Origin of the sequence: Chryseobacterium arthrosphaerae, assembly GCF_001684965.1 — a bacterium.
GTDB classification, from domain to species: Bacteria; Bacteroidota; Bacteroidia; order Flavobacteriales; family Weeksellaceae; genus Chryseobacterium; species Chryseobacterium arthrosphaerae.
This window is the reverse complement of sequence record NZ_MAYG01000001.1, coordinates 3,170,648-3,228,318: the sequence shown is the minus strand read 5'-3', so window position 1 is coordinate 3,228,318 and position 57,671 is coordinate 3,170,648. Positions and strand designations below refer to the sequence as shown.

The window sequence follows — 57,671 nt, the reverse complement described above, 5'->3', positions numbered from 1 at the left end:
TGATATCGAAGATAAAGCCGTTGAAGAGCTGAAAGAAGCAGGATACCTGTATATAGGAAGAGAAAGTGCAGATAATGTCAAGGAAAGCTTTTTTGCAGGAAAAGACTTCAGGCAGATTGCTAAGGTTTTCCAGAAAATAAAACAGAGCAATCCGGAATATCAAATGTCATTCAGGATTTTTAAAGATAAATACTGGCAGTTTTTTGAATATTATAATAACGCTGTATAGGCAGGTTGATCACTGTCTTAGCGCTAAAATACAGGAATGTGGAAGAAAAAAGTTCTTCCACATTTATTTTTTCCGGATCTCAGAAACCTATATGGTTGGGTTGTTAAAAAAAACAGGTTGATCATCTGCAATGCCAATCCAGATAAAGTATAAAAGCAATCTATCGTATTTACACTGAATTCTTTGCATAATCTGTGGAAGGCACTTTTTTATCTAAACAATATTAGTTAGCTTTACAAGGATATAATGATGTGACTAAATTGAATTTTTAAAATTATGTTTCAGAATATTTGGCAGGGTAGATTAGATGGAGAAGAACTTCTTTTCCACAGGCTATTTCAGAGAGTAAAGGAAGAACAGAATTACGATAATATTTCAACGGACGATTTCGTATTGCATGGTTTTGCGGTAGATGAAGGAGTGAGGAGAAATAAAGGCCGTCTGGGAGCAAAAGATGCCCCGGATATCATCAGGAAAAACATGTCAAATTTTCCGGTTATTTTTCCTGACTTTTCAATGCTGGATTTTGGAAACATTACCTGTGAAGACGGCAACCTGGAAAATACCCAGAACAACCTTGCCAAAAATGTCTCAAAAGTACTTTTAAAAGGAGGAAAATCTCTTGTTTTAGGAGGCGGACACGAAGTGACTTATGCTCATTATTTAGGCATTAAAACAGCCTTTCCGGAACAAAAGATCGGAATTATCAATATTGATGCCCACTTTGACAACAGGCAGCCGGAAAAAGGAGTAGGGCCGAGCTCAGGAACGGGATTCTGGCAGATTGCTCAGGAAGGACCGATCAATTCCCTTCACATCGGGATCCAGAGAAATTCAAACACCCTGAAACTTTTTGATACGGCCCATCAGTATGGGATGAAATATATCCTGGCAGATGAATTGTTTTTCGAGAACCTCGCATCCATTTATCAGCGTATTGATGATCTGCTCAACTCCGTAGATTTTGCTTATCTCACCATTTGTATGGATGTTTTTAATGCTTCTATCGCTCCGGGGGTTTCCGCTTCAGCATATAATGGTATCTTTGCAGACGCAACCTTTATGCATTTTTACAGACATATCTTAAAAAATAAAAAACTGGTTGCGCTGGATGTCGCTGAGGTGAACCCGTCATTTGACCTTCAGGACAGGACGGCAAGACTGGCAGCATGTCTGGTAAATGAATGGCTGATGATTTAAGATAAAGCTATATTCTTCCGATAGAGAAAATCATTATTTTATTGACCCTTAAGGAATGGAATTTGCTGATTTCACCGTGCTTTTAAAATAAAAGCGCTTATAAATTCATTAGCTGAATTTAAAACAGAAATTATATTATGGAACAATTAATTGAAAGCAAGCTTATTAAAGCAGATAAAGCGTTTTCAGTATGGAGAAAAGTGCCGTTTGAGGAAAGGCAGAAGTTAATTGCAAAAGCAGCAGAAATTTTAAAAAATAATTCAGAGAAATTTGGAAGGATCATTACTACAGAAATGAATAAACCGATTTCGGAATCAATTGCTGAGGTAGAGAAATGTGCTTTGATGATGCACTATTATGCCGATGCAGAAAATATTTTAAAACCTGAAAAAGTTGAATCCGAATTTGCTTACTCTGAAGTACATTACGCTCCGAAAGGGGTTATTCTTGGTGTTATGCCATGGAACTTTCCTTTCTGGCAGGTATTGAGATTTGCTGTTCCGGCAATGTTGGCCGGAAATACAGTGGTTTTGAAGCATGCTTCAATTTGTTTCGGAAGTGGAAACGCCATCGAAGAAGTTCTTTTGGAAGCAGGTTTTCCGGAAGGTATTTTCCAGAATCTTGAAGTGGGGCACAAAGTCGTAAAAGAAATCCTTGAGCATGATGCGGTAAAAGGAGTGAGCCTTACAGGGAGTGGAAAAGCAGGAGGAGAAGTAGCCTCAATAGCAGGTTTAAATATCAAAAAATCCTTACTTGAATTGGGTGGAAGTGATGCATTTATCATTTTTGATGATGCGGATCTTGAAGCAGCTGCAAAAGCAGGAGTAAAATCCAGGCTTCAAAACTGTGGCCAGACCTGTACGGCTGCAAAAAGATTTATCATTGATGAAAATATTGAAGATCAGTTCTTACCCATCTTCATTGAAGAATATAAAAAATATGAAATAGGAGATCCACTTAATAAAGAAACCAAGCTGGCCGGAATGGCAAGGCCGGATCTTGCTGATGAGCTGGAAGCCCAGTTCAACAGGGCCCTGGAAAATGGTGCTGAAATCATTATTCCTTTGGAAAGGGTTTCGGAAAACGAGTTTAAACCGGGACTGATCAGAGTTCAGGAAGGGAACCCTATCTTGAAAGAAGAACTTTTCGGCCCTCTTGGCATGATCATGACTGCCAAAAATGATGAGGAGGCATTACAGATTGCCAACGATATTCCTTTCGGGCTTTCCAATTCTGTATGGACAAAAAATAAAGACCGTCAGCTATTCTTTATTGATAACCTTGAATCCGGAACAGTCAATATCAACAGAATGACCAGTTCTGACCCGCGTTTTCCGTTTGGAGGGTCAAAGGCTTCAGGATACGGAACGGAGCTTTCTTTACTGGCTTTAAAAGAGTTTGTAACCGCAAAGACAATTGTAGGCAATTAAAGCTTATATCATTGTAATGTCATTCCGAAGACTCAAAGACTCTCAGTGATCCTTCACTTCACCCCGTTTTGTTCAGAATGACAGGATTACCACATATAAAAAATAAAAACTCCCGGAAATTCAATTTCCGGGAGTTTTTTATATGCTTTGACAAAAGTAACTTTGCTTATTGCTTATTGCTTATTGCTTATTGCTTATTGCTTATACCGTCGTCAGTCTCAAAGTATTTGTCTTTCCACCTTCATACGATGGAGTCGCATTGATATTGATTACGAAATCTCCGGTTTCAATATAACCGTAATTATGCGTTAACATATTCACCTGGATGATGGTCTCGTCGGTAGATTTTTTCATATCGTAATAATAAGCGTGAACACCCCAAAGAAGGTTCAGCATCGTAATTACTCTTCTGTTACCACTGTATACAATGATGTGGGAATTAGGTCTGTGTGCGGCAAGCTGGAAAGCCGTATATCCTGAATGCGTTAGCGTAACGATTGCAGAAACGTTCGTTGTTTTGGCAATTCTTACCGCTGCAAGACATACCCTGTTCGTAATGAATCGTTCATCGATACAGTTGTAGTCTTTTTCGATCGGTTCGTTCTTGTGTTGGTAGAAATGGGTGGTTTCAATGTTTTTCACAATTTTAGCCATGTTTTCTACCACCTGTACCGGATATCTACCTACAGAAGTTTCTCCTGAAAGCATTACCGCATCCGCTCCATCCAATACGGAGTTTGCTACGTCATTTACTTCCGCTCTTGTTGGCGTTAAGCTGTTGATCATCGTTTCCATCATCTGGGTAGCAATGATTACAGGCTTGGAGTAGAATCTTGCTTTTTCTACCAGGTTTTTCTGGATGGCAGGAACTTCCTCCATCGGAACTTCTACACCAAGGTCACCACGGGCAACCATAAGTCCGTCGCATTCCAACAGGATTTCGTCAATATTTTTTACCCCTTCAGGTTTTTCAATTTTTGCAATAATCGGAGTTTTGAATTTACCGTTCGGGTGTCCGGCGATCAATTCTTTCAGGTCAATGATATCCTGAGCATGACGTACAAAAGAAAGGGCGATCCAGTCCACTTCCATGTCAAGCATGAAGTTGGCATCCTGAATATCCTTCTCTGTCAGTGCAGGAAGAGAAACCTGTGTATTAGGTAAGTTCACTCCTTTTTTAGAACTTAGAGGCCCCCCCTGTATCGTTTTAGCTTTTACAGTGTCTACTTCATTGGTTTCGGTAACCTCCAATACCAGCTTACCGTCATCGATAAGGATTCTTTCCCCTACTTTTACATCCTGAGGAAACTGTTGATAGGTCATATACACCTTGGTAGAGTCTCCTTCCATCTTTTCATTGGTGAAAGTAAGAACATCCCCGGGATTCAGATACGAACCTTCTTTTACAACACCTACTCTTAGCTTAGGCCCCTGAAGATCTCCCAGAATACCCACTGAATAACCATACTCGCTGTTCAGCTCTCTAATTATTTCAATATTTTTTCGAACTAAGTCGTAATCTGCATGTGAAAAATTTATTCTGAAAATATCAACACCCGCCTTCATCAGATCTAACATTACCTCCTTCGACGAAGAAGCAGGCCCTAGTGTTGCGATAATTTTTGTCTTCTTTAAATACTTATTCATAATACTGGATAATTTGATAAAGTTCCTCATCAGAACTCAGTGTATAATCTTGAATTGGAAACACAAGATTTTCAGGGAGCAAAATTACGGAAAAATCAGGAAACTGTTCCGAACTATGCAGAATATATTCTACATCTACCTGATTATTTAATAAAAATTTAATATTTTCTTCTTCTGTAAAGAGTTCCGTCTGAACTTTTTTTTGCTTACTTTCAGAAGATTTGTTGGAAATAAAGGTAAAACAGGTTTTGGAATACTTGTGGTAGGCTTCAAATCTGGGAAAAAAATAATCATAATACCCTCCGTGAAAGACAAGATCTTTTTTTCTTGAGAAACTGAGGTTGTTGGCCTGATTGATTTTATAGAAAAACTCATGAGCGGGTATATCTTTTGCTAATCTTACCAATCCTATGGCAATATCTTCAAATTCTATATCATCAAGATCATAAAGTTTTTGAATTTCCAAGTATATTTTCTTTTTTATTTAAAATATAAAATGCCCTCTGTGCTGCCTTTTCCTCTGCCTTCTTCTTGGAGGTCTCCGTTGCGTTGGCAATCTTTTCGTCTCCCAACCATACGTGACATCTGAATACGACCGATTTGTTGACCTGTACCTCCTCGCAGGTTTCGTACTTTATATTCACCTTCTTTTTCTGGCTCCATTCAAGCAGAAGACCTTTATAACTGACGATCTTATTTTCAAGCTTATTGATTTCAGAAGGCGTCAGCAGTTTATCCAGAATGATTTTTTTACACGCATCATAATGGAAGTCTAAATAAACGGCACCAATTAAGGCTTCAAATAAATTTCCGGAGATATTTTCCCCAAGAGCTGACGAACTGTTTTGCTTTTGCAAAAGACTGGTAAGCTTGAGATCTTCTCCTAATTTATTAAGGTTTTTCCTATTAACAATCTTAGATTTCATCTGAGTCAGATAGCCCTCATTAGCCTGAGGATACGTCTGAAACAAATGACAAGAAATAATTGTACCCAAAACAGAATCTCCTAAAAATTCAAGTCTTTCGTAATTGCTGTCTTGATTTTTAGAAGAATTTTTTAAAGAAAAAGCTTCACGGTAAAGAGCAAGATTGTGAACCTCGGTACCTAACACTTTTCTGAGCTCGGTACTGAGAAAATAATCTCTCTCCGTTAGTTGTCTTTTTCTTTTTTTGAGAAGGAATTTAGAAAAGTATTTCTGTAACTCCATTCATTGAATTTAGATTTTCTTAAATAGAACGCAAGCGTTGTGCCCGCCAAATCCAAAAGTATTGCTCATGGCTACTTTTACATCTTTCTTCACGGCAGTATTAAACGTAAAGTTTAGTCTGCTGTCTATATTTTCATCATCAGTAAAATGGTTGATGGTAGGAGGAACAGTACCATGAATAATAGTTCCTAACGCAGCGATAGCTTCAATAACACCTGCTGCACCCAAAAGGTGACCGGTCATTGATTTTGTAGAATTAATCTGAATATCGTAAGCGTGCTCGCCTAATAACTTTGAAATTGCGTTGGATTCTGCGATGTCTCCTAATGGAGTAGAAGTACCATGCATATTGATATGATCTACTTCATCAGCAGTTAAACCGGCATCTTCCAGGCAGCTTTTCATTACCAGATAAGCACCAAGACCTTCAGGATGAGGAGCTGTCATGTGATGTGCATCGGCACTCAGACCTCCCCCTAATAATTCTGCATAAATTGTTGCACCACGTTTTACGGCGTGCTCATATTCCTCAAGAATGATACATCCTGCACCTTCACCCAATACAAATCCGTCTCTGTCTTTGTCAAAAGGTCTTGAAGCTGTTTTCGGATCATCATTTCTTGTAGAAAGTGCCATCATTGCATTGAATCCACCCACACCACTTGCTGTAACAGCGGCTTCAGAGCCTCCGCATACAATCACATCTGCTTTTCCAAGCTGGATCAGCATTTTGGAATCAATAATAGCATTTGCTGAAGAAGCGCATGCAGATACAGTCGTATAGTTGGGTCCATGGAAACCGTACTCAATAGAGATGTGCCCCGGAGTGATATCCGCAATCATTTTTGGGATAAAGAACGGGTTGAATCTCGGAATTTCCGTATTCGCCCATCCTAACACTTCCGTTTCAAAAGTCTCTAAACCTCCGATTCCGGAACCCCAGATTACTCCGACTCTGTTTTTATCCACATTGTCTTCCATAATTCTGGAATGTGCTACTGCTTCTTTAGCGGCAACAAGCCCCAGCTGGGTATTTCGGTCCATCTTTTTAGCCTCTTTCTTATCGAAATGCTGTAACGGATCGAAGTTTTTTACCTCACATGCGAACTTGGTTTTAAAGTTTGTGGCATCAAAAAGAGTAATCGGAGCGGCACCGCTCTCACCTTTCACAAGATTTTCCCAGTATTCTTTTGCATTATTTCCTATTGGTGTTATTGCTCCAAATCCGGTTACAACTACTCTTTTTAATTCCATAAACTTTGTTTAATTTCTTTTTTGTTGAAGAATATTATTTATTTACTACTTCTTCGATGTAAGCGATAGCGTGTCCTACAGTAGTAATTTTTTCAGCTTGGTCATCAGGGATCTGAATGTTAAATTCTTTTTCAAATTCCATGATTAACTCAACTGTATCTAGTGAATCAGCTCCTAAATCGTTAGTGAAGCTAGCTTCAGGAGTTACTTCTGTTTCTTCAACGTCAAGCTTATCAGCGATGATAGCTTTTACTCTTGATGCAATGTCTGACATAGTAAATTATTTTTTTAATTGTTAGATGCTGCAAATATATAAAATTCTTTACGATAAAACATTTTTTTAGTCTTTTTTGTGGACAGGAGGCTGTCATTTTAGATCAGGATAGTTTAGTCTTTTAGTTTTCAGTCGTTTATATTTGATTGGATTAGAGAGGATTAATTTTTAATTTCCCGTAAATTAAATTATTTTCCGGGCAAAATGTTTAAAAACCCATAAGATTCGTCTCTGCCGGCACAAAATTGAATGAGAAGTCTGTACTTTTTTACTTATATTTGTGTGTTATGAAATTAACACGTTAGCTTTTTAAATTAACAAATCCTGTTTTCTAAAGAATAGCTTGCAGCTGTTCTCTTGTTTCTATTGTTATATTTAAAAGCTGAAAAATGAAAAATTTCTTTGAAAGTCCTTTTAAAGGCAAAATCATAAAAGACCATATTCAGAATCCCAATATCATTGCCGGTAAATATTCTTATTATTCAGGATATTATCACGGGCATTCTTTTGATGACTGTGCCCGGTATCTCCTTCCGGACAGAGATGATGTGGATAAGCTGATCATAGGATCTTATTGCTCCATAGGTACAGGTGCGAGTTTCATCATGTGCGGAAACCAGGGGCATAGACACGACTGGATTTCAAGCTTTCCTTTCTTTTATATGTCAGAAGTAGAATCTTTCCGGAATAGTAAGGATGCTTTTGAACCGGCTGGGGATACCGTCATTGGGAATGATGTCTGGATAGGGACAGAGGCGATGATTATGCCCGGAATTACAATCGGGGATGGCGCAGTTATTGGCAGCCGGGCTTTGATTACCAGAGATGTGGAACCTTATACTATAATGGGTGGAAATCCTGCAAAACCGATAAAAAAAAGATTCAGTGATCATCATATAGAGCTGCTGCTTGAAATGAAATGGTGGGAATGGGATGAGCATATTCTGAAAGATGCCATACCGGTACTGTGTTCTGCAGATATAGCTCTGCTGTATGAATTTTATAAAAAAATAAAATAATATTGAGGCTCCATCGGAGCCTTTTGTATGGGAATGCTTTCTGTTTCGCATTGTTTTTGCTGATGATCTATTAATAAACACTTAAATATTAATATCATGAGCAAGGTAATTGGAATTATAGCCGGAAGCCTGCGCAGGGAATCTTTCTCCAAAAAGATTGCGAGGGCGTTACTTCCCATGGTACCTCAGGATTTTGCGTTCAGAATCATTTCCATTGAGGATTTACCAATCTACAATCAGGATTTTGATGACCATGACAACGTTCCTGAGTCCTATGTAAAGTTCAGGGATGAGATAAGAAGCATTGATGGAATTATTTTTGTGACTCCGGAGCATAACCGTTCCGTTCCTGCTGCCTTGAAGAATGCGATTGATGTAGGATCAAGACCTGCAGGCAAGAATGTTTGGGATGGAAAACCAGGTGCGGTATTCAGCAATTCACCGGGAAACCTGTCTGCTTTCGGGGCCAATCATCATGTAAGGCAGAGTCTTGTATTTCTCAATATTCCTGTCATGCAACAACCGGAAGTTTATCTCCCCCATATTGATAAGGTATGGGATGAAAACGGAAATCTGAAGGATGAGAAAGTAAAAGATTTCCTTCAAAAGGCGGTGGATGCCTACATTGAATGGTTTAAAAAGAATAGGGTTCCTGATGGAAACCCGGAAACCTGAAAATGAAAACACTGATAACTTCAGTGTTTTTTTATTGATGAATTATAAAAATGATAACCCTATGGATGTTGTCTTTAAGGTTGACCTTCAAGGCCCCGAAGATATTTTTCCTCAGCATTTCCATATCCGGAGTATAGGATCTGGTAATCATCATATCCGTAATGGGTTGAAAAATGATACCCGTTTTCCGGATCCAGGGGGCTTTCCAGTGATCCTTTTACAATGCGTCCATTGTCAATGACGATCTGAATCAGATCAATAATGGGATAAGAGCTGGAAATATCCATGAAACTTACGATAAGGAAGCTTTTCAGTCCAAGTTTTCGGACAGTCTCCATCAGTTTCCTGGTTTCTTCTGAAATAGGATCTTTCTCTATGTCAATCTCACTGATGCAGCCATAATGATGAAGATCTTCACATACCCTATCCATTGTCAAAAAAGGAAAAGGAATATCTGTATAGTCACTGCCATCGTAAGCCTTGGCATAAAAATGAACGATGTCTTTCGGGATTTGGGGATTTCCTTTTACAATGATACAGCTGATGAATTTCATGATGCGTTTTTTTAACAGGAAGAAAAATGACGGATATGTGCTATTTTTTATGAAAAGCTTTATAGGTAATATTGTAAAAGTATAAAAAAATCTTTTAAAACACTGATCATGAAAAAAGTCATCATTCTGAATATTTGATTGATGGTGTGTTTAATGAGTACCATTGCAAAAGCAATAGTTTGAGTTTCATAATTTATATTGGTTAATGTAAAAGACTGCCTCACAAATGAGGCAGTCTTTTTTAATGTGAAGTCATGAATTTTTCGATCTGTTTAAATTGTTCAATGATCATTCCTGTAATATCATTGAACAACAAAATATTAGTTAATGCTAACATTTTTATGAAATGAAACTTTAAATTATTTTCATATAACTTTCTGATAATCAGATTAGGTGTATTTTAAATGTAGTGTGCTTTTTTATAAGTGTATCTTTTATGTATTGTCTTTTTTTGAAAATTGTGGCAGATGTAATTATTCTTGCATTGAAAAAAAAATACAATGAAAAAAAATGCACTACAAAATTCTGATCAGAGTTGTATTGACGAAGTCATGACTGATACGTTTTCAGCTTATGAGAAAGGCGTTTTAAATATTGTTTTAAAACGGATACAAAGGCGGGTTGTTCGCATATTTTCCCATATTGTTCCTTCTCACAATTTGCAGATGTCCCCACAAACAGAACCAATCAATATACTGATCAGGCGCAAAAGATCTGTTTTTTAACCTGCTTTCTCTGAAAGCTGCCAATATCTTTTAGTCAAAGAGATCTTGCCTTTCAGAGTTTACATAACAAAACACAATATACTTTCTTTATTGAAAGGACAGAAAGTATATACATATCAACAGCTAATTATACAAATTATGAAAAAGATTTTTAACCTTTTAGCCATTTTGGCGCTGGGCCCACTGGCCTTCTCACAAGTTGGGGTAAACACTCAAACTCCTGAAGCAAGCTTAGATGTAAGAGCAAAAAACCACACCGGAACCACTCCCGGTGATGTGACTGCAAAGGATGGGGTACTGGTTCCGAGGGTATCTTCATTATTAACAAACGGTACTGTAAACGGACAGTTAGTCTATCTGGTAGCCAATAACGGTAGTTTTGCAAAAGGATTCCATTATTGGGACGGCGCTGCATGGGTGCCGATAGGAGCCGGAGGTAATGGTGACGGGGATGCATGGGGAGTCACAGGAGAAGATCAGACTTCGAATATTGGAAGAACCGGAAGTGTGGCTATAGGAGCCAATGCTCCTGATCCCTATGCAAAACTGGATGTGTCCTCCAGCAATCAGGGGATATTGGTTCCCCGTATTAATTTGACTTCCAATACACTTGACCTGAATTCTGATGGAGACGGAAACGTGGCCAATCAGCCTGCAGGTTTACTTATTTATAACAGTGGAAACACTTTTGTAAAAGGATATTATTTCTGGAACGGGACGGAGTGGAGAAGTATAAACAATTCCGTTGTTACGGCACCCGTTATTGCCGGATTAGATTGTCAGAGCGCCATCTTAGATCCCAATATGTACCAGACCGGCATTGCCTATAACGGATACCTGAAAATTCCTTATACAGGTGGTAACGGGGCTTCTTATGTTGAAGGATCCACGATTACAGTGAACGGGCTTCAGTTTAAATTACAACCGGGCACACTTGCCTATGGCTCAGGAGTATTTGTCTTTTCTGTTGCAGGAACACCTACGGTGTCTTCACCAATCGAAACATCAATTCCTGTTCAGGGTTCCGCAGGTAATAATTTAATACCGTTTCTTAGCCCGGCTATGAATTGTACCGCCACTGTTGGAAACAGCACTTCAACGGCAGCTGATGTGAAAGTTGCTGCTGTGATGGACTATATGAAATTTGTTACCGACCCTGACACGGGAGTTAAAGGCTTTGTTGTAGAAGCGAAGACTCCGGATGGCTTATATACGGTAAGAGTATTTATGAGACATTCAGCACAAAACGGAACTGCAACTGCCACGAATAATACAAATAAAACCACCAGTCTAACTGAAAATAACGTTCAGCTGAGAAACAATTCAGCAATCGCTAAAACAATTATGTGGAACTTTACTACATTCTGGGGGACACAAGCAGGAAATAGTTCACAAGTACCCTACGGTGATACAGGAGCTGTACTGGTACCTGCTGGCCAGCCGGGGGGAGCCAAAGGAAACTCATGGACAACGATGGCTTCTGGTACGGCTGCAGCAAATGCAGGTGCATGGGGAGATCCCGGGATTTATAATTCATTGGTTGGAGGCAGTTCAACAACCAGTCCAGGACCGGAATACAGATATTATGCATGGATTGATACGTCCACCACTTCAAAAGTGGCCTATATTGCCACTGTAATGGCTGGAATGGACCCATCTGCTTTACCAACAGCAACAGATGTTACTAAACAGAAGGTATTCATCAGAATAGAACAAATTACCGGCGGTCTATAAACTCATATCATTCAGGGAAACAGGGACATTACCCTGAATGATTGTTATTATTTTTTTTGTATTTTATGATTACAGGCCTTCTGGAGGCCTGTATCTTTGTTAATGATCTACTGTTTTGTTCCGGGTTAACCTAAACTAACTTCATTTCTGCCATTACATCAGTCTTTTGATTTGAAAAAAACTTAATTTTCTATTGGTGACTTATAAACCCCACATATTTTGATGTGACAGGGTTCATAAACTTATTTTCCTAAAAAGGTGAAAATATCCAGATCTGAAAAAACAGAATTATTAAAATAAGCGGCTCCCATCTTCACAGGAAATAGATAAGCATGAATGAAGCAGAAAAATAAGTCACCATGAAAAAGATTAAATTTAACGGAAAACCTTACATTATGAAATTGTATAAACTATTTCATCAGAGTATAAAGGAAACAGATACACATCTGATTAAAAATAAAATAATAGTATTGAATACATATCTATTGTGTTACTCAATGCTATTGCTGGGACTGGCCATTTCAAATCTGAACGGATCAAAAATGTTTTTTTTTACTCATCTTTCCATGTTTATTTTTGTATTGACCAATATTTTTTTCAGATTAAAGCTTAATCCGTTTGTTTACTCCGTTTTTGTTTTTATTGCCTTAATGTCCAACTTTATGTATATGCTTGAATTCGGGGCGCTTTCAGGTGCAGAAATATATTTTGTAACAATATTGACTTCACTTCCCATATTTCTCAATTGGAAAACACAGAAAAGTTATTATTATGGATTGTTTTTCCTGGCCGGCATCATTTTTATCGGCAGTTATTTTCTGGAAGAGCCATTTTTCCTTAAAGGTGATACGGCAGAAGTTTTTCGTAATAAACGGATATCTACAATTTATAATACAATTTTCGGAAGCATTGGGATCATGCTGAATTTTTACTTCATTAAAAAAATAGATAGAGTGAATCATATGCCTGAAAATAATGATACACTACAAAACCTTTTAAAAGCAAATGATCCTCTCTATATAGCCGAGTTTAAAAAAAATAATCCGGCTTTTGTAAAAAAACTATATGCAGCTCACCCTAATCTGTCACCCAATGAATTTAAATTCTGTTCCCTGCTATTCCTGGATTTTTCTTCAAAAGAAATTGCGAGCCATTTGAATCTGGAATACAGAACGATTCAAACCAAGAAAAATAAATTGAGAAGGAAATTAGAATTAGAAACCTATACTGATTTGTATGCTTATATGAAAAGCCTGGACAAAACGATCTGAAAATTTTCAGGAACTTTAAACAAGTTTTTTTGCGAGAAACTTAAGACTTTAATTATGATATATAAGTCTGATGCGAAAGGCCATCTCACAGGAGACAGCCTTTTTGGGTGTAAGGTAGAAGTAAATATTGTTAATCAATACCGGGATAGGTGCTTCTGTATCATTGCAAAGATTTTAGCCTGCTTTCCAGCATCTCCAAATGAGAATCTGTAAAATCCAGATGCGTAACAAAACGGACCAGATGCTTTCCAAAAGGAGAACATAATATATTCTTTTCCTTCATGCCGGCAACAAAGTCTACGGCTTCTATATTTTCCGGAAGTTCTCCAATGACTATATTGGTTTCCACAGGATACAGCCGGATAATTTCGGTATGTTTCAGCAACAGGTCTGCTGTTTTTTGGGCTCTGATATGATCCTGTTTTAGCAGCGGAATGTGATAGTCAAGCGCATAAATACCTGCAGCAGCCAGTCCTCCCGCCTGTCGCCATCCGCCTCCCATTGCTTTTCTTGCTCTTCGTGCCTGTTGTATAAAATCAAATGAACCGATTAATACAGAGCCGACAGGACATCCCAATCCTTTTGATAAGCAGATGGAAATGCTGTCAAAAACTTCGCCGTAATCTTTAGGTGTCTCTGAGGTTTCCGTTAAGGCATTAAATAATCTGGCTCCATCCAAATGTAAAATGAGCCCATGATCTGTGCATACTTTTCTGATTTTTCTGATCTCATCAAAGTTATAAATACTTCCGCCTCCTTTATTGGTAGTGTTTTCTAATACAACAAGTTTTGTAAGCGGTTGATGAATGTCATCCGGATTATTGACAGAGGCTTTTACCAATGCCGCATTCAGTTTGCCATATTCTCCGGCCAACGGCCTTACAGAAGCGAAGGCATTAAGTGCAATTCCTCCGCCCTCATAAAGATAAACATGAGAAAGCTGATCACAGATTACTTCATCTCCAGGCTTCGTATGAACTTTTATAGCCAGTTGATTGGTCATGGTTCCTGTAGGGCAAAACAGTGCGGCTTCCATGCCGAACATAGCCGCTGCTTTCTCTTCCAGTTGGTTCACTGTAGGATCTTCCTTGTATACATCATCTCCCAGTACAGCATTGCTGATTGCATTTTTCATTTCAGGAGTTGGTAAGGTCAGTGTGTCACTTCTTAAATCTATTATTTCATTCTTCATTGTAAAAAAATTAAATATTTAAATTGACTGATCATAGATCAGATTTATTAATTGCCTGTGTATGCCTTATTTTACCATGAATACCTTATGGATACTGGCTTTTAAGCGGCAATGTATAAATAAAATTGTTTTTTATTGTGATATTGGTAAAACAAAAGATAAAAATGACAGATATCTGTCATAGGTTTTGATTTTTAAGCCTAATAACTTTGCAGTCAGGATACTATCAAAATAATCCGGTAAAAAAACACAAACCTTTTATTTAATTATGCTACAGATTTTATAAAGCTGTAATGAAATACAAATGAAAAATGATAAAAAAAATTAACAGATATCTGCCATGACAGATATCGTCTGTAAAACTTATTTCCATTCAAATTTTACACTTTGGTAATACCCTGAACACAACGGGGGAGAAAGAAGATTAATGCATTTAATTTCTTTACAGCAGATAATGTTGTAATCACTTCTTTTCAGAAATTAAATAATTGATTGAGTCTATATCAATAAAAACACAAATGATGAATTTTATTATGATTACAGGTCTTTCAAAGGGCCTGTAACATAAAGAAAAAGAAATTGAGAATGAGCTGGCTGTTCAATTTAGTTTTGAGATCAAAATTCTATTTTAAATAACTCCACATCCATTAAGATTTCTTACGGCATACATCCAATTTGCCTGATGATTTATACTAAATAATAAAAATACAAATTCTTTAAAATGAAAAAAAATGCAATTGTAACAGCAGTTCTTCTATTACTGGGAACAGCACTTTCGGCACAGGTTGGAATCAATACCGCAGCGCCTACGGAAATTATGGATGTCAATGGTACTGTCAGAGTAAGGGATCTTCCTTTAAATGGCTCTGCTAATGCGATCTCCACAAAACCTGATGGCACTAAATCTACTGCAAAAGACCAGCCCTTTATTGCAACTAAAACAGTGGTTGTTGATAATAACGGAGTATTAGGATACGTTAATGGTCTTCCATCTGCTTCTGGTTCGGGTTCTGGAACGCTGAACGTTGGTGAAACTATTGCAAGAGTTTATTCAGTTCCGAATGCAACAGCAACACAAGGTAGTGGTAGATTCAGATTAGGTGCTTATGCGGCTGCTAACGGTCTACCGGCTCTTCCGGTGATGGATGGAATTCAGATGGATCTCTTGGGGTATGATTCAACTTATTATGTTCCTATTATAATAAATACATCCAGTTCTCCTCAAAATGTTAGTTTCCAGACATTTGCAACTCAGGTTAATGAAAACAGAACACTTTTAAATAACACTCTTCAGCCTTGTCCTTTTTTGATAAATACATTCACTGCAAACTTTAATGATGGAAATAACAATGCCGGCTGGCGCGGGGTTGATTCTAATAATATTGTATTTTGGAGTACTAGTGCAGCTGAGGTAGAAACAACGAACTTGCAGGTGATGTCTGGAAATACATACAGATGGTATGAGCTCAAGTGGTGGTGTATGGAAACAACTGGCTCTAAAAGAATATTCTTAGCAGTCACGCGATTTGCATAAGCTTTGTTTTTTATATTAATACAACTTACCATTAATATAAGAAAAAATGACAGATATCTGTTATAGGTTTTGATTTTCAAGCCTAATAACTTTGTAGTCAGGATGCTATCAATAGAGTCCGGTAAAAAAACACAAACATTTTAGTAAGATTATACTGCGGATTTTATAACACTGTCAATAAGTACAAATGAAAAATGATAAAAAAAATAATTCTAACAGATATCTGCAAAGGCGGTATTGATCCGTAAAATAATCCATCATTTTTTACTATAGTATTGCCACAGCAAAATGTGAGGAAAGAGAATTTTAAAGTGGTTTCATTTCTAAGTACTGTTGTACGCGACGGTACTGTAAAGATGGGAATGATCCGAATACAGAGTCAATAGACCATCACTACTCTTTTTTTGGATCGGATAATTGAGTGGAGATTCTATATAAAAAACACAGATGATGATATTTTATTATGATTACAGGCCTTTCAAAGGCCTGTAACATAAAAAAGAAATTAAGAATTAACTGACTGTTCAGTTTTAGCTCGAAATCAAAGTACTATTGATGCAGTTCAGTTGAAAAAAACACAAATATTTTAACAAATCAAATGACAGATGTTGTAAAAAACGGTGATTTGAACAAATGAAAAACAATGAAAAAAATTATTTTTTTGATAGGTACTGTTTTTTGTGCCTGTCAGGTATCCGGACAGGTAGGTATCAATATTGAAGCCCCACATCCGTCAAGTATCCTTACCGTAGCTCCTATGAATCAAAATGGGGAGTACAAAGGAAGTCTTTTAAGCCCTCTTACAACAAGACAGATCAATAGTATTCCCAATCCGGCTAAAGGTCTGATGGTCTACGATACAGATGTGAAGTGTCTCAAAGTGAATAAAGGAACTCCTGAAACAGCTCAGTGGGTATGCATAAGAACCAAATAACAAAAACCAATTGTATGAAAAAATATCAATTAAGTACTGCAGTATTGTTGTTGGGCGTTGCAACTCTTGTGAAAGGACAAGTAGGAATAGGAACAACGTCTCCGGATTCATCTGCCAACTTACATGTGGCACCTACAAATAATACCAATCAGTATAAAGGAACTTTACTGGGGACCATGACTACGGCCAACAGGGATTCTATTTCCCAACCGGCGACGGGGCTGATGATCTATAACACCACAGATAATTGCCTGCAGGTTAATAATGGGACACCAGCCGCGCCCAAGTGGGAATGTCTGGGTGATCAGCCTGATCTTCCTTTTGGAACCATGACTTTTGGACGTTATAAACCGATTTACCCGGGAATTACTTCAAATACATTAAGTTCTCCATTACCTACGTATAGTCCTACCAATACCTTGCTTTATGGGGCTTTTCCACAAAATGGGAATTTTGCTGCCAATGATTTGTTTAGGATTGATGCAGGAAGAAGAACAGGAGATACTTATTCAGCGCTTCTTTATAATGTATCCGGAGAAAGAATAACTTTTAATTTTAATAGTAATGCGTACCACAACCCTGTAGTGATTAATAATTACAATTTAGATCATAATCGGGGGATATATATAGATGGTGATTATATTACCTATTACAGGGAAGCTCAGAACATCTATGTAACAATTACTTCTCCTGCTAAATGGGCAGGAAGAAAGTTTTTAATAGGAGTAAATATCTTCAAGGAAGATACGTCAAGCGTTGTTGAACTGTCCGGCGCCGGAGGCGGGAAAACAAACCAGTCTATGCTCACTTATATTTTTGAGTTTAAATAATTTTTAATTGAAATCTTATACTCGACAAACATTAAGTTTTGTGGCATGACAAAGATGAAAAAATTGACAGCAGCAATCTTATGATCATATCGTTCCATCCGGCCAAAATTCAATAACCTAATAATAAAGAATAGATGAATTTTAAAAATATACATATAGGTCAACTGATTAAAAAAGGAGTACTGGAATCAGAAATTGAAATTTCCCGCATTTGTAAATTCATGAACTGTTCTGAAGAACAAATTAATGAAATGTACACTTTGCAAAGTCTTGATTCTGAAATTCTGTTGAAATGGAGTAAGCTTCTGGAATATGATTTTTTCAGAATATATACCCAGCATCTGATTTTGTATGCTCCGGCACGGGCTAATAATCAATCTGAAATAAAACAAAAATTGAGTTTACCGGCATTCAAAAAAAACATTTATACAAAAGAAATTATTGATTTCATGGTTGAGCTTATAGAAAGTGGAGAAAAGACGAAAGATCAGGTAATTGAAGAATACAGAATACCCAAAACTACTTTATACAAGTGGCTTGATAAATATAAGCCATAGCATCAATATAAAATATGCATAAGAACAAACAAAAGATAGAACAGGAAATTTAAACATTCATCCATATTTTTTAATATAACCATCGCATCGGTATACTTTTCTATCCTATTTAATACATCATATTGTTTGTTATACCGATGCTTTATAAAAAAGCCATTTAAGATAAAAATTTCATCATACCTATTTAATATAAAATACACAATGGAAAGAATTCTAATTATTATCGTATCGTTATGTACTGTCATGATCTCCGGACAGGAATGGTGTGCCTTTGACAAGGTGCAGCAGGAGCTGGAGCAGAAGGATCCGGAAATCCGGAAATCAAGAGAGGAGGCAGAAGCCCGTCTGTTGCAAATGAACGTTAAGGATTATGTGAATAAAATGGGAGTAACCTCTAAAAACGGTTTGTATACAGGACCAATTTATGAAATTCCCGTTGTCGTACACGTCATCGAGTCTTCTGCCCCGTCTAATGCTCATCTTATACGTACTGATGCACAAATTCAGACATGGATAGATAACTGTAACAAGATCTTTGCAACAACCTATGGTAATGGCTACTATCCGGAAGGACCGGGTATTGATGGGGGAAATGTCATTCCTTTTAGGCTGGTATTGGCCAAAAGGACTCCACAATGTACTAACACAAACGGAATTATAAGGTATAACGGGAGCAGTCTGGCAGGATATGATGCTGCAGGGGTAAGAGTCAGTGGTTCCGTAGGACCTAGTGCAGGTCAAATAAAAACCCTAGCCCCACATTGGCCTGAAGGTACTTATTTTAATATATATATGGTAACTCGTATTGATGATAGCTCTTCGGGATGGGCGGGTTTTCCTGGAAATCAAGATCACAACTATGATAGTTTTATGAGTAGTATCAGCCCAAATACGTTAGCACACGAATTTGGGCATGCAATTGGGCTTCATCATGTCTTTAACGGGGCTTCAGATCCTGTATCTCCACCACAGGCCTCCAACTGTCCTGATAATTCTGACTGCACAAGCAAGAATGATTTCGTATGTGATACAGAACCTACCGCTAATCTTTTATACTCGGGCGCTCCTCCCAATACGGCTATTAACCCATGTACAGGGATGCCTTATCAGGGGACCCAGTATAATGTGATGAATTATACCAATCGATCAAGAAAATTTACGGCAGGGCAGAGAGAGCGTAGTGTAGCCATGTTTATGCAGCGACGGTCAAGCCTAACCATATCTTTGGGAGGAACTCCCATTACTTCTCCTGTGCCTACATTAACGGCTTCTGCCTGCAATCCTGCCGGAATTAATAATCCGGCAAATCAAAACTATGGGCCAAACAGGGTTCAGCTCGGTACTATAGATAATTCTTCTGATACATTCTGGACCTATTCCAACGGACATTTTTATATGGATTACAGTCTGCAAAACTGCCATAGAGGTAATGTTTTTACAGATATCAGTGTCAATTCCAATCAGTTGAAGGTAAGCTTTACATCGAGACCACAATTTATAAGGGCATGGATTGATTATAATAATAACGGCATTTTTGAAGATTCGGAACTGATCGGAGCATCACCCACGGCAATCAATCCTGCACAGTCACCTTATGTGATCAATTTTACACCTCCTGCTTCAGCAGTGAAAGATACCTATTTGAGGATGAGAGTTATAGCGGATAGAAGTCAGAGGAATGCCTGTGACAACTTAACGAATGGACAGACAGAAGATTATTCAGTGAGAATTCCTGTAGCAACCTTAAGTACGGTTGAGGTGAGCAGTGCATCTGACGGTATACATTATTCTCAAAACAGCAACTCACTGATCCTTGTTAAGGCAAAGGCTAAAAAATTCGGAAACTATGAAATTTATGATCTGAGTGGAAAAATGGTTCAGAAAGGGAAATCTGATACGAACGAAATTGTTTTAAATTTCTTTACAAAAGGAACGTACGTTCTGACTTTTATTGAAAACGGTCAGAAAGTTTCTAAGAAATTCGTGCAGTAAACAGCGGTTTGTTTATGATAGATATGCTTTTAAAAACAGATGATAAACGAAATTTTTAATGGCATTTTTCAATACAAAAAACACATTTTAATATATTTTTTATGATGGTTGCAGGCCTGTAAAAAGGCTTGTAATCATATAAAATGCAAAATATGCTATTCGTTTAAGGACCATCTGTAATTTAAATAAAGAGCTTAATGCGGAAACCGGAATCGGTTGTATTCAGAAAAACTGTAAAACTCATACTATTGAAGCGTACGGCATTCGGATACAGCATTGTATCAACAGCTTAAAAAATATAAATATTAAGACTACACTATTGATAAACAATAAAAATATGGAAAATAGAGAACCTGATTATGTGAAAATTTTTTCAGATATGATTTCAAAAAAGTTTCCCGAAAAGCAAGCAATATGCCAATACTTTCTGGAAAAGGAGAAGTTATCGTCATTGGATGTGATCACCATTACCCGCATTTTATTTCATAGTTCTGAAATCAATAATAAGCATAAATCCTATGATGATGAAAGTATTGATCAGATATTGGAATATCAAAGAAAAAACAAAATGACCAACCAGAATACAGCTGCAATATTCAAATTAAGCCGGAATACATTAGCAGCCTGGAAAAAAAGAAGTATGGGAAATAAACAAAATTAATTAATCAAAGTAATTCTTAGAATGGATAATAAAAAGTTTTACTTCAATAAGAAATATTACTTCTATGACAGACATCAAAACATAATCATCGCAGAAGATGATTTGGTGGGAAAAAAAATGGATGATCTCGAAGGTTTTTTTACCGATTACAAGGTACAAAAATTACACACTAAAGAACGTGTTTTTATATTGCGAAGATCATTTTTGGGAATTGTAACTTTAAAACTTCATTTATATCTCAGCGAAGATACAGTATATGATTACAGTATTCAGCCTTAAAACTTAGATTTCTATTTTAACATTGCATCGGTATCAATTTTCTTCCTCTATTATAGAAATGTTGTGGATTTCTCCTATTCATTTTTAATCATACCGATGCTTTGTTTTTACTTTAGTTTACTTTCTGACAGCTGGTTTGCAAGAATTATGGCGGATGTAAGAATGTTTTGTCATTTCAGAAATCACCTCGTACAGGCAGATAGGCCCTCTCTGACTAATTTCCATTATATACACAAATTAATATCAGGCAGAAAATGTCATGATATTAATTTGTGATTTTTATTGTTTCTGGTGAAGAGGTATTCATTGCCTGTTGCCATGATCATGCTAAAAACACAATCTGAAACATGCTAATTTAATACCTGCATTTATGAAAAAAAAGATTAATCCAATCGATGAAAAGGAGTTTTATGATTACTTTGTAAAGAACGGAGAGTTGTCTGAAAATTATTTTGATTTTTTTTCAGATTCCATTGAAAGTGTTAAACGTTTTCCTATAGGCCCCTACTTCTGGTTTATTACCAATAATATAGAAATGAAAACGAAAAGGACCAGTGACAACATTGAACTTTTCACTCCTTACAGCAAACAGCAATGGATCAATTCAGATATGTTTTTTTTTATGAATCTCTTTCATCCGCAGGACAGACGTCATATAATGGCTGCATTTGTTTTTTCTGCAACTTTACGGTTAAAGCTTTTAAAAGAGGGAAAAAATGAGCTTAGATTCAACTATTACGGAAGAATGATCAGCGGGAACCATGACTACCGCTGGGTATTATTACAATCTCCACTTCAGATTATTGATAACGGTGAAATAAAAGCTTCTTTTGTAGTTGTTTATGATCTTTCCCATTTTATTATTCAAAACCTGCCACTCCTTTCCATAATAGATCTTGCAGATGATGAGGTACAGTATTTTAAACATATTGATCAGCAGCTCTATAAAAAAGTGGATATAGAAAAACCTAAAATTACGAAACGGGAAAAAGATATACTCAATCTTATGGCGCAGGGCTTTAATAGCCCGGAAATTGCTGAGAAGCTTTTTCTTTCTTATCACACTGTAGAAAACCACAAACGCAACCTCAGGAAAAAAACAAATACCAAAACTTCGGCAGAACTGATTGCCTATACAATGAATCATAGCTTGCTTGTATTTTAATAAGCCAATAGGTTTATCAGATTATTGGATCTGATGCAAAGATGCCCAGATTTGTTTTTTTTTAATTTTTCCGGTCTTATCAATGTTCCCGGCACATGATTTATTCATGGAAACTGAACGATAATGTCTGATATATAATAGCAGTACTCATTGGTATACTTATGGCTATAACGAAAATGAAGATGTATGACCTTAATATCTGTACTGTTATGAAAAATAAGATTAATCCAATGGACGAAAGGCAGTTCAATGATTATTTTAACGAAAAAGATGGGGAACTGCCTGCCAATTATTATGATTTTTTTGCTGATGTCATTCAGAATGCTAAAAGTACTGCGATTGGACCCTATTTATGGTTTATCAATAACGGTACAACGATGATTACAGAGAGAACCAGCGAAAATATTGAGCAATTTACTCCTTTCAGCAAGCAAGACTGGATTGGTTCAGGTACCGAGTTTTTTATGAATCTTTTTCATCCGCAGGATAAAGAATACCTGATGGCAGCCTTTGTTTTTTCTGCAAATGTACGCTTGCAGTTTTTGCGGGAGGGAAAAACCAACGTAACATTCAATCACTACGGAAGAATGATCAACCGGGAAGGGGAATATCGGTGGATATTACTTCAATCTCCACTGCAGATTATTAAAGATTACGAAATAAAAGCTTCTATAGTGTTTATTTATGATCTTTCCCATTTCATTATTCAAAACATGCCATTGCTTTCCATCATAGATCTTGCAGATGATGAGGTTCAGTATTTTAAACATATTGATCAGGATTTGCAAAAAATAGACATGGAAAAACCTAATATAACAAGCAGGGAAAAAGACGTTCTGAGGCTTATGGCACAAGGTCTTAATAGCCCGGAAATTGCAGACAATCTTTTTCTGTCATACCACACAGTGGAAAATCATAAACGTAATCTCAGAAAAAAAACAAATACCAAAACCTCGGCAGAACTGATTGCCTACACAATGAATCATAGCTTACTTGTATTTTAAAAGACAGGTAAAATGTATTTAAAACAAAAAACACTGTAAGAGTACAGTGTTTTTTTGTTTAGTACGGTGTGGAGTTGGAGGATACAGAATCTATCCACATTTTCAAGGCTTTAAGTTTACATGTAAACTTTGCTACCTCCATTGCTACCACCTTAAATAAAATATTTTATAATAATTTTAAACTGTGTCAGACTTTATCATTGCAGAATATTGTTATATAAGCTATAATGCTCATCAATAAGATATAATGTTGCTAACAACAAAAGGTTCCACTGTTCTGATGTTAGAAAAATTTCTTCATGATTAGCTCTGAAATGAACAATAGAGTTTCTTAGTTTATAAAAAAAAGTTGCATGATTGTGATTCTGGTCATCAGGTAGGCTGGTTTTGAAATTTTGAAAATACTGTAACGTTGTTACTTTTGATTCTTCAAAAATTCTATCTATCGCCATATCCTCCTTAGGTTTCCATTTTAAGGAAGTTTCAAATTCTGACACAAAATCTAAAAAGTCAAGAGTTGTTCTAGATTTTAGATGAAGCTCTTTTAAGTAGCTAACAGGAAAAATTCTCTCAATTAGTCGATATAATTCTAAAAATGAATGTTTGTATGTAGTGGAGAAGATGCAATTGATTATTAGACGGTAATTTATACTGTCGGAGCCCATTAAAGATAATTCTGATATCAGGTCAAGGACATCTTGGTTAAATTCTAAGATTAACTCATTAGTAGATTTTGAGAATATATAGCAAGCTATTCGATCAACAGAATTTGTCTTCAAAATAGAAAATTTACTCAATTTAAATATTTGCACAGGTTCTAAAAACTGTAAAATATCTTCAAAATCATGTCCATTGTAGCTTGGATCTAGATGTTGAAATAGAATATTGTCATAGAATTCTAATTGATTAGCTCTCTTGGAAAGTTTTAAGTATTTCTCGGAAACTAATAATGTAGTTATACCACTGTTAATATCAAATGTTTCTAAAATTTCAGGTATTTGATTGTCGGTTATATTTGCACCAACTATTGCTATATAAAATTCGCTGCAAAATTCTATTTCAATAAGTCTTATATCGGAAGTGATAATTAAGATGTCCCTAATCTGTGCTTCTTTAATCCAATCTTTTTCAAAATCTCTACTTTTTATGTATCTTTTCCCGCTTTTTACAGAACCGTCATTATATTTAAGGTAGTCATCAATTAAATTAGAAAAAGCATTAATATTTACATTAATCATGTTTCTCATAAGCCTAATATGATAACCAGCAAACTTCTAATGATGGAATATTCTCACCTAATTCAAATAATGTTTCAAATGACTTTGTGAAGAATTCCCTCTCAAAATCTCCAACTCGGGAAGATTTCACATTTAGTTTTTCACTAAGAGTTGCTAAGGATAAAAATTCTTCAAGTTCGGTTTGTGAAAAAGAATTTACTTTTTTATAAATGGCATTAAATTTTTGTGCAACTGACTCAAAAGATTTTTGTATTTCATCTTCTGATTTTTCAATTCCTGGTCTGCCAAAAATTTGTTTTGCCATTGCTGTAATAAAGCCGACCCGAGCGGGTTGACTCTTAAATAAATCTTTGCCACTATTAAATTTTTTATCATTATCAACTGACTCAAATCTACTAAAATCAATATCAAGCAAAGTTAATGCCCGTAAAGATTGATAATAGTAATCTGAAAAACTATTACTTTCTGTAACTTCTATAAAATCAAGTCTGGTAAACTCATCTGCTAAACGTTCTCTTGTATCAACCCTTTCTTTTCTCCCTCCAAAGGCTAGGTATAATTCGATTAACGCATCAGCGTGATATTGTCCACCTCTGCTTCTACGGCTTCCATCGTTTATACTATATACTTCTATTTCGGGGATAGCATTTTTGATCTCATTGATCATTGTACTAAAAACGGTTTCGACTTGTCGTCTTATATTCCATGGGACTTGTCCAGTATTTAATACCAGCATACGATAAATGAGACTATTAAGTTTGGTTGATATCCAAAATTCTACTCTAATAATATTATCAACTGATAATCCTTCTTCAACAGCTTCAATAATTGCGGTAGTCCTTTGCATGCCATCAATAATTGTTAGATTTCCATCTCCTACATTTTTTATAATGTCAGAAAGATCATTGTCGGATATTCTTGGTATATTATCGAAATCATTATTACTAACTATTACGCCGATAACAATTGGAGGTAAAATCGTACCTGACTTTATATCCTTTACCATCTGTTTTCTGATTCTCATTGCTGAGCTAGTCTTCAGAGGCTCTCTTTGTTCATTAATTCCCCCTTTGTTTTTATAAATTTCGGTTACCAATTTTAAATAGTCTCCAACTGAAACTTCGAGTATTGTCGAATAGCAATTTGATCTATGATCCTTAATGCGTGTTAAATGGCTGAGTTTCATATTTAAGTTTATTTAATGTTTTTAATAATTATATGTTTAATATTTTATAATAACTTTTCCAAGTCAAATCATTACGTATTCATTTTCATGATCTGATTTGTAATGTTCTATAGCTGCCTTAGAGAACCTGCTCATAGTATAATAATTGAAACATCCTCCAACAGTGACGCCTACACCAAAAGGTATCAATTTGCCCAAAGCAATGCCACCTCTTTTTGTACCCCATTTTGTTACTAAAGTAGTTCCAACTCTTCTGTTTATTTTTTGTAGTATCTTACCCGACACATTTCTATTAAATTGTGCCACGGCTACCTTAGTGCCAATTTTTTCAGCAGCTACTTTTGCAGATAATATCACACCACTCCAAATTCCTAAAATATATATAAAATCACGATTAAAGCCTTGTTCCATGTCTCTATTATTTATCACTCCAATTCCATAGCATATTTTAGCCATCATTCTGAGCATGAGAGTTAAATCTGCGGTTAAAGTTGTTCCTTCAATAGCAAATTGACCAACAGTTCCGATACCGGGAATTACGCTTGGTAAAGCAGAAGCTACTCCAATATTTGTATAATTTCTTATGATCTTTTTAGAATATTTTTTGGATAACTCAATATTAGTTAGTTTAGGATAACTGTTTTTAAGCTCTTCAACTTCAATCTTGATATCATGTAGGGAAGGAGCTACAAAATTCATAATTGTCAATAAATCAAATTTTGAAGGTTTTAAATTTTCTTTCATTTCTAGCTGCAGATTAGTTTTTAATAATGGCAAAAGTAATTAGATATTAAAATTAATGAAATAATCATATATAGATTTAGTACTAAATCATTGACGATAGTTAGAAATTAAGATTAAATTTCGTGGAAATTTCAGTAAGTACTAGATTGTTTATCATATAACTTGGAATATTTAGTCTAGAGACAATTGGTAGGTTTTCTCCTTCTACGGTTAGTTCGTCATTCTCAAAGTTAAATTGGATCGCATTTGTATGACTGAAAATTTCTTTTGCAACTTTATTTTTAGCTAATGGATTATGGAAAATAAAAAGACCATCTGAAAGTTCTTCCGGATTATCAAAAGACACAGTTTGAATCTTGTAAATTGGCGGTTCGTAATCCTCTCGAATATTTATAACAGTATTAGGATGAAATTTGAACTTCGAATCAGATATAGCTAAGGATGTCAGTTTACCTAGCGTTGTTGTACAAGAGAATATGATAGCTGAAATATGTTCAAACTTAATATCCTTAAAAATACCGACGGTGATTAAAGAATTGCTGTCAGGCTTAGAGATCTCTGTAACGGGTTTAAATTCATTTGTGGTAGGAATAAAATATAAGCCATACAGTAAAGCCAAAAGTGGATAATAATATTCTCTTCCGTAATCAATTTGTCCATATGAACTCAAAGCAATTAAGAAAGGTGTTTCTTCTTTAATCCAACTTTTGGTTCTGTACTTTTCTAAATATTTTGTACTTTTAGAATGAATAGCATTAGAGTTTCTGGCAATCGCCTCATTTAAAAAATCTCTATAGTTATCTTGTAAATATGGTGGAGTAACCATACTTAGAATGTTCCTCGAATTTCTATTCTTTTCTTCTAAACCTCCTTTTTTTATATTTGATATAACAGCCTCTATATTTAATTCTATTGGGTATTTGATCATGAAATCAGGACTGTTATGTGTAAAATCGATCTCAAAGCCGGCATCTTTTAAAACACGATATAAGTAGAATTCCCAAAAACTTGAATGGAAAGTTGTTTGAAATTCTTTTATTATTTTATTATCTCTGTCAATAAACCCCTTGGTCCAATTTCTAAGTATTTTCCGTTCTTCAAAAAGGACTGGTTGATCACGCAGAAATTTAAATTTGGAGTGCAAAATATTTTCATCCAAATCATGTCTTTTAGCAAATATATCTAATGTCATTTATCTGATGTTAGATTTCTAAATTCAACAGAATATTTTGTGGCTTGTTTAGGATCATATTCAACAGTGATATTTTCATCATTTTTAAATTCTGCATTATCTGACCAATTATATGATCCCGTTATTACAATTTGATTGTCTATTACGCAAAATTTATTGTGCATAAGACCTCCTCTTGCGCCTCTTTTAAGTTTAATATGTGTAATTTTAGAAATGTCAACACCAAATTTCCGATTAATTCCATCATCATAAATTGCAAGTTTTACCTCAATGCCTTCTTTTTGTTTTTCAATTAATTTTTGAAATAGCCTATTGTTTGTAAACCATGCCATAACTACTGTAATAGAAACTTCGGCATCATCTAAAGCTTTTAAAATTTGAGATTCAATATCTCGAAAATGTGCCTCATTTTTAATAGGTTCAACATTACTAATGATACCACCATTAATAAACAATTTTCCGTCTACGTCTTCTATTACATAGCCTTCTGGGTTTAATATTCCGTTAAAATCGGATAAGTGGTTGGTGTTATCTTTTACAAAATTATTTAGTAAATTTCTAAGATTTTGACTGCCATTTAGTTCATTTAATCTTTTCTTGGTATACTCTGTTTTTGATGGTCTCGATCCGTTTAATTTACCAACTTCTGGAAGCCCTTTCTCATCATAAACATCTCTAAAGCCGTAGTTGTTGAAAAATTCTACGATTTCTTTTCCCTTTTTTGCATCGACTATATATGGTATAATTTTGTTTATTGCAAATGACGAAATTTTCATACTTATTACTATTTAGATATGAATTAATATGTTAGATGGAATTAAACACGGCGGTTGATATACAATGTTTCCTGTTATATAATTTTTCGCTCTATTATTGGTAGATTAATATCATAATTTATGCAGTATGATTGAAAATCAATAAGTGTTTGTTTTGCTGTATTTTCATCTATAAATTTATCTAAGTCATAACTTTTAAATAGCATTATTCCTTTTTCATCCTCTTTGTGGCCGTAAGTTCCAGTTGTAAAATCCGTATTATTCCAATTATCTGTATTAAATAATTCCCAAGTATTTTTTCCTATTACAAATATTAATTTGCTTTTAGAAGCCTCCGGTTCCAAAAATAAATCAGGATTAGTCTTTTGTATGCTATTATCTTTCTTTTTATCGAAATATCCAGAATCAGAAATTAAAAAAATAGAAAATCTTATTTCATCTTTATTTATGATCTTTTTATGAAAATGAAATTCATAGAAATATAGATTTAACCAGTCCCATGACCAAAATGTCAAATTGCCTGAACCATTCCTTGGTGAAACATTGCTAAACTTTGAAAAACCACCTAAATATATAAAGTCGTATTTACTTCTGATAAAATTAATGAGATCCAGAATTCTTTTCTGATAATCATAAATTAATCGGTAGGCTTTTCTAACTTCTGTTAAATTCTCATTTAAGTTATGCATAAGGAAAAAGTATTATTTTATTAGTGTTAATTTTGTAATTTGATAATCCGGACAACCAATTTGTTATTTTTGGTTCGCAATAACTTAAATGATTAAAGCTGGCTTGGTCTATTAAGATTTCCTTTAAATTATTTAACCAATTGATTTTATAAAATTGATGTATTTCAAAAGCTTTGATAATATCATCAAGAATTCTAATAATATTTTGTTCATTTTGGTTATTTTTAGATAATATATATTCTTTAAAATTTACAATAGTATTTAATAAATTAGTCCAAGTTGTTTTACAAACTTTAACAGATTTATTTGTATAAAATTCATCTGTTAAATCATTATCATCATCATGATTATAAATACCTCCTAATTGAATAAAATATAAATCCTTGTTTTCAAAACCATATTCGTTAAAATATGCTGTAATTTCTTTTTTTATCTGATCATCAAACTGTTGGAAATAATCAAATCTCTTTGCCTCAATAATAATATCAATGTTTTCAAATCGTAAAAAAATGTCAGGTTCTACATATTTTTCATTTATGGTATTTCTTGGATTCCATTTATCCCAAAAAGAGAGACTTAGGAGTATTCCACAATCAGTGGGGATTTTGTCATGAAGAAGACTGTTTTTTATAATGTCTGTGATGTACTCTGAGGGCAGATATTTAATTAAATCAAATATGCTTGCTGTAAGACTATCCTCACAAATGCAGAAATTGTTAATCCCGTTTTTCTGAGAAATGTAAGAAATCATATCGAAACAATAAATTTGTTGATATGTTGGATATTTAAATTTAATTTTTTCATGGATAATTAGCAGTTTGCTACTAATTTACGGATTTTTCTATATGATATAATATTTAATCAAAGATTTTATCGTTCAGTCTCTTAATATCATTTCTTAACATTAAGAACATTTGCCAAGGAATAAATTTTGACAAAAAAAAACCTGAAAATTATTTCAGGTTTTTTTTTATTAAATATTTTAGGAATGGAAATCTTATAAGGTTTTAGAACGATAAACTTGAATACATATAAATAGGTGGAATACAAAAAGTCCCATTAGCATAAAACAGATGATTCTACCGGTATCTAATACAGAAGTTATTGATAAAACTTCGTGTTTAATTTCTTTATGGTTTAAATTTAAATATTCAATAAGTTTACTACCGTATTCGACATAATTATCAATAATTCCTAAACACAATATGATTCCTAAAATACTGATTAAAATTCCAATAATTGATAATGTTTTCATAAGTTTATTTTCTATTTAATATCCTCTGTTATTTTTGAATTCTTTTTCACATTTTAACGAACAGAATTCTTTTTCATCGGTTACAATAAGTTGATATTTATGTTTATTAGCATCTTGGAGTTCATAACTTTCAATGCAGGCTTTGGGACTTACTGTTAAGACCGTCATTACAGAAGCAATCATCTCAAAAGGGTCTTCAGACTTAGGTTTTACAATTACTCCTAACAAATCCTTTGAGGTATAGATCATCGCTTTGATATCAATTTTTTTTCCACACCATTTACATTCAGTGACTCCAACATCAATCTTGTTTTCAGCCTTAGATAATGGATCAGGATTCGGATCACTCATTATTTTCTTTAGTTTGATAATATCCTCAGATGATAATCCTACATATTTCTCGGTTAGGTTCGCATTATCTATTAGTCTTTCAGCTTCGGGTGTAATTGCTATATCATCCCAAGAAAATGTTTTACTTGCAATAGAATTTAAATCTTTAGTATTAATATTTTGATCATTTTCTAATTTAGTACTTTCTTTCACTACGAATTCTTCAGAATTTTCCTCAAATACATTTTGAGAATACCGGAAATCTAATATACTTTTCCTATCATTATAATCATATACTGTTAGAATAAAGAAAGAGAAAATAAAGTACAATAGTATATTCGAAAAAACGGTAACTTGATAGGGATTATCATCATAATCATCCGGGACGAAAGAAAAAATTATTGCTGAAAGAATTTTAATAACCACCATTATAGCGAAGAAAGGCAATAGAAATGAAGTTGTAATCATTGATTCGAAATCAAGATTCTCAAGGTAGTTTAAATAATTCATGATGGATTTCAGTTTTTGGTGGTTTATTTTTTATAGTAATCTAATCTTTTCTCCTTTGTTCCGTCACCATTTTGATCGTAATATTCATAATCCTGAAGAATTAATTCCTTGGAATCACTATGTTTAATGTAATAACGTTCTCCATCAATATCTAAAATATGTGTTGTAGCATTATAAGAATAAGGATATGTTTCGATACTCCCTATTTGTTGACATTGTTGAGTGGAAGAATTTAAAGTAGTATTGGAGACTGTACAGGTTTTAATGCTTTTGTAGGTGGATTACCGTAATTTTTTGCAATAAAACCCTTAATCTTATCACTGTCAATTCGGTAATTATTATCTAAAATAAAACCGTTCAAAGAGACTTTAAATTCACTTAATTTTAGATTTATGGAATCTATATTTTTGTTAAGCAATTTATCAATTTCATTTTTGGGGTTCCGTTTTCGCAGACTTTCTCGGTAACATTCATTTTCTGAATCCCAATGTTCCGCCAGGATTGAGAATGGCGTTGTAAGGACAGTATCATCTTTTCTGCCCCTACAGTATCTGAAACTGATTTTTGTTTCTCCGGTTTTTTTTCTTAAATAAAATTTTATACTCATGAATGCCCTATTTCAGGCTAATATTCGGCAAAAAAATGAATTTGCAATGGTTAGGCTAAAAGATTATCGTGGAGCTCATTTATCAATTTTTCTATTGTTTGATCTACTTTATCTTTTTTTAATTCACATTCCCATACTGTTATAACTTTCCATCCCATTTGAATTAGTAATTCAGTATTTTTCTTGTCTCTTTTCTTGTTACCGTTAATCTTATCAGTCCAGAATTCGGTTCTGGTTTTCGGAATAACATAATATCTACAATTTTCGTGACCGTGCCAAAAACAGCCATTTACAAAAATTACCGTTTTGTATTTTTTTAATACAATATCAGGTTTCCCCGGTAAATTCTTATTATTTATCCTATATCTGAAACCTTTAGAAAAAAGAAGTCTCCTTAACAGTATTTCAGGTTTTGTATTTGTTCCTTTTATCTGCTGCATATTAAATCTTCTCTGCTCAGGAGTATGTTTATCACTCATAATTGCATATTTACGGGTTCCCGTATTTACAAACGGTAGAACAGAAGTAAATTTACAAAAAATGTGTTTGATAGGGATTATAGGTAATTTTACGGTATTTTATTTTACAGAAACACCGTAATTTTGTAGATTGTAAAAAAATAATTAGTTAAACAATTAAAAGTAATTGTTTTAAGTTAAATAAAATGTCAAAACTAAAATTTATAGATTTATTCGCAGGTGCAGGTGGTCTCTCAGAAGGTTTTGTGAGAGCAGGATTTACTCCTGTTGCTCACGTTGAAATGAATAAAGATGCATGTGATACTTTAAGAACTCGAACTGCTTTTCACTGGTTGAGAGAAGAGGGGCGAATAAATGAATATTATGATTATCTAGAAGGAACTATAACAAGAAAAGAACTTTGGGAGAGAATTCCTAATCATCTTATAAAATCGGTAATCAATACAGAAATTTCAGAAAAAACCTTACCGACAATATTTGATCAAATTGACGAAGAGTTAGGTAATGATTCAATTGACTTAGTAATTGGTGGGCCTCCATGTCAGGCATATTCTGTAGCCGGAAGAGTGAGGAAAGACATGACAGATGATCCACGAAATCACCTTTACAAACATTATGTTGAATTTTTGAAAAAGTATCAACCGAAAATGTTTGTCTTCGAAAATGTTCCAGGTATACTCTCTGCTAATAATGGTCGCTACCTTCAGTTAATTTTTGATGCAGTGAGAGAAGCCGGTTACGAACTTGATAAAAAAGTATTGAATGCACAGGATTTTGGTGTGTTGCAAGACAGAAAAAGGGTAATTATTATCGGTTGGAAAAATAATTTAGAAATAGAATATCCAAGGTTTTATAAGGTTGAAACACGATTTGAAATAGCAAAACATCTGTTTTCTGATCTGCCAAAAATTAAAAGCGGACAGGGCGAATGGGGAGTATCTCCATATATTCAAGATACAAATGATTATTTAAAGGCTTCTGGTATTAGAAATGGTATTTCATTTACTACACAGCATATTTCAAGACTCAATAATGAAAATGATCTTGAAATCTATAGAATTGCTGTTGATAAATGGGTAAATGAAGGTAAGCGACTAAATTATGCTGAGCTTCCTCCACGACTGATAAAACATAATAATACTAAAGCATTTACCAACCGTTTTCAGGTTGTAAATCATAAAGGAGTCTCTCATACCGTTGTTGCCCATATATCTGCAGATGGGCATTATTATATACACCCGGATATTAATCAGAACCGTTCTATAACGGTAAGAGAGGCTGCAAGAATTCAATCCTTTCCCGATGACTATTTCTTTGAGTCAAGTAGAACAGCAGCATTTAAGCAAATCGGAAATGCTGTACCGGTACTAATGGCGCAGGGAATTGCCACCACGATAAGGGAGATGATAAGATGATAAATTGGCAATATTATCCCAAGAGAAAAGGAATACCGTCACATTTAAAAGACATTGTGGATATTTTCAATTTTAATGAGGAATCAATATCTTCAGAGATACATTTTTTACATAGTAATGAGGTTTTGCAAAAGATAACTTCAAGCCTCTTGAAATTGAATTATAAAGTTGAATTGTCTAAAAGGGCTAATGATAAAATTAAGGTTCCAGTTTTATTCGGTATGAACGGTAGACTTGAAAAATATTTTGATGCTGATGCTTACAATGAAGAATTTAAGACGGTAGTAGAAGTTGAAGCAGGCAGAGCGGTGACGAATTATCAATTTTTAAAGGATCTATTTCAGGTTTGTATGATGCATGAAGTGGATTATTTGGTAATAGCAGTTAGAAAAAGTTATGCAAAAAATCAAGATTTTCAAACTGTAATGATTTTTTTTGAAACATTATATGCATCAGGAAGATTGACTCTTCCATTATAAGGTATATTAATAATTGGTTATTAATTTACAAACAAAAAACTAATAAGACTGATACTCATAATTAAATGCACGAATTTAGAGCCGAAATAGCCAAACCAAATCCCAAATCAACGATTAATTCTTACCGAAGCTTTGGGTATAATCTATCGACTGCGATTGCGGATATCATAGATAATAGTATTTCTGCAAATGCCAATGAAATCTCTATACATTATAAATGGGAAGGCCAACACTCTTTTATTTCCATTAGAGATAATGGAGATGGAATGAATAAGGACGAATTGGTTTTAGCAATGACTCCAGGAAGCAAAGATCCCGATGATGAACGGTCTGAAAAAGATTTAGGTCGTTTTGGAATGGGATTGAAAACTGCTTCGTTTTCTCAATGTAAAAGATTGACTTGTGTTTCTAAACGGGTAAATTTTTCAACAATAAAAAGATGTTGGGATATTGATTTTATTAATGATGAAGAAGAGTGGCAATTATTAGATTATATTTCTGATTCAAGTTTCCTTAATGAAATAAATGAGCAAAAATGTGGAACGCTGGTTTTATGGGAGAAATTAGACAGAATAGTAGGTAAAGCTGAAAGCAACAACGAGAGTGTAAAAAATGCATTTTACCAGGAAATGGAAAATGTACGTGAGCATCTCGGTTTGGTTTTTCATAAATTTATCGAAAGTAGAAGAATAAGAATATTTTTTCAAAATGAAGAAATCGAATCATATAATCCTTTTTTACTAAACCTTGACCCAAAACCAGAAATGGGATTACCGGAAAAATTTGGAGATGTAGAGGTTACCTATTTTGTTTTGCCTCATATGTCTGAAATTGGAAAAGAAGATTACGACAAAACGGGAGGTTCTCTTGGTTGGCTTCAACAACAGGGCTTTTATGTTTACCGTGGAGATAGATTGCTTGTTTCAGGAGATTGGTTGGGATTGGAAAAGAAAAGGGACTACGCCAAATTAGCAAGAATATCAGTCAATTTTTCAAATTCAAATGATTTTAATTGGAATCTTGATATTAAAAAATCTACAGCAGCACCACCAATAGGAATTCGTCGGGAGCTTTCGAGGATTGCGAAAATAGCAATTATGAAATCCGCTAAGATCTATAATTGGCGGGGGCAAAAATCTATCTCTCAAATTTCGAATTCAAATTTTGAACCTTTGTGGAAAGATGAAATTACTCGTGAAGGAATCAAAAAATATAAGATCAACAGAAAACACCCGATAATTAATTCTTTGTTAGCTGACAAAAATAAATTGATATCAAAGGCATTGCAGCTTCTCGAAGAAAATGTTCCTGTGGAGCTTATTCTAAACAACCAAAACGAAGACCCAAGCTTTCATGAATTAGAAAAACATTCTGAAACTCCAAGTGATGATTTACTGAATTTAGCTGTTGAATTGTATAAAATTTACATTCAGCAAGGTATTCCGGAATCTTTGGCAAAACAACAAATTATGTCTTCAACACCTTTTAATTTATTTCCATTAATTAATGACTATTTGAAATGAACGATGTAAACCAAACAGCAAAACTTATTTGTCACGCCTATCTAAATTTAGTTCCTCGTGATACAATTGATGATAATACAATTTTAAAAATTATAAACGATAAAATTTCGTCTGCAATAGAGTTTCAAAGTGTAGACAAGGAATTATTATTTGAATTACTCCATGCCGATTTTAGCATAGGAAGTGGGACAATTACAGAACTTTATGATGAGAATGTTACGCCTTGGCTTAACGATGAAAAGGTAAATATCGACTTTGAATTATGGAATAGATACAAGTTGGATATGCAGAAGAACGACCCTGCTTTTCCAGTTAACGATTTGGACGATTTTACAGATAAAATCCTTGATAAATGTGTAAATCCAAAAGAAACAAAATCATTTGACAGAAGAGGAATGGTTGTTGGTCACGTTCAATCGGGGAAGACTTCTAACTATGTAGGTTTGATTAATAAAGCTACCGACGCAGGCTACAAAGTAATTATTGTAATTGCAGGAACAATTAGTTCATTAAGAAGACAAACCCAGGAAAGAATTGATTCTGGCTATATTGGTAGAAATAGTTCTGCTTTCATCAGAGAAAATGAAAATAAAATAATAGGCGTTGGAAAATATAAAGTAAATACTGATATTTATTCTTTGACTTCATCCTATTACAAAAGTGGGGATGAAGGTGATTTTAGTCAATCGGTTGCGAATAGATTAAATATTCCAATAGGAAAAAATCCGGTTGTTTTTGTTATAAAAAAAAATAAAAGCATTCTCGAAAACCTTATCGATTGGTTTTCAAAAGACGTTAATGCAAAGATTGTTGACGGTACTCCAAAGCTGTTTGATGTTCCTGTTTTGGTAATTGATGACGAAGCCGATGCGGCTTCTGTAAATGCAAGCAAAAGTATTGAAGACATCAAAACCATCAATAGATTAATAAGAACTTTACTTAACTTATTCAATCAGAATACTTTCATCGGTTATACAGCAACACCGTATGCAAACTTGTTTATTTCACAAGAACACGATGAAAATGCAACGACAATTGTGAAAAACAAGGAATATAAAATCGGCGAAGATTTATTTCCAAGAGATTTTATTATCAACATAAAAGCTCCTAATAATTACATTGGTGCTGCAAAAATATTTGGCTTTGAAAATCCAAGTGGAGATGATAATGAACCATTGGATATTTTCAGAGCAATTGACGACTATGATCCTCCTTTTTTCAAGACTATTAATAAAAATAATAAGGAGGAATTACCGGAATATCTTCCTAAAAGTTTAGAAAGAGCAATAAAGTCTTTCATTCTTACATGTGCAATACGAAGATTACGAGGACAGGAAAATAAACATAATTCAATGCTTGTTCACGTTGCGTTGCTGGTAAAATGGATTGATAGGGTAGCTTATTTAGTAAACGAAAAGACGAAAGAATACGCCAATGCTATTAGAAGTGATGATACCAAGATTTTACAGGAATTAAAGGGATTATATGAAACAGATTTTGTTCCAACTACTGAAAATGTGTTAGGAAATTTGGATTACAAAGACATCAGAATTAGGCAGCATTCTTGGGAAGAAGTAAAAGGGGAATTAAAAAAAGCAGTTTCTAAAATTGATGTTCGCTCTGTTCACGGAACTCGTTCTACAGCAAATTTAGAATATCACAATATTGAAGAAATTGATTATAATAGATACGAAAACGGTTTGTCTGTAATAGCTGTTGGAGGAAGCAGACTGTCACGGGGAATTACACTGGAAGGTCTATCCGTTAGTTATTATTTGCGAACAACAAAAATGTATGATTCCCTGATGCAGATGGGACGCTGGTTTGGCTATCGACCGGGTTATGTTGATTTGTGCAGATTATACACTACAGAACAGATTTTTGAATGGTTTAACCACATCACAATGGCGACTGAAGAAATGCGGAACGATTTTGATGAAATGACTGCTTCTCATCAACGTCCGAAAGATTTCAGGTTAAAAGTTAGAAATCATCACGGTTTAATGACAATTACAAGTTTGGCAAAACTACATTTCTCGAAAAAAATTGAAATTTCTTTTTCCGGAACGAATCCGCAGACCTACCAATTATTGAAAACTAAGTCTGCAATTGAAAGTAACTTTAAAACACTTAATAATTTAATTTCAGTAATTGGATTTCCTGAAGCTCAAAACAGAAAGGAGACGCGAGGAAAAATTAGATATTTATATTATCCTAAAATTGAAATTGAATCAGTTTGTGATTTTATTGATGCTTTCAAAATTGAACAGCCGAGCATTAAAAATGCAACCTTAAGCGATTATATTAAAGCTCAATCTAAAGATAATACCATTAAAGAATGGAATATCTGTATAGTTTCTAATACTGATGAAAAAGTGTTTATCGATTACAGTGGTAACACACCATTAAATGAAAGACAGGAAAAGGAAGATGTTTTCACTTATGATTTACATTTCAATAATGAATCACTGACATTAGGTTGTAGTGTTCGTAACCAACCAAAAATCACTCGAGGAAGCGACTTTTATTTGATTGCAAAAAATCAGATTGATGATTTGAAAGATAGGCAAGTTGATTTAACAGTAAATGGGTTTACAACGAATAAAGAAATAAAAGAGCAAAGAGCTGCTGAGAAAAAAGGCTTGCTTTTAATTTATGCTTTAGATGAAAGGGGAACACCGAACGTAAATAACGGAATTCCAATAATTGGTTATAGTCTTCACTTTCCAAAAATTGAAAACGAAGTGAAAACGTCATATACGACTACGATTTTTGATGGATTCGATGAAGACCCACAAGAAGAAGATGATTTTCCAAACGAAGATATCGAATAAGTCATGGTTAATATTAAATCAATCTGGGAAACGCAGAAACCAACCGGTGACATTATTATAAAAACAAGAATTGGAGATATTCCACATCTAAATTGTTACGCTGCAACTAATAACATCACTGGACTGCACTTGTACATAATGTCGGTTTCTAGGAATGTAAAAATCCCGGAACTTAAGAATTACCGTTTCAAGGGCGTGGAGATTTTCAGCGTTGAAACTGATGATTTTTGTGAGTTGAATATTTATTTGTTAGACAATGACTTAAAAGATATTTTTTCTTTGTTCATCCAAAATATTCTGGAGGATGTTGCTAAATGTGTTACAGAAAATGAAGCAATTACAAAAACACTTAACGTTATTTCTAAATGGAAAAAACTTTTTGATAAAATAAATTTCAATGGTTTAAGTATTGAACAGCAAAAAGGTTTGATTGGCGAATTGCTTTTTATCAACCATCTGTTAGACTGTCAAAAATCTCCCTCAACTGTACTGAATGCTTGGACAGGACCAGATTTTGAGGATAAAGATTTTGTTTTTGGAGGAATTGGAATTGAAATTAAATTGACATCTTCAAAATATCCAAAAATAAAAATTACCAATGAAGGACAATTGGACTCGCAAAATTTAACCGAATTATTTTTGATTCTCTATATCTCGGAAGATGTGAAAGATAATGGTTTTACACTCAATTCTTTAATCAGTCAAACTCAAAAAAAACTGTCTGAAAATATCGATGAACTTAAGTTTTTCAACGAAAGACTGATGCTTTTAGGTTATTTTGACGAAGATAAAGAACACTATAATAAAATGTTTTCTTTAAAAAGAACTCATTCCTATTCTGTTTCAGAAGAGTTTCCGAAAATCACCAAAAGTAATCTTCCTATTGGCATTTACAATACTTCTTATTTTATCGAACTGTCCGCCGTAGATAATTTTTCAGTCGAAATAGATGAGATTACCCAAAATATTTAATGAATGGAAAAAGCATTAAAAAATTACGTAGAAGAACTAAAATCAGATGTGGCTTCTTTGGTTTACTCAGATGGAGAAGGTGCAAGTTTTGAAGATAAATTTACAGAATACTGCATCGAAGTTTTTGAATCAATCGGAAAGTCTGAAGGTGCAAGAGTTTTGTCTTATATTCATCCCAATAATCAAGGCGGAATCGATTGGAAGATCAACGGCTATTGTCTGAAAGACCAGTTTAGAGATGAAAATAACAAAACGTATTTTGAAACTTTAGATTTATTCATTACGAGTTTTAGAAACGACAGTTTTGAGTACAATATTCCGAAAGATGAATATACAAAGTCTTTGAATCAAATCAAAAGATTCATCAATTCATCACTGAAAAGGCATATTGATTACATCGACCATTCGCATACAGAACTCAACGAACTGATAAAAATTATTGGTAAACAAGGAAAAGATTTTGACAGAATTAATGTGTATTTTCTTATCAATGGTTTTTCAAATCATGAAAAGGAAAAATTAGAAATTAACGATGTTGATGTTTCCGTTCACACTTGGGACGTTGCAAGATTATTTAAAATAAACGAAACAAACAGCGTTCACGAGCCAATTGAAATTGAGTTTGAAAAATTTACCCAAGAAGGAAAAGGGTTGCAATGTCTTCAAGTTCCAAACATTGATGAAATGTATGATTGTTATTTGGCGATTATCCCTGGTGAAGTTTTAGCCAATTTATACAAAGAATTTTCTAACGAATTGCTGGAAAGCAATGTCCGTGCATTTCTTGGTCAGGCCGGAAAATTCAACAAAGGAATTCGGGATACCATTCGTACAAAACCACAAATGTTTTTACCTTACAATAACGGAATTACTGCAACCGCCGAAAGCGTAGAAACAAAATCTGTTGACGGACAAATGGTCATCACTCGACTCAATGATTTTCAAATCGTAAACGGGGGGCAAACGACAGCTTCACTTTATCATACTCAGAAGAAATTCAAAGATGCAGATTTGAGCAAGATTTTTGTCCAAATGAAACTAACGGTTATAAAAGATAAAGAACAGAAAAATAGTGAAGTACCTAATATTTCAAGATTTGCCAACAGCCAAAACAAAGTCTCTGAACTTGATTTGTCATCTAATAATCCTTATTTTGTTCAGATAGAAAATCTTTCGAGGAAAAAATACGTAGTGAATTCGGAAAACAAAAACCAATCACTACTTTGGTTTTTTGAACGCGCAAACGGACAGTATCGTGAAACGCTGAATAAGCAAACCCCAAGTCAGCAAAAAAAATTCAAGGAGCAGAATCCTTCTCACCTGAAGTTTGTGAAGTCTGATGTTGCAAAGTTCATTAACCTTTGGGAATTGGAACCTCATTTTGTTTCACAGGGTTCACAGAAAAACTTCATTCATTTCACCAAAAAAATCAATATTTTAGTTAGTAAGAATAGACTGCCGGGGGAAAATTTCTACAAAAAAATGTTAGCTAATGCGATTTTATTTAAATCAACAGATAAATTATTCGGGCGAAAAGGAGTTGATGCTATTGGTGATACCAACTTAAAATCTTTCACTGTAGCTTATACAGTTTCTTTTTTCCATTATTTGACAGATAACCGACTGGATTTATGGAAAATTTATGAAGACCAAAAAATAGATGATGTTTTAATGCTTACACTCAGAAAACTTTTGGTTTTTGTATATGATCATTTAGTAAAAGAAGCTCATAACAGTTTGATTTCTGAATATGCTAAAAGAGAATCTTCTTGGAATCGATTGAAAGAAACACATTACGACGAAGATTTACAGGCGATCCTTAAAGATTATTTAATTTCTATAAAAGAAAAAGAAGATCGAGAAAGTGAAAAGGATATCGATACAAATGATGAGGAAGATAGGCTTTTTATTATCAGTGAAATCCATAAATTTGGGTTGAAATTTTGGGATGGGTTCGTTCGTTTTCTCGAAAATAACTCCTTGGAAGGCTTTAATAAAAATTCGGTTGAAGAGGTTTTAAAAGCTATTCAGAAAAATAAAAACTTCTTACCTAGAGATATAACCATCGGCAGAAAAATGATTAGGTATTTAGCAGAAAACCCCTCTTTTCTTTTAGATATGAAAGTTCAATCTAAATTAGAGGACAAAGAATCGGTTGAAATAAAGTATATGTTTGATCGTCTAAAGCTTCTGGCAAAAGATGATTGGAAAAAAATAATTGACTTGGCAAACCATACTAATATTTTTACAATACCTGAATTAGGTAATGTAAAATCTATACAATCATCATTGTCAAAAAATGAACGGATTAGAGAGCAGTCATTATTGAAAGCCTATGAATCAATAAAAAAATTAAAAAGGTTTGGAATTAATATTTAGTTATCTAAATTTAGTACTAAACTCTTTTAGAAATATTTATGTTGATATAAATTGCTTGCCACCACCATTGCTACCATTTGATTGATATTTATTGAATTTAAATGAAATCAGTATTATATAAAAAACCCCTTTATATTAATGATATAAAGGGGTTTTAGACTCAAAAGGTTTCATAACCTTTCATTTCGGTGGAGTTGGAGGGATTCGAACCCTCGTCCAAACAAGCAATACATAAGCTTTCTACATGCTTATTCTACCATTGGTTTTCGACGGGAAGCAGAGGATAGACACCCAACTTCCAGCTTATCTTCTAAAATTTTCGAGCTTTAGCCAAAGCTTCTAAAGCCTTATTTCCGCATTCCTATATCCCAGGATCAAACGCCGCAGAACAGAGCATTTGTGGAATATCTTGCTTCCCTACTAAAATCTTCGGGAAAACGCTTGATCTACTATACTTCGATATTAAGCTGCAAGAGCGAACTCTTCGTTGCCAGTTAAAATTTTGTAGCAAGGGATTATAGAGATCGCGCTACGGTTCTCTGCATGCTTACTTACCCATTGACCTTGCTGTCGAAACCAGTCAACCCCATAAATAAAGTGAATGCAAAGTTACTACTTTTAGCCAAATATAATTCATTAATAGATCATAAAATTTTATAAAAAATACCGGAATAAGCTTTCCGGTATTTCAACAGTGGTTTCTATGAATTTAAAAATTAGTCCAGGAAGTTCCGTTATACACTTTGATATATCCATTTGTTGTGTCATAAACCATCAAACCTTTGGGAGGGTTTCCGATATTAAGCTCCGGTGCTGAAACCAGGGGTAAAACCAGTCCCTTTGTTTCGCCGCTATCTTTTCCCAGTATTAAAACCCCTTCGGCAGTGGATGTATCGGCGTTGATAATGGCTCCCCGAGTTGTTTTATCAGTGTTAGCAGGCGACCCGGAAGTAGTTCCGCCGGGAACCACAGTACTCCAGCTTCCGTTATAGTATCTGAAGCTTCCTGTAGCGCCATCAAATGCTATTGTGCCTGGAGTGGCATTAATTGCGGTTACATCTGTTACCGGTGTAAGGAGTATTCCTCTATTATTTGCGGAACCAAATTCCAATAAAGATGATGCACCAAAGCCGGAAGTTTTGTCTATTCCTGTTTGTGCTGTTGCCCAAAAGCCTGCGAATAAACTGAGTATATATATTGATTTTTTCATTTTACTTGATTTTTATCATTAACAATATTAATTGCAGAAGCTGGATTTTGTGTTATCAATTCCTAATTCTCTCCAAACACTTCCATTACTTACAAAGAATTTTGACTGTTCGATATCATATACCACAAGGCCTGGTTGTTGGATCATAGCCAGTCTGTTGGCAGTGGTCACACGGGAGATCACAAAGCCCAGCTTTTGGGAACGGAGTTCTAGGTAAGTGTTGTTGGTGGTGGGCTGCCAGCTGTCATTTACGGTACTGATTCCCACGATTTTTCCGGTAACAGGTGCAGGTACGGCGCTTGCAGGAAGTACGGCAAGGGTGAAATAATTATTATTGCTGTTAGCATTAAAGTTGATGGCAAAATCTATATTCGTTGCGCTATAGGTAATTTTCTTTAATGACACATTGGTTGTAAAGTTGGGGTCATCAGCCAATATCGCATAAAGGCTTCCTGTGCCGGGGTTGGGGATAATATTACCGGAAACATTGGTCGCCATTCTTATATTGACACATCCCATATCACCTGTATCCTGTGCTCTCCATATTCTTGGCAGCCTGTTCATTGTTTTTCCGCCTATGGTTATCGGAGTGCTATATGCTGTTACGGATAAGTTATTGTCTCCCATCATGGTAAATTGTTTATCTGATGCAATGGCGGGGTGGGTAGTGGTAGGTGCATTCTGGCTGGTGAAATCGGTGTCGGTGCTTAAAGTTATAATCGCTGCAGGATCTGCTGCAATTGAAATTCTCTGATCCAGCCCGCCGGCATCATCACGGCCAATACCAAATACCCTGTTGTAGAAAGTTGTATTTCCTACTCCTGTCCACACAACATTATCTGTATTGGTAGTACTTGCACTGTTGAGATAATTCATAGGAGCTGCAGAAGTAGCGAGCGTCATACCATATTTAATAGCCAGATAAGAGTCTACTTTTTGCCTTTCGACCGGAGTAAGTGTTCTGGAATAAACAATATTCTCCCCGATTACACCTGTGAATCCACCATCATCACCGCTTAGCGGTGAATCTGCATTTCGGCCGAAGTAATAGCCTCCTGTGATATTTCCTTTTGCTCCATAAGTAGCCAGTTGGTTTGTAATGGCTCCGTTTCTTCCAAATGAGAGGCTCGTATCTTTAACCTGAGTGTATCCAATCGTAGGTATTGAAGCACTGTAAGCTCCTCCAGGTAATCCACTGTAGTAGTCTAAATTTCCGTTGGTATCTCTCATGGCTATAGTGCCACTTGCTTCAAAGTGTGGTGAGTCATAATTTGTACCGTCTTTAGTGGTATTATTTCTTGCAATTCCAAAAAATGCGACCCCGCTTATTCCATTCTTAGTGACATTAAAAATATCATAATCCAGGCTGTTTACGGTTTGTACCGAAATATTACCAATTCTTTGTGTATTGACAGTAAAATTAACACCGGGATTAAAGTTCAGATTGGTTTTGCTGCCGGCTATGACAGAAGGAGTGGCATTGCTTCCCTGTTGGGTGGCAACATGTTCTAAAGCCTGGTCTGTCCATGTGGTAATACTTCCGGTTGTGGGAGATATCCCTGCATCAGCCCTGTTCCATAAGGATATACCTGTTGCTACACCTCCGGGGCTTGATTTAAAAGTAGCAAAAGTAAACAGGTCATTGTCTGCAAAATCTATAGTAGCACTAACGTAAGTCAATCCATTGATTACCGTAGGATTGGTAAGTTCAATCCAGGTATCTGTAGTATCAAAAGTAGTGTCAAGATTGGAAGATCTTACCAGATATACTTTCTGGTTGGTATTACTGATCGGAAAGCTTATCGTAACATTGCCCACGGTTCCGGTTTTTTCCTGTACCAGCCAGATCCTTTGGGTTCTGTTATTAACCACAATGCCTGATGGCCCCGTGATAGGGGTTGTGTACGCTGTGGATCCCGTATCAGATCCTATTATGGATGAAGAAATGTCGTTACTTAATGCAGAGGCTGCAGTATTGGTGGTTACCGGACTTCCTGAGCCATTGGTCATGATAGGCTGTATTCCTGTATTCTGGCTTTGGCTCTGTCTTTGATCAATGCTTCCTGCATCATCCCTTGCAATACCGAAGATGTTGTTATTGTAGGTAGCGGTAGGTCCTGTAGCACCTGTCCAAAAATCTGTTCCATTGCTGGAAGTGTAGCTTTGATTATTAGCTGCCAGCGTTATTCCATATTTGATCGCCAGATAAGAATTTACTTTTTGTGTTTCCGCTGGAGTCAGGTTTCTGTTATAGTAAATAACATCTCCTATGAGCCCTTCAAAACCATATTGAGTGTTTCCTGCAGAATTATTACCTATGCTGAAATCATAGCTGTTAGGGTTAAAAAATGCACTATTGTTAGTAGTGGCAGTGTTTCCATTGACTCTGAGTCTGTTAGTATTGGTGGAGCCGGATTGGGTGTTCCCGCCATGCAGTAAGAACATTTTAGATGGAGTCTGGTCTATAGTCTGCTGGGCAGAAGTAGACCCACCATCACTTAGCCAGTCTGATACGGCATATCCTGTACGGTAATTCGTGGTGGTGCCTGATATGTTATAATTTGCTAAAGTAATACCGTCCCAAAAGCCGCCGCTGTTTTTTGTAACGATAGCTGAGTATTGATTAGCGGTTCTGGTACTGAAAACTGTTGCAAAAACCTCAGTTTGTGCGCTTCCTGCGGTGACATTCATATTACTGAAGTTAGGAGCATTGGTAGGGATTCTGAAATACCCACCGGTGACATCACTTCCTGTAATTTTAACCACCGGATTAAAATTGATAAAGCTTCCCGCCTGGGGTGGGCCGCCTACTACAGCAGGAGAAAAGGCATTGGCAGACTGATCTTTCCATGCAGTGATATTATTGCCGGAAGTGGTAAGCCCTGCATCAGCCTTCATCCAAACCTGCAAATTGGAGGAAACTCCTCCAGGGGACTGTTGTGCTGCAACATTGGCTGCAAAAAGCACAATAACTAAATAGTTTTTTTTCATTTTTGAATTTGTTGATGAATTATTATTTGTAATTGTATTTTAGTAAAGTAGAGAGAATAACCTGGGAATAAATTAAATGATAATATGATTATTCGGACAATGGGATTCGCCAACGGGGAGATTGGAGTCATGCTGGTAATGCAGTTGTAGAAACAGAAAATTTTAACAGGTTCTAATCTGGTTTGCATTGCTATTGCAGTGGTGTTAACACTCATAATGAGTATAGTAAGGGCAAAACACTAGCTGCTAATAATATTTACATCGGTTATATTTTGTTTATGTTTTTACAGTTTATGGGTAGGATTACTTTGGGACAAAGTTAAAGTGCAGGAACATAAAATAATATAGCAGATATCTGTCATTTTTTACCGGGAGAATTGATATTATACATGTTTTTTAAACAATGCGGAAATAATAATATGGATGACAATAAATTGCGTGTAAATTATTTTATCACATTATAAAGGAAGTTTAGTGAGTTTTTGGTTGCTAAAAGAGAACAGAGGTCGTTGCTGTGAAGTATGGTTCCATGATCTGCTCATTTTGCGTACGATGATCAGGTATATAATTTGAATATTGTGAACTTCTTTGCTGAAGTACTGTTGATCGTGCATTCAGCTAATAATCTACTGTTATATTGTAATGTTTAACCATGGAAATTATTATTTTAAATGATATAATTTTGTATTTTCATAAAAAATGTCTACTTTTGCAATCCAAAATGAGATGTAAAATATGTTAATAATTCCAGTTAAAGATGGTGAATCCATCGACAGAGCTTTAAAAAAATACAAGAGAAAATTTGATAAAACAGGTACAGTTCGTCAATTAAGAGCTAGACAACAATTTATCAAGCCTTCTGTAACGTTAAGACAAGCTAGACTAAAAGCGGCTTACAAACAAAGAGCACTTAGCAAAGAAGAGCAGGCTTAAGATTTTTTCTTAACCATATATTAATTCACTTCTTAAATTCTTATATTTGAGGAGTGAATTTTTATTTTTATACCCCATGATGCTGGAAAAGTTTTTAGAATATCTGCAGTTCGAAAAAAGATATTCACCTCACACAATTACAAGCTACAAAAAAGACCTTGCTGACTTTTCCCATTTCTTCCTCAGGACAGAATCTTCTGAAAATATAGCCAAAGCTGATAAAAAGATCATCAGAAACTTTATTGTTGAACTCAGCGAAAATGATATTTCCAAAAGAAGTATCAACAGGAAGCTGTCTTCCCTTCGCAGTTTTTTCCTTTTCCTTTTAAAGATAGGCGAAATTACGGTTTCTCCCATGGAAGGTATTTCTTCCCTGAAATTTTATGCAGAGAAGCAAATTCCTATGTCTAAAGAAGAAATGGAGACTCTTAATGAAAGAATCTTCGGGCAGGAGCATGGTATACTGGAAAAATGTATCATGGAAGTGCTTTATCAGACCGGGATGCGTAAAGCGGAACTTTGTGGCCTGATATTTGAGAATGTAAATACAGAAGGAAATGAATTGAAGGTAATAGGGAAGGGGAATAAAGAAAGGGTGATACCCATCTCTGAAGACCTCTCCGTACTCCTGAAATCCTATTTGGATATAAGGAAACCACAGACCGGATATGAATCCTGTTTTTTTGTGAATAAGAAGGGGAAAAAACTTAACGAAAAATTTGTTTATGTGGTAGTTAATAAGTACCTTAGTCTTATAACAACGAAAGAAAAAAAAAGTCCTCATATCCTGCGGCATAGCTTTGCTACCCACGTGCTGGATAATGGGGCGGAGATCTCCAAAGTAAAAAAAATATTAGGGCATTCCAGTCTTGCCAGTACTCAAGTCTATACGAATGCTAATATTGAACAATTGAAAAAAGTGTTTAATCAGGCTCACCCTCGAGCATCAAAAAAAGAAGAATTATGAAGATCACAGTACAATCAATTGGTTTAACTCCACACGAACCACTAGAATCACACATTGACAAAAAAGTAAGCAAATTAGACACATTCTACGACAAAATTCAGGAGTGTAAAGTATTCCTGAAAGTAGAAAATAATTCAGATAAAACGAATAAAACAGCCGAGATTATTTTGGCGGTTCCGGGAGACGATATTGTAGTAAAGAAGACCTCTGCAAGTTTTGAAGAAAGTCTGGACCTTTGCGTTGATACTGCTAAAAAGCTACTAATCAAGAAAAAAGAAATGGCATAGAAAAAAAAGTTAAAAAAAGTTTATAAAAAATTTGAGAATTCAAAAAATCCGTTCTATATTTGCACTCGCAAAAAAGGAACAGCGATCTTTTGAATTCTTTTTTATATTTGCCTCCATAGCTCAGTTGGCCAGAGCACGTGATTTGTAATCTCGGGGTCGTGGGTTCGAATCCCTCTGGAGGCTCATAAAATATAAAATATTGGGGAGATTCCAGAGTGGCTAAATGGGACTGACTGTAACTCAGTTGCTTCGGCTTCGTAGGTTCGAATCCTGCTCTCCCCACTTTATATTTTTAGAAAAAAAACTTGCAGGATTAAATAAGTTTTCTTAGTTTTGCACAGCGTTTACCAATAGTTTTGGAAACAAAATTGCGGAAGTAGCTCAGTTGGTAGAGCGTCAGCCTTCCAAGCTGAATGTCGCGGGTTCGACCCCCGTCTTCCGCTCAAAATGATCACTGTCAAAAGTGATTTTTTTTAACACTGAAATGTGTAGAGTAGAGTTTCTCAATCAGTTTCAGTCCATTATTAAAATGCCTCCATAGCTCAGTTGGCCAGAGCACGTGATTTGTAATCTCGGGGTCGTGGGTTCGAATCCCTCTGGAGGCTCCATTTTAATATAAAATATCTGGGGAGATTCCAGAGTGGCTAAATGGGACTGACTGTAACTCAGTTGCTTCGGCTTCGTAGGTTCGAATCCTGCTCTCCCCACATTTTATATTAGAAAAAAAGTTGCAGGATTAAATTAATTTTCTTAGTTTTGCACAGCGTTACCAATAGTTTTGGAAACAAAATTGCGGAAGTAGCTCAGTTGGTAGAGCGTCAGCCTTCCAAGCTGAATGTCGCGGGTTCGACCCCCGTCTTCCGCTCAAAAAAAATCACGCTCGTTAGTGTGATTTTTTTAGTTGATGCCGACTTAGCTCAGCGGTAGAGTGCTTCCTTGGTAAGGAAGAGGTCACGGGTTCAAGTCCCGTAGTTGGCTCTCGATTGTCCCGGATTGATTCCGGGATTTTTTTTGCTCTGAACTTCAGGCAAGAGTAATGGAATAAGTTGTGAAATCGAAGGCTACGTAAAAGGCTGGGCTTTCTTACCCTTTTCCTTATTCAATAGAAACGGACTTTAGTCCGTTTAAAAAAGGTCCTTTTCCATTGGCTTTAGCCCAAACCTACATCAAATTCCATATAATAAATAATGTAGGAGGTAAATTATATCATCCGGTTTTTACCATATCCCATTTAACTTCATCTTTAAAATCATAATCCTAAAAATTTTCTTTAAATTCGTGTAAAATAATTTTTGATGAATATTCTTTTATTAGAAGACGATCTCATTCTTTCTGCAGAGCTTTGCCGGTTTTTAGAATCCAACAATTTTACCTGCGATAAAATATATGATGGTGAAACCTTTCTCCGTCAGATTAAAAATAATACCTACGAGCTGTATCTGCTGGACATCAATGTTCCTAAGATCAACGGGCTGGATGTTTGCCAGACGATTCGCTCTTTTGATAAAAATACCCCGATCATTATTATTTCTGCTTATGGCGATATTTCAGATAAAAAAGATGCTTTTACAAGACTTGCTGATGATTATCTTGTAAAGCCTTTTCAGTTTGAGGAATTGCTTTTAAGAATCAACTCCCTGCTGAGACGTAAGGCTCCTTCAGAAACTTCCGATCAGGATATTCTCCGGATTGATGACCTTATTATCAACAAAACAGAACAAAAAGTGTATCGTAGCGGTAACGAAATAACCCTTACGCTAAAAGAATTTCAATTGTTGGTATATCTTGCAGAAGCCCAGGGAAGGACGGTGTCTAAACAGCAGATCACAGAACACGTATGGGAGCATAACTTTAATACGAATACCAATACCGTAGAAGTTTATATCAATTTTTTAAGAAAAAAGATTGATAAGGATTTTAAAATTAAACTCATCCATACCCGTTCCGGTTTCGGATATTACTTAAGCCCTCTGTAAATGTCTTTAAAAAGAAAGATAGCTTTAACGATCAGTATTGCCTTTTCATTGCTTTTTGGAATGGTGATGGCGGTTATTTATTTATCTTTTAATGACTTTAGAAGAGACGAATTCAAAGAGAGATTCAGACAGAGACTTGAATTTACCTCCCATTTTATATCCAAGTCTAAAGATTTTGAAGAAGAAGCACCGGTTTTTTTCAATGAAAATTCAGATAATATCTTGCTGAATGAGAAAATTCTGATTTTTAATGATCAAAAAGAACTTATCTACAGCACCATTAAAGACAGAAATGTGACCTGGGATAATGCCATGCTGAAAGAACTGGATAAGAAAAAAATTATTTATACAGAAAAAACGGTCCCGGAGATTTATGCAGCACTCAGAAACATCAAAGGGGAAAACTACTATATTCTCACCAGTGCTTTTGATACCAACGGGAAATCAAAATTAGGATATCTTAAATACCTTTTGATCACGGCGTATGCAATGAGTACAATGCTGATAGGCTTTTTCAGCTATTATTTTGTGGAAAAATTCCTTCGTCCCCTGGAAGATCTTAATAAAGAAATTTCCGAAGTTACTGCCCATAAACTGACAACACAGATCCCGGTTCAGCAGTCTGGTGACGAGATTAATGTTCTTGCCCGGTCTTTTAATACAATGATTGCCCGGCTTGATGATGTATTCCAGTCACAGAAAGACTTTACGGCCAGTGCTTCCCATGAGATCAGGACTCCTATTACAAGGATGGCTTTCCAGCTGGAAAACCTGATTACATTCGAAAAACACTCTCCGGAGACGTTATCTTCCCTGCGACAGATCCAGCGGGACGTGTATCAATTGTCTGATCTTACCAACTCGCTGCTGCTGCTTACCAAGTTTGATAAGGAAAATATTCAGAGTATTTACGAAGAAGTAAGGATAGACGAAGTTATTTTTGAAGCTTTTGAAGGAGTGGAGAAAAGTTATCCGGATCTGAAACTTGATTTCCTGATTACGGAAGATACCTCTGAAAATGCTTTTTTAACGATAAAAGGTATTCAATCCTTATTAGTGATTGTTTTTATTAATCTCTTTAAAAATGCGGCAGTATACTCTGATACCGCAGAAGTGAAAGTATTGATTACAGAAACGAATGACCGCCTTAGTGTAGACGTCATTTCACATGGAGATACCATTTCTGAAGAAGAGCAGAGCAAGCTTTTTGAAGCCTTTACAAGAGGAAATAATGCCCAGAATATAGCAGGATCCGGGCTGGGACTCAGAATTGTCAAAAGAATTCTTGAATATCATGACGCTCAGATCATCTATTCTTCTCCCGCTGAATATATGAATACATTTACACTTCATTTCAAAAAATAAATTTCCTCATGATCTGTTTTTAAAAGACAGAATCACTTTTCTGCTAAACCGGCGATTGACTTTTAATATAAAATTCAAAAGGCAGGGAATCGATTAACTTTTCATATTTTCTACGATCATCTGAAATGACCTGTTTCAGGAGATTTTAATATTTTTTTAAGGCTCATTTAAGTTTCTTTTAATCGCACGCCACCAATTTTGTAATTTAAAAAGAAAAATAATGAACAGAATTGCAGTGCTGTGTCTTGCCGTTTCCTCATTCATGGCAGCACAACAGCAAATGTCTCTTGTGGAGTGTGAAGAAGCATTCCAGAAGAACAATCTCCAGCTGCTCGCCGAACAATACAACATCAACATGGCAGATGCAGATATTCTGCAGGCCAAAATCTGGGAATTGCCGCAACTCAGCGGCCAGTTCAATGCTTACAATCCTCAGGACAAAAAGTTTTTTGATGTAGGACATTCAAAAGGAGCGGGAATTACCCAGCTGATTTATATGGGTGGTAAAAAGAAAAATGAAATTGCTTTTGCCAAATCGAATAAAGAGCTGGCTCAACTTCAGTTTTCCCAGTTACTGGTTGATCTCAGAGCCCAGCTTCGTACTGCTTATTTCAATCTTTATTACGAAAAACTCAAATTGGAAAACACCAATAAGCAACTAGGGTATATGAATGACCTTTTGAGCGCTTACAGGACACAGTCGGCAAAGGGAAATGTTTCTCTTAAAGATGCCGTAAGACTTCAGAGCCTTGTGATCCAGCTGAACCATGATAAACTTGAAATCAATAAAAACATTCTTGAATTTGAGCAGAATTTAAAAGTACTGACCGGTGTTTCTGAAGATATAGAGCCGCAAATGAGCGAGTCTGAAGCCAAAGAAGCACTCGCAGCACAGCCTTTCGGAGACGAAGAAGAGCTGAAAAGCAAAGCCCTGGAAAATAATGCCGATTACCGGTACAATTTAAAGCTGATAGACAATAGTAAATTATATGCCCAATGGCAGAAATCACTGAACGTCCCGGATCTGAATGTAGGAGCAGCGTGGGATCAGGCAGGAGGTACTTTTAATAATGAAGCCAATCTTACCCTGGGAATTCCTCTCCCTTTATGGAAGGTAAACCAGGGAAATGTGGAAAAAGCCAATTATGCAATTCAGCAGAATCAAAAAAATGCAGACTTTCAGAAACTGACCCTTGAAACAAAAGTGCAGTCTGCCTACAAAACCTGGAAGGCCCAATATGACCAGCTGCTGGATATCAAAACTACAGATTTGCAGAATATGGAATTGGTATACAACGGAATGCTGACCAATTTCAGAAAAGGAAATGTCAACCTTATTGAATTTACAGACTTTATGGACAGCTACCGGCAAACCGCACTTCAGATCTATGATATGAAAAATGAGATCATGCAGGCTGCAGAACAGCTTAATCAACTAGTACAAACGAAAATCTTCTATTAAAATGAAAACTTATATTATCCCTGTATTGATGGTCTTATCATTGTTGGCCTGTTCTAAAAAAGAAGAAGAAAAAAACAATCAGGCTAAAAAAGGCTTTGAGCTCAGCAATACGATGCTCAGTTCAATTTCATTAGCAAAAGCTGAACAAAGGAATATAGAAGATGAGTACAGCTTTTACGGAAAAATTTCTGCTGATAAAAACAGTTATATAGATGTTTACCCGCTGGTAGGAGGAAATGTACTGAGTGTAAATGTAGAATTGGGAGACTATGTGAAAAAAGGAAAGGTGCTCGCAACGATCCGGAGTACGGAGCTGGCAGAAATTCAGAAAGATGTGAGTGATGCAAAGACAGATCTTGTGGTTGCTAAAAATAACCTTAGAGTGGCCAGAGAATTATATGAAGGAAAGCTCAATACCGAAAGAGATGTTCTGGAAGCCAGAAGCCAGCTGCAGAAAGCAGAAGATCAGTTACAGCGGGCTACAGCAGTAAGCACAGTTTATAATGTAAGGTCAGGAAATATCTACAATGTAGTAGCCCCGATTGACGGATATATCGTTCAGAAGAGCATCAATAAAGATATGCAGCTGCGAAGCGATAGAAGTGATAACATCTTTGACGTAGCCAATACAACCAATGTATGGGCGATCATGAATGTAAATGAATCTGATATTGACAAGATCAGTCTTGGAATGAAAGCCCAGGTTTCAACGCTTTCCTATCCGGATAAGGTTTTTGATGGGAAAATTGATAAAATATTTAGAATCATCGATCCGCAGACTAATGCCATGCAGGCGAGAGTCGTCCTGGATAATGCCAACGGTCTTCTGATCCCGGACAGCAAAGCAACCATTAAAGTTTCCAGCCTGGAAAGCAAAACAATGCTGACCATTCCGTCCAAAGCCGTAATTTTTGATGACAACAAAAGTTTTGTGGTGGTTTTTAAATCCAGAACCGATGTGAAGGTCAGAGAGGTTAAGGTCCTGAAGCAGGTAGGAGACATTACTTATATCTCAGACGGCCTGAAAGAGGGAGAAGAAGTGATTACGAATAATCAGCTGTTGATTTATCGTTCACTGAATAGTTAATCTATTCAACCATTTAGAATTTTTCTCAACGGCTTTTTTAGGTCATCAATGCATTTACCATGAATAAATTTATAAAAAATATAATCGCTTTTTCATTAAAAAATAAAGCCTTTACCTTTATCTGGGTGGCTATTTTAGCGATTGCCGGTTTTATAAGCTTCAAAAATATGCCGATTGAAGCTTTCCCGGATGTTACCAATACTCAAATCGTAATTATTACCCAATGGAATGGACGGAGCGCAGAAGAAGTAGAACGTTTTGTGACAACCCCCATCGAATTGGCCATGAGCCCGGTTCAGAAGAAAACCAGTGTGAGAAGTACCACCATGTTTGGGCTTTCCATTGTTAAAATTCTGTTTGATGACGGGGTGGATGATACTTTTGCCAGAAATCAGGTCAATAACCAATTAAGAACCATTAGCCTTCCTGATGAAGTAGACCCTGAAGTACAGCCACCCTACGGGCCAACCGGAGAAATTTTCAGATATACGCTGGAAAGCAAAACAAAAGACTCCCGGAAGCTGCTTACCCTGCAAAACTGGGTAATTGACCGTGCTTTAAGAGGAGTTCCCGGAGTTGCAGATATCAACGTTTTCGGTGGGCAGGACAAAGTTTTCGAGCTGAGTATTGATCCGAGAGCTTTGGATAAATATAATCTGACTCCGCTTCAGGTATACGATGCCGTTACGAAAAGCAACCTGAATGTTGGTGGTGACGTTATTGAAAAGAACGGGCAGGCCTATGTAGTAAGAGGTATTGGCCTGGTAAAGTCTGTAACGGATATCGGTAATATTACCATTCAGAATGACAGTGGAAACCCTGTTTTGGTAAAAAATGTAGCAGAAGTTCATGAAAGCTCTATGCCGAGAGTAGGACAGGCAGCCCTGAACAACCATGATGATACCGTAGAAGGCATTGTTGTGATGAGAAAAGGAGAGAACCCAAGAGAAGTTCTGGTAGGTGTAAAAGCAAAAATCAAAGAATTAAACGAAAAAGTTCTTCCAAAAGATGTGAAAATGGTCACTTTCTATGATCGTGATAATCTGATGGACTTTACCACGCACACCGTAATGCATAACCTTATTGAAGGAATTGTACTGGTAACCGTGATTGTCTTGATTTTTATGGCAGACTGGAGAACAACTTTAATTGTTTCTATCATCATCCCTCTATCATTATTATTCGCATTTTTATGTTTAAAACTGGCCGGGATGAGTGCCAATCTGCTTTCATTAGGAGCAGTAGACTTCGGGATCATCATTGACGGAGCCGTCGTCATGGTAGAAGGGCTCTTTGTAATGCTAGACCACAAAGCCCACAAATATGGAATGGAAAAATTCAATAAACTGGCGAAAGGCGGCTGGATCAAGCAGACCGGAACAGGCCTCGGAAAAGCAATTTTCTTTTCGAAGCTGATCATCATTACTTCTTTGATCCCGATCTTCTCGTTCCAGAAAGTGGAAGGTAAAATGTTTTCACCATTGGCTTTTACATTAGGGTTTGCATTAATGGGAGCCTTGATCTTTACATTGACGCTGGTTCCTGTTCTTTCTCATATTCTTTTAAATAAAAATGTAAGAGAAAAAAACAATCCCTTTGTTAATTTTTGGGACAGAATCGTTCTGAAGGGATTTAATGTCACATTCAGGAATAAAAAAATAAGTATGATCGTGGCTGTCTCATTTTTGGCTGTCACTCTATTTTCCGGTAAGTTTCTGGGAACGGAATTCCTTCCGCAACTGAATGAAGGATCACTTTGGATCACCGCAGAAATGCCCATGAGCTCTTCACTGAAAGAATCGCTGAAAACAGCCAATCTTTTAAAGAAAGACATCATGAGTTTCTCTGAAGTGACAGATGTTCTGGCTCAGACGGGAAGAAGTAATGACGGAACAGACCCGAACGGTTTCGGATTTGTGCAGTTTGCCGTCAACCTTAAGCCCAGGGAAGAATGGAAACGGAAGATCACCTATGATGAGCTGATTAATGAAATTGACCAGAAATTACGGAACTATCAGGGGATTACCTTCAACTATTCCCAGCCGATCTCCGATAATGTGGCGGAAGCTGTAGCCGGATTTAAGGCAGAAAACGGGATCAAGATTTATGGTGATAATCTGGAAACCCTTGATAACCTTGCCCATGAGATCCTGACAAAAATTAAAGATGTAGACGGAGTAAAAGATCCAGGGATCATTAAAAATATTGGCCAGCCGGAGGTGAGTGTGGTACTGGACAGGGATAAAATGGCAGCCTATGGAGTAATGCCGGCAGATGCACAGGCGGTACTTGAAATGGCATTTGGCGGAAAAACGGCTTCAGAAATGTTTGACGGTGAAAGAAAATTCCCGATCCGTCTCCGGTATTCACAGGAATACAGAACCAATGAAAATGATATCGCTTCCCTGATGGTTCCTACACAGGACGGGGCGAAGATCCCTTTAAAAGAGATCAGTACCATTGTAAAAGATAACGGGGCGGCATTTATTTACAGGGATAATATCAAAAGATACATCGGAGTGAAATTTTCAATCCGTGACAGGGATTTGGGAAGTACTATTGCCGATGCGCAGAAAAAAGTGGCTGCCGTTGAACTTCCGGATGGATATTCTGTAGGATGGACCGGTCAGTTTGAAAACCAGCAGCGTGCTTCACACAGGCTGGCTCAGGTAGTGCCGGTGAGTATCCTGATGATCTTCTTCCTGTTGTTTATCCTGTTTGGAAATATGAAAGACTCTCTCCTTGTATTGGCTAATGTACCATTTGCACTGATCGGAGGAATCATTGCCCTGCACGTTACCGGAATGAATTTCGGGATCTCTGCCGGAGTAGGAATGATTGCCCTTTTGGGCATCTGTATCCAGAATGGGGTAATCCTGATCACAGAATTCCATCAGAACGTTAAAAACGGGATGGATTTAGATGCAGCGATATTAAACGGAGTGAAATCCAGAACCAGACCGGTGATTATGACAGCACTGATGGCTTCCATCGGGTTGATGCCGGCAGCCTTGTCTACGGGAATCGGTTCGGAATCCCAGAAACCTCTGGCCATTGTCATCATTGGAGGACTGATTACAGCAACAGTGCTTACCCTGCTTATTTTCCCGATTATCTTCTGGATTTTCAACAGGACAAGAAAGCTCAGCCAGATTTGATTTTTATCTTTCATCTATAGGAATAAGAAGTGCGGAAAACAAAGTTTTCCGCACTTCCCGGTTATTGAAATAAAATAGAATGAGTTTAAAAACCTAGCCCCACTGTAAAGGCTTTTACAGTATTCGGGTAATCAGAAACAGAAGTGGCAGCTCCTGTAGTGGTATTGATAGAGTAAATTTTCGTAGATGAACCTATTGAAGCCATTAAATAAGCTTTTTGGCTCATACTTCCAATATCAAATCCATTGGCACCGGTGAT

Annotated in this window: 51 protein-coding genes, 7 tRNA genes and 1 other RNA gene (2 of these 59 running past the window's edge); 37 read left to right on the top strand and 22 right to left on the bottom strand. The window is 35.7% G+C overall.

The window, feature by feature from the left end; all coding sequences use genetic code 11:
* The 3 genes from BBI00_RS14520 to BBI00_RS14510 form a co-directional block, all read left to right on the top strand.
* Positions 1 to 229 carry the final stretch of a DUF695 domain-containing protein gene (locus tag BBI00_RS14520; protein WP_065399425.1) on the top strand. The gene continues 848 nt to the left of window position 1, outside the view, so only the last 229 of its 1,077 coding nucleotides appear in the window; the start codon falls outside the window, past its left edge; the stop codon is at positions 227 to 229.
* A 276-nt stretch (positions 230 to 505) separates the two neighbouring features.
* Complete coding sequence (gene hutG, locus BBI00_RS14515) at positions 506 to 1,429, top strand: formimidoylglutamase (protein ID WP_065399424.1); 924 nt, start codon at positions 506 to 508, stop codon at positions 1,427 to 1,429.
* A 137-nt stretch (positions 1,430 to 1,566) separates the two neighbouring features.
* The gene (locus BBI00_RS14510; protein WP_065399423.1) at positions 1,567 to 2,859 is read left to right on the top strand and encodes an aldehyde dehydrogenase family protein; all 1,293 of its coding nucleotides are present in this window, start codon (positions 1,567 to 1,569) and stop codon (positions 2,857 to 2,859) included.
* A gap of 201 nt (positions 2,860 to 3,060) precedes the next feature.
* Here BBI00_RS14510 and pyk read toward each other — a convergent pair whose 3' ends face one another.
* From pyk to BBI00_RS14485, 5 genes are read right to left on the bottom strand one after another with little or no spacing between them, the layout of a single operon-like run.
* Positions 3,061 to 4,506, bottom strand: coding sequence for a pyruvate kinase (pyk, locus tag BBI00_RS14505; RefSeq protein WP_065399422.1), 1,446 nt, complete (start codon positions 4,504 to 4,506; stop codon positions 3,061 to 3,063).
* A complete protein-coding gene (locus BBI00_RS14500) occupies positions 4,499 to 4,972 on the bottom strand; it encodes an IPExxxVDY family protein (RefSeq protein WP_065399421.1) in 474 nt (157 codons plus the stop codon). The genes pyk and BBI00_RS14500 overlap by 8 nt, the downstream gene beginning before the upstream one ends.
* On the bottom strand, positions 4,950 to 5,714 hold the full coding sequence (gene rnc, locus BBI00_RS14495) for a ribonuclease III (RefSeq protein ID WP_065399420.1): 765 nt from the start codon (positions 5,712 to 5,714) through the stop codon (positions 4,950 to 4,952). The genes BBI00_RS14500 and rnc overlap by 23 nt, the downstream gene beginning before the upstream one ends.
* 9 nt (positions 5,715 to 5,723) lie before the next feature.
* Positions 5,724 to 6,968 carry a beta-ketoacyl-ACP synthase II gene (gene fabF, locus BBI00_RS14490; RefSeq protein ID WP_065399419.1) on the bottom strand — a complete coding sequence of 415 codons (1,245 nt, stop codon included), beginning with the start codon at positions 6,966 to 6,968 and terminating at the stop codon, positions 5,724 to 5,726.
* A gap of 34 nt (positions 6,969 to 7,002) precedes the next feature.
* On the bottom strand, positions 7,003 to 7,242 hold the full coding sequence (locus tag BBI00_RS14485) for an acyl carrier protein (protein ID WP_002976354.1): 240 nt from the start codon (positions 7,240 to 7,242) through the stop codon (positions 7,003 to 7,005).
* 389 nt (positions 7,243 to 7,631) lie between these two features.
* On the opposite strand from BBI00_RS14485, the gene catB reads away from it, so the two are divergent.
* Positions 7,632 to 8,261: a type B chloramphenicol O-acetyltransferase gene (gene catB / locus BBI00_RS14480; protein ID WP_065399418.1), complete on the top strand. Its 630-nt coding sequence runs from the start codon at positions 7,632 to 7,634 to the stop codon at positions 8,259 to 8,261.
* 96 nt (positions 8,262 to 8,357) lie between these two features.
* On the top strand, positions 8,358 to 8,936 hold the full coding sequence (locus tag BBI00_RS14475; RefSeq protein ID WP_065399417.1) for an NADPH-dependent FMN reductase: 579 nt from the start codon (positions 8,358 to 8,360) through the stop codon (positions 8,934 to 8,936).
* A gap of 74 nt (positions 8,937 to 9,010) precedes the next feature.
* On the opposite strand, the gene BBI00_RS14470 is transcribed toward BBI00_RS14475, so the two are convergent.
* Entirely contained in the window at positions 9,011 to 9,490 is a 480-nt protein-coding gene (locus tag BBI00_RS14470) for a hypothetical protein (protein ID WP_065399416.1), read from the bottom strand.
* A gap of 863 nt (positions 9,491 to 10,353) precedes the next feature.
* Here BBI00_RS14470 and BBI00_RS14465 point away from each other — a divergent pair.
* On the top strand, positions 10,354 to 11,949 hold the full coding sequence (locus tag BBI00_RS14465) for a hypothetical protein (RefSeq protein WP_123902286.1): 1,596 nt from the start codon (positions 10,354 to 10,356) through the stop codon (positions 11,947 to 11,949).
* Positions 11,950 to 12,308: 359 nt separating this feature from the next.
* Positions 12,309 to 13,220, top strand: coding sequence for a helix-turn-helix transcriptional regulator (locus BBI00_RS14460; protein WP_083988510.1), 912 nt, complete (start codon positions 12,309 to 12,311; stop codon positions 13,218 to 13,220).
* A gap of 160 nt (positions 13,221 to 13,380) precedes the next feature.
* Here BBI00_RS14460 and BBI00_RS14455 read toward each other — a convergent pair whose 3' ends face one another.
* A complete protein-coding gene (locus tag BBI00_RS14455; RefSeq protein WP_065399413.1) occupies positions 13,381 to 14,412 on the bottom strand; it encodes a threonine aldolase family protein in 1,032 nt (343 codons plus the stop codon).
* Positions 14,413 to 15,133: 721 nt separating this feature from the next.
* Between BBI00_RS14455 and BBI00_RS14450 the strand changes: the two genes are divergently transcribed.
* The 9 genes from BBI00_RS14450 (at position 15,134) to BBI00_RS14405 (ending at position 23,368) form a co-directional block, all read left to right on the top strand.
* Positions 15,134 to 15,946 (top strand): hypothetical protein, encoded by an 813-nt coding sequence (locus BBI00_RS14450; RefSeq protein ID WP_065399412.1) that lies wholly within the window; start codon positions 15,134 to 15,136, stop codon positions 15,944 to 15,946.
* 643 nt (positions 15,947 to 16,589) lie between these two features.
* Positions 16,590 to 16,880, top strand: coding sequence for a hypothetical protein (locus BBI00_RS14445; RefSeq protein WP_065399411.1), 291 nt, complete (start codon positions 16,590 to 16,592; stop codon positions 16,878 to 16,880).
* 14 nt (positions 16,881 to 16,894) lie between these two features.
* The gene (locus tag BBI00_RS14440) at positions 16,895 to 17,710 is read left to right on the top strand and encodes a hypothetical protein (protein ID WP_123902285.1); all 816 of its coding nucleotides are present in this window, start codon (positions 16,895 to 16,897) and stop codon (positions 17,708 to 17,710) included.
* 221 nt (positions 17,711 to 17,931) lie between these two features.
* On the top strand, positions 17,932 to 18,267 hold the full coding sequence (locus BBI00_RS14435) for a transposase (protein WP_317040173.1): 336 nt from the start codon (positions 17,932 to 17,934) through the stop codon (positions 18,265 to 18,267).
* Positions 18,268 to 18,468: 201 nt separating this feature from the next.
* Entirely contained in the window at positions 18,469 to 20,259 is a 1,791-nt protein-coding gene (locus tag BBI00_RS14425; RefSeq protein WP_083988509.1) for a zinc-dependent metalloprotease, read from the top strand.
* Positions 20,260 to 20,596: 337 nt separating this feature from the next.
* The gene (locus BBI00_RS14420; RefSeq protein WP_065399406.1) at positions 20,597 to 20,920 is read left to right on the top strand and encodes a hypothetical protein; all 324 of its coding nucleotides are present in this window, start codon (positions 20,597 to 20,599) and stop codon (positions 20,918 to 20,920) included.
* A gap of 21 nt (positions 20,921 to 20,941) precedes the next feature.
* Positions 20,942 to 21,199, top strand: coding sequence for a hypothetical protein (locus BBI00_RS14415; protein ID WP_065399405.1), 258 nt, complete (start codon positions 20,942 to 20,944; stop codon positions 21,197 to 21,199).
* Between the two features lie 370 nt (positions 21,200 to 21,569).
* Positions 21,570 to 22,364, top strand: coding sequence for a response regulator transcription factor (locus BBI00_RS14410; RefSeq protein WP_065399404.1), 795 nt, complete (start codon positions 21,570 to 21,572; stop codon positions 22,362 to 22,364).
* A 209-nt stretch (positions 22,365 to 22,573) separates the two neighbouring features.
* Entirely contained in the window at positions 22,574 to 23,368 is a 795-nt protein-coding gene (locus tag BBI00_RS14405) for a LuxR C-terminal-related transcriptional regulator (protein WP_065399754.1), read from the top strand.
* 197 nt (positions 23,369 to 23,565) lie between these two features.
* Here the strand turns inward: BBI00_RS14405 and BBI00_RS14400 are convergent, their stop codons facing one another.
* The 11 genes from BBI00_RS14400 to BBI00_RS14355 all read right to left on the bottom strand — a co-directional run bounded on the left by BBI00_RS14400 (position 23,566) and on the right by BBI00_RS14355 (position 32,374).
* Positions 23,566 to 24,606, bottom strand: coding sequence for a hypothetical protein (locus tag BBI00_RS14400; protein WP_065399403.1), 1,041 nt, complete (start codon positions 24,604 to 24,606; stop codon positions 23,566 to 23,568).
* A 13-nt stretch (positions 24,607 to 24,619) separates the two neighbouring features.
* Entirely contained in the window at positions 24,620 to 25,792 is a 1,173-nt protein-coding gene (locus BBI00_RS14395; RefSeq protein WP_065399402.1) for a hypothetical protein, read from the bottom strand.
* Between the two features lie 63 nt (positions 25,793 to 25,855).
* The gene (locus tag BBI00_RS14390; RefSeq protein WP_065399401.1) at positions 25,856 to 26,536 is read right to left on the bottom strand and encodes a hypothetical protein; all 681 of its coding nucleotides are present in this window, start codon (positions 26,534 to 26,536) and stop codon (positions 25,856 to 25,858) included.
* Between the two features lie 100 nt (positions 26,537 to 26,636).
* Complete coding sequence (locus tag BBI00_RS14385) at positions 26,637 to 27,728, bottom strand: hypothetical protein (RefSeq protein WP_065399400.1); 1,092 nt, start codon at positions 27,726 to 27,728, stop codon at positions 26,637 to 26,639.
* A complete protein-coding gene (locus tag BBI00_RS14380; protein WP_065399399.1) occupies positions 27,725 to 28,504 on the bottom strand; it encodes a phospholipase D-like domain-containing protein in 780 nt (259 codons plus the stop codon). Before BBI00_RS14380 ends, BBI00_RS14385 begins: the two co-directional genes overlap by 4 nt.
* A 74-nt stretch (positions 28,505 to 28,578) precedes the next feature.
* On the bottom strand, positions 28,579 to 29,193 hold the full coding sequence (locus BBI00_RS14375) for a hypothetical protein (RefSeq protein WP_065399398.1): 615 nt from the start codon (positions 29,191 to 29,193) through the stop codon (positions 28,579 to 28,581).
* Positions 29,186 to 29,944 (bottom strand): hypothetical protein, encoded by a 759-nt coding sequence (locus BBI00_RS14370; RefSeq protein WP_065399397.1) that lies wholly within the window; start codon positions 29,942 to 29,944, stop codon positions 29,186 to 29,188. The genes BBI00_RS14375 and BBI00_RS14370 overlap by 8 nt, the downstream gene beginning before the upstream one ends.
* Before the next feature lie 246 nt (positions 29,945 to 30,190).
* Positions 30,191 to 30,448, bottom strand: a complete 258-nt coding sequence (locus tag BBI00_RS23090; protein WP_123902284.1) for a hypothetical protein — start codon at positions 30,446 to 30,448, stop codon at positions 30,191 to 30,193.
* 15 nt (positions 30,449 to 30,463) lie between these two features.
* Entirely contained in the window at positions 30,464 to 31,288 is an 825-nt protein-coding gene (locus BBI00_RS14365; protein WP_123902283.1) for a hypothetical protein, read from the bottom strand.
* Positions 31,289 to 31,520: 232 nt separating this feature from the next.
* A complete protein-coding gene (locus tag BBI00_RS14360; RefSeq protein ID WP_065399395.1) occupies positions 31,521 to 31,895 on the bottom strand; it encodes a hypothetical protein in 375 nt (124 codons plus the stop codon).
* A gap of 50 nt (positions 31,896 to 31,945) precedes the next feature.
* A complete protein-coding gene (locus tag BBI00_RS14355) occupies positions 31,946 to 32,374 on the bottom strand; it encodes a very short patch repair endonuclease (RefSeq protein ID WP_065399394.1) in 429 nt (142 codons plus the stop codon).
* A 185-nt stretch (positions 32,375 to 32,559) separates the two neighbouring features.
* Here BBI00_RS14355 and BBI00_RS14350 point away from each other — a divergent pair, with 185 nt between their 5' ends.
* From BBI00_RS14350 to BBI00_RS14325, 6 genes are all read left to right on the top strand, one after another.
* Entirely contained in the window at positions 32,560 to 33,789 is a 1,230-nt protein-coding gene (locus BBI00_RS14350; RefSeq protein ID WP_065399393.1) for a DNA cytosine methyltransferase, read from the top strand.
* A 56-nt stretch (positions 33,790 to 33,845) separates the two neighbouring features.
* The gene (locus BBI00_RS14345; protein WP_228394765.1) at positions 33,846 to 34,268 is read left to right on the top strand and encodes a hypothetical protein; all 423 of its coding nucleotides are present in this window, start codon (positions 33,846 to 33,848) and stop codon (positions 34,266 to 34,268) included.
* Between the two features lie 65 nt (positions 34,269 to 34,333).
* Positions 34,334 to 35,791 carry an ATP-binding protein gene (locus BBI00_RS14340; protein ID WP_065399391.1) on the top strand — a complete coding sequence of 486 codons (1,458 nt, stop codon included), beginning with the start codon at positions 34,334 to 34,336 and terminating at the stop codon, positions 35,789 to 35,791.
* Positions 35,788 to 38,625, top strand: coding sequence for a Z1 domain-containing protein (locus BBI00_RS14335; RefSeq protein WP_065399390.1), 2,838 nt, complete (start codon positions 35,788 to 35,790; stop codon positions 38,623 to 38,625). Before BBI00_RS14340 ends, BBI00_RS14335 begins: the two co-directional genes overlap by 4 nt.
* Positions 38,626 to 38,628: 3 nt before the next feature.
* Complete coding sequence (locus tag BBI00_RS14330; RefSeq protein WP_083988508.1) at positions 38,629 to 39,597, top strand: PD-(D/E)XK motif protein; 969 nt, start codon at positions 38,629 to 38,631, stop codon at positions 39,595 to 39,597.
* 3 nt (positions 39,598 to 39,600) lie between these two features.
* Entirely contained in the window at positions 39,601 to 41,976 is a 2,376-nt protein-coding gene (locus BBI00_RS14325) for an AIPR family protein (RefSeq protein WP_065399388.1), read from the top strand.
* Between the two features lie 186 nt (positions 41,977 to 42,162).
* Here the strand turns inward: BBI00_RS14325 and ssrA are convergent.
* The 3 genes from ssrA to BBI00_RS14310 all read right to left on the bottom strand — a co-directional run bounded on the left by ssrA (position 42,163) and on the right by BBI00_RS14310 (position 46,177).
* Positions 42,163 to 42,564, bottom strand: a transfer-messenger RNA (tmRNA) gene (gene ssrA / locus BBI00_RS14320).
* Between the two features lie 121 nt (positions 42,565 to 42,685).
* On the bottom strand, positions 42,686 to 43,186 hold the full coding sequence (locus tag BBI00_RS14315) for a hypothetical protein (protein WP_065399387.1): 501 nt from the start codon (positions 43,184 to 43,186) through the stop codon (positions 42,686 to 42,688).
* 27 nt (positions 43,187 to 43,213) lie between these two features.
* Positions 43,214 to 46,177, bottom strand: a complete 2,964-nt coding sequence (locus BBI00_RS14310) for a hypothetical protein (protein WP_065399386.1) — start codon at positions 46,175 to 46,177, stop codon at positions 43,214 to 43,216.
* A 735-nt stretch (positions 46,178 to 46,912) separates the two neighbouring features.
* Between BBI00_RS14310 and rpsU the strand changes: the two genes are divergently transcribed.
* The 15 genes from rpsU (at position 46,913) to BBI00_RS14235 (ending at position 57,412) form a co-directional block, all read left to right on the top strand.
* Entirely contained in the window at positions 46,913 to 47,110 is a 198-nt protein-coding gene (rpsU, locus tag BBI00_RS14305) for a 30S ribosomal protein S21 (RefSeq protein WP_034687383.1), read from the top strand.
* A 79-nt stretch (positions 47,111 to 47,189) separates the two neighbouring features.
* Positions 47,190 to 48,077 (top strand): tyrosine-type recombinase/integrase, encoded by an 888-nt coding sequence (locus tag BBI00_RS14300; RefSeq protein WP_065399385.1) that lies wholly within the window; start codon positions 47,190 to 47,192, stop codon positions 48,075 to 48,077.
* A complete protein-coding gene (locus BBI00_RS14295) occupies positions 48,074 to 48,364 on the top strand; it encodes an HPF/RaiA family ribosome-associated protein (protein WP_065399384.1) in 291 nt (96 codons plus the stop codon). Before BBI00_RS14300 ends, BBI00_RS14295 begins: the two co-directional genes overlap by 4 nt.
* 109 nt (positions 48,365 to 48,473) lie before the next feature.
* A tRNA-Thr gene (locus BBI00_RS14290) sits at positions 48,474 to 48,547 on the top strand.
* Between the two features lie 18 nt (positions 48,548 to 48,565).
* Positions 48,566 to 48,646, top strand: a tRNA-Tyr gene (locus BBI00_RS14285).
* An 88-nt stretch (positions 48,647 to 48,734) separates the two neighbouring features.
* Positions 48,735 to 48,807, top strand: a tRNA-Gly gene (locus BBI00_RS14280).
* Positions 48,808 to 48,895: 88 nt separating this feature from the next.
* Positions 48,896 to 48,972, top strand: a tRNA-Thr gene (locus BBI00_RS14275).
* Between the two features lie 18 nt (positions 48,973 to 48,990).
* Positions 48,991 to 49,071 (top strand) — tRNA-Tyr (locus tag BBI00_RS14270).
* A gap of 85 nt (positions 49,072 to 49,156) precedes the next feature.
* Positions 49,157 to 49,229 (top strand) — tRNA-Gly (locus BBI00_RS14265).
* A gap of 41 nt (positions 49,230 to 49,270) precedes the next feature.
* Positions 49,271 to 49,342, top strand: a tRNA-Thr gene (locus tag BBI00_RS14260).
* Between the two features lie 317 nt (positions 49,343 to 49,659).
* Positions 49,660 to 50,340, top strand: coding sequence for a response regulator transcription factor (locus tag BBI00_RS14255; RefSeq protein WP_065399383.1), 681 nt, complete (start codon positions 49,660 to 49,662; stop codon positions 50,338 to 50,340).
* The gene (locus tag BBI00_RS14250; RefSeq protein ID WP_065399382.1) at positions 50,341 to 51,705 is read left to right on the top strand and encodes an ATP-binding protein; all 1,365 of its coding nucleotides are present in this window, start codon (positions 50,341 to 50,343) and stop codon (positions 51,703 to 51,705) included.
* Between the two features lie 220 nt (positions 51,706 to 51,925).
* The gene (locus tag BBI00_RS14245) at positions 51,926 to 53,167 is read left to right on the top strand and encodes a TolC family protein (protein WP_083988507.1); all 1,242 of its coding nucleotides are present in this window, start codon (positions 51,926 to 51,928) and stop codon (positions 53,165 to 53,167) included.
* 1 nt (position 53,168) lies between these two features.
* Complete coding sequence (locus BBI00_RS14240; RefSeq protein ID WP_065399381.1) at positions 53,169 to 54,254, top strand: efflux RND transporter periplasmic adaptor subunit; 1,086 nt, start codon at positions 53,169 to 53,171, stop codon at positions 54,252 to 54,254.
* A gap of 59 nt (positions 54,255 to 54,313) precedes the next feature.
* A complete protein-coding gene (locus BBI00_RS14235; protein ID WP_065399380.1) occupies positions 54,314 to 57,412 on the top strand; it encodes an efflux RND transporter permease subunit in 3,099 nt (1,032 codons plus the stop codon).
* A gap of 85 nt (positions 57,413 to 57,497) precedes the next feature.
* Here BBI00_RS14235 and BBI00_RS14230 read toward each other — a convergent pair whose 3' ends face one another.
* Positions 57,498 to 57,671 carry the 3' portion of a DUF4394 domain-containing protein gene (locus BBI00_RS14230; protein ID WP_065399379.1) on the bottom strand. It continues 1,326 nt past the right edge of the window, so the window shows 174 of its 1,500 coding nt (coding positions 1,327-1,500); the start codon falls outside the window, past its right edge; its stop codon occupies positions 57,498 to 57,500.

Coding starts and splice junctions, on each gene's coding strand:
- hutG (WP_065399424.1), top strand. CDS start 506: ATGTTTCAGAATATTTGGCAGGGTAGATTAGATGGAGAAGAACTTCTT.
- BBI00_RS14510 (WP_065399423.1), top strand. CDS start 1,567: ATGGAACAATTAATTGAAAGCAAGCTTATTAAAGCAGATAAAGCGTTT.
- pyk (WP_065399422.1), bottom strand. CDS start 4,506: ATGAATAAGTATTTAAAGAAGACAAAAATTATCGCAACACTAGGGCCT.
- rnc (WP_065399420.1), bottom strand. CDS start 5,714: ATGGAGTTACAGAAATACTTTTCTAAATTCCTTCTCAAAAAAAGAAAA.
- fabF (WP_065399419.1), bottom strand. CDS start 6,968: ATGGAATTAAAAAGAGTAGTTGTAACCGGATTTGGAGCAATAACACCA.
- BBI00_RS14485 (WP_002976354.1), bottom strand. CDS start 7,242: ATGTCAGACATTGCATCAAGAGTAAAAGCTATCATCGCTGATAAGCTT.
- catB (WP_065399418.1), top strand. CDS start 7,632: ATGAAAAATTTCTTTGAAAGTCCTTTTAAAGGCAAAATCATAAAAGAC.
- BBI00_RS14475 (WP_065399417.1), top strand. CDS start 8,358: ATGAGCAAGGTAATTGGAATTATAGCCGGAAGCCTGCGCAGGGAATCT.
- BBI00_RS14470 (WP_065399416.1), bottom strand. CDS start 9,490: ATGAAATTCATCAGCTGTATCATTGTAAAAGGAAATCCCCAAATCCCG.
- BBI00_RS14465 (WP_123902286.1), top strand. CDS start 10,354: ATGAAAAAGATTTTTAACCTTTTAGCCATTTTGGCGCTGGGCCCACTG.
- BBI00_RS14460 (WP_083988510.1), top strand. CDS start 12,309: ATGAAAAAGATTAAATTTAACGGAAAACCTTACATTATGAAATTGTAT.
- BBI00_RS14455 (WP_065399413.1), bottom strand. CDS start 14,412: ATGAAGAATGAAATAATAGATTTAAGAAGTGACACACTGACCTTACCA.
- BBI00_RS14450 (WP_065399412.1), top strand. CDS start 15,134: ATGAAAAAAAATGCAATTGTAACAGCAGTTCTTCTATTACTGGGAACA.
- BBI00_RS14445 (WP_065399411.1), top strand. CDS start 16,590: ATGAAAAAAATTATTTTTTTGATAGGTACTGTTTTTTGTGCCTGTCAG.
- BBI00_RS14440 (WP_123902285.1), top strand. CDS start 16,895: ATGAAAAAATATCAATTAAGTACTGCAGTATTGTTGTTGGGCGTTGCA.
- BBI00_RS14435 (WP_317040173.1), top strand. CDS start 17,932: ATGAACTGTTCTGAAGAACAAATTAATGAAATGTACACTTTGCAAAGT.
- BBI00_RS14425 (WP_083988509.1), top strand. CDS start 18,469: ATGGAAAGAATTCTAATTATTATCGTATCGTTATGTACTGTCATGATC.
- BBI00_RS14420 (WP_065399406.1), top strand. CDS start 20,597: ATGGAAAATAGAGAACCTGATTATGTGAAAATTTTTTCAGATATGATT.
- BBI00_RS14415 (WP_065399405.1), top strand. CDS start 20,942: ATGGATAATAAAAAGTTTTACTTCAATAAGAAATATTACTTCTATGAC.
- BBI00_RS14410 (WP_065399404.1), top strand. CDS start 21,570: ATGAAAAAAAAGATTAATCCAATCGATGAAAAGGAGTTTTATGATTAC.
- BBI00_RS14405 (WP_065399754.1), top strand. CDS start 22,574: ATGAAAAATAAGATTAATCCAATGGACGAAAGGCAGTTCAATGATTAT.
- BBI00_RS14400 (WP_065399403.1), bottom strand. CDS start 24,606: ATGATTAATGTAAATATTAATGCTTTTTCTAATTTAATTGATGACTAC.
- BBI00_RS14395 (WP_065399402.1), bottom strand. CDS start 25,792: ATGAAACTCAGCCATTTAACACGCATTAAGGATCATAGATCAAATTGC.
- BBI00_RS14390 (WP_065399401.1), bottom strand. CDS start 26,536: ATGAAAGAAAATTTAAAACCTTCAAAATTTGATTTATTGACAATTATG.
- BBI00_RS14385 (WP_065399400.1), bottom strand. CDS start 27,728: ATGACATTAGATATATTTGCTAAAAGACATGATTTGGATGAAAATATT.
- BBI00_RS14380 (WP_065399399.1), bottom strand. CDS start 28,504: ATGAAAATTTCGTCATTTGCAATAAACAAAATTATACCATATATAGTC.
- BBI00_RS14375 (WP_065399398.1), bottom strand. CDS start 29,193: ATGCATAACTTAAATGAGAATTTAACAGAAGTTAGAAAAGCCTACCGA.
- BBI00_RS14370 (WP_065399397.1), bottom strand. CDS start 29,944: ATGATTTCTTACATTTCTCAGAAAAACGGGATTAACAATTTCTGCATT.
- BBI00_RS23090 (WP_123902284.1), bottom strand. CDS start 30,448: ATGAAAACATTATCAATTATTGGAATTTTAATCAGTATTTTAGGAATC.
- BBI00_RS14365 (WP_123902283.1), bottom strand. CDS start 31,288: ATGAATTATTTAAACTACCTTGAGAATCTTGATTTCGAATCAATGATT.
- BBI00_RS14360 (WP_065399395.1), bottom strand. CDS start 31,895: ATGAGTATAAAATTTTATTTAAGAAAAAAAACCGGAGAAACAAAAATC.
- BBI00_RS14355 (WP_065399394.1), bottom strand. CDS start 32,374: ATGAGTGATAAACATACTCCTGAGCAGAGAAGATTTAATATGCAGCAG.
- BBI00_RS14350 (WP_065399393.1), top strand. CDS start 32,560: ATGTCAAAACTAAAATTTATAGATTTATTCGCAGGTGCAGGTGGTCTC.
- BBI00_RS14340 (WP_065399391.1), top strand. CDS start 34,334: ATGCACGAATTTAGAGCCGAAATAGCCAAACCAAATCCCAAATCAACG.
- BBI00_RS14335 (WP_065399390.1), top strand. CDS start 35,788: ATGAACGATGTAAACCAAACAGCAAAACTTATTTGTCACGCCTATCTA.
- BBI00_RS14330 (WP_083988508.1), top strand. CDS start 38,629: ATGGTTAATATTAAATCAATCTGGGAAACGCAGAAACCAACCGGTGAC.
- BBI00_RS14325 (WP_065399388.1), top strand. CDS start 39,601: ATGGAAAAAGCATTAAAAAATTACGTAGAAGAACTAAAATCAGATGTG.
- BBI00_RS14315 (WP_065399387.1), bottom strand. CDS start 43,186: ATGAAAAAATCAATATATATACTCAGTTTATTCGCAGGCTTTTGGGCA.
- BBI00_RS14310 (WP_065399386.1), bottom strand. CDS start 46,177: ATGAAAAAAAACTATTTAGTTATTGTGCTTTTTGCAGCCAATGTTGCA.
- rpsU (WP_034687383.1), top strand. CDS start 46,913: ATGTTAATAATTCCAGTTAAAGATGGTGAATCCATCGACAGAGCTTTA.
- BBI00_RS14300 (WP_065399385.1), top strand. CDS start 47,190: ATGCTGGAAAAGTTTTTAGAATATCTGCAGTTCGAAAAAAGATATTCA.
- BBI00_RS14295 (WP_065399384.1), top strand. CDS start 48,074: ATGAAGATCACAGTACAATCAATTGGTTTAACTCCACACGAACCACTA.
- BBI00_RS14255 (WP_065399383.1), top strand. CDS start 49,660: ATGAATATTCTTTTATTAGAAGACGATCTCATTCTTTCTGCAGAGCTT.
- BBI00_RS14250 (WP_065399382.1), top strand. CDS start 50,341: ATGTCTTTAAAAAGAAAGATAGCTTTAACGATCAGTATTGCCTTTTCA.
- BBI00_RS14245 (WP_083988507.1), top strand. CDS start 51,926: ATGAACAGAATTGCAGTGCTGTGTCTTGCCGTTTCCTCATTCATGGCA.
- BBI00_RS14240 (WP_065399381.1), top strand. CDS start 53,169: ATGAAAACTTATATTATCCCTGTATTGATGGTCTTATCATTGTTGGCC.
- BBI00_RS14235 (WP_065399380.1), top strand. CDS start 54,314: ATGAATAAATTTATAAAAAATATAATCGCTTTTTCATTAAAAAATAAA.